The organism is Solimonas aquatica (assembly GCF_900111015.1).
Lineage (GTDB): Bacteria > Pseudomonadota > Gammaproteobacteria > Nevskiales > Nevskiaceae > Solimonas > Solimonas aquatica.
This window is the reverse complement of the sequence record NZ_FOFS01000003.1, coordinates 111919-168807: the sequence shown is the minus strand read 5'-3', so window position 1 is coordinate 168807 and position 56889 is coordinate 111919. Positions and strand designations below refer to the sequence as shown.

Genomic DNA, 56889 nt, shown 5'->3' with positions numbered 1-56889 from the left:
CCACCGGCGCGGGCGGTGGTGGCGGTGGCGGTGCCGCAGCGGCGGGCGCCGGCGTGGGGGCCGGGGTCGCGGCACGCGCACCGCGACCGGGAGCCTCCACCGGCAGCACCGGCAAACCCATCTGCCTGGCCTCAGCCGCCAGCGGACCCTCCACCACACCCAGCAACTGCATGCCGACATCGCGCAACAGCGGCAGCACCGGTCCCAGCGCCACCGGCATATCCGCCTCCAGCAGCACCGGCATGCCCAGTACCGCCTGCGGCATCTGCCGGGCGAAGTCGCGCAGCTGCGCGGCGATGGCCGCCGTCTCGCCCCGCAGGATACGCACCCGCGTCAGCGACAGCATGCGGCCTTTGAATTCCAGCGCGTTGTTCTGCGTCATGTGCTTGTCAAAAATTTCGGCAGATTCTACACAGTTCAGGCAGGATGGCTGACAGAGAGCGTTTGGCCTGCTCTTTGCTTGATCGGCTTACAAACACTCACACCAAAGAAGACCACCGCCCATCATGGCCATCGACTGGCTTCAGTACCGCTGCAAGGGCTTTTACGACGAACTGTTCGCTGCTCCCGGCGAGCCGCGAGCCGCCGCCAAGCATCTGGTGGATTATCTCGGCAGCCTGAACAAGACCGAACTCGCCGACCGCCGCCTCGCTGCCGAACTGGCGATCAAGGTCATGGGCATCACCTTCACGGTGTATTCGGAAGGCCGCAACGTCGACCGCTCCTGGCCCTTCGACATCATCCCGCGCACCCTGCCCAAGACCGAATGGATGCGCACGGAAGCCGGCCTGCAGCAGCGCGTGCGCGCGCTCAACCATTTCATCCAGGACATCTACGGCGCGCAGAAGATCGTCAAGGACAAGGTGTTCCCCGGCGAGCTGCTGCAGGAATCCGCCAACTTCCGCCCGCAATGCGTGGGCATGAAGCCCAAGCACGGCGTCTGGGCACATATCTGCGGCAGCGATCTGGTGCGCGACGGCGACGGCACGCTCTACGTGCTGGAAGACAATCTGCGCGTGCCCAGCGGTGTCTCCTACATGGTGGAGAACCGTCAGGTCACCAAGCGCGTGTTCCCGGAACTGTTCCAGACCGGCACCATCCTGCCGGTGGACGATTATCCCGCGCAGCTCTACGACACCCTGGCGGCGATGTCACCGCGCCGCGACGATGCGCCCTGCATCGTGCTGCTCACCCCCGGCATCTACAACTCCGCTTACTTCGAGCATTCCTGGCTGGCGCAGCAGATGGGCATCGAGCTGGTCGAGGGCCCGGATCTGTTCGTCGGCGACGACGACTGCGTGTACATGCGCACCGTCTACGGCAAGCGCCGCGTGGACGTGATCTATCGCCGCATCGACGATCTGTTCATCGACCCCGAAGCCTTCCGTCCCGATTCGGTGCTCGGCGTGCCGGGCCTGATGCGCGCCTGGCTGCGTGGTAAGGTGGGCCTGGTCAATGCACCGGGCGCGGGCGTCGCCGACGACAAGGTGGTCTACGCCTTCGTGCCGAAGATGATCCGCTACTACCTGAGCGAGGAGCCGATCCTGCCCAATGTGCCGAGCTATCTGTGCATGATGGAAGACGACCGCCGCTACGTGCTGGATCATCTCGAAGATCTGGTGGTGAAGCCGGCCAATGAGTCCGGCGGTTACGGCATGCTGATCGGGCCGCGCTCCACCAAGAAGGAGCGCGAGAAATTCCATCAGCTGATCAGCGCCAATCCGCGCAACTACATGGCGCAGCCCACGCTGTCGCTGTCCACCGCCCCGACGCTGACGCTGTCGGACGGCAGTATCGAACCCCGTCATCTGGACCTGCGTCCCTTCATTCTCTCGCGCGGCGAATCCACCTATGTGACCACCGGCGGGCTGACCCGCGTGGCCATGGTCAAGGGCTCGCTGGTGGTGAACAGCTCGCAGGGTGGTGGTGCCAAAGACACCTGGATCGTCGATCTGGAGGCTGCCTGATGCTCTCGCGCGTCGCTGACAATCTCTACTGGCTGGGCCGCTATCTGGCCCGCGCCGAAAACACCGCGCGTCTGGTCGGCGTGCATTCGCATCTGCTGCTGGACCTGCCGCGCGGCGTGAGCCTGGGCTGGTCACCGCTGATCGCCATGCTCGGCGCCGACGGCGGCTATCTGAGCCGCTATCAGGACTACAGCGAAGCCAACGTCGTCCACTTCCTGATCACGGATCGCGACAACCCCTCCTCCATCGCCTCGTCCATCGCCTATGCGCGCGAAATCCTGCGTACCATCCGCGACGGCATGCCACGCGATGCCTGGGAGCAGCTCAATGCCCTGCATCTGTTCATGCAGGAGGAAGGCGAGGCGCATCTGCCGCGCGCCCAGCGCCAGGCCGGTCTGACCAAGGTGGTGGACGGCATCCTGCTGCTGCACGGGCTGCTGGGCGCCAATATGAGTCACGATGTCGGCTACCACTTCCTGCAGCTGGGCCTGCATCTGGAACAGGCCGACATGACCACGCGCATCCTGGACGTGCGCACCGTGGACCTGATTCAGTGGAAGACCGGTGACGAGCTGCGTCCCTTCCAGCACATCCAGTGGATGAGCGTGCTGCGTTCGCTGATGGCCTACCAGTCCTACCGGCGTTACGAGAAGAGTCGCGTCAGCGGTCCGGCCGCCCTGCGCTTCCTGCTCCAAAACAGGGAATTCCCCCGCTCCGCCATGTATTGCCTGAACAAAATCAGTGCATGCATCGCCAAATTGCCCGCTAACAGGGCAACCGAGCGCCCTTTGCAGCGGATTCGCGCCCTGATTCAGGACGCCAACTTCGAGCGCCTGCTGGAGAACGGCCTGCACGAATGGCTCGACGAGATCCAGATCGGCATCGGCCAGATTCACGACGCCCTGGCCAAGCGCTACTTCCAGTTCGACGGCGTGGAGAGCAGCGAGGCGCTGCAGAGCCAGACCGTCGCAGCCTGAAAAGCCGTCGCCGTTTCGCACTGCCGCAACGAAAAAGCCCGGGTCCGACCCGGGCTTTTTGCGGTCTTGCGCGCTGGCAGGGCGAGCGTCCGCTCAGCCGTTGGCCGCCTGCTGATTGGGTTCCTTGAGCAGCGAGCCCTGCTCGGCCGGCGCCTCCCAGTCGAACTTGGGCAGGTTGCGGAAGGCCGCCACCAGCTGATGGCCCCAGGACTCGCGCAGGCGCGCGTAGAAGGGCGTGTCCAGATCGAAGCGCTGCTTGTGGGTGATCTTCAGCGAGTCGGTGGGCAGGATGGCCAGATCGATCGGCGGTCCCACCGAGATATTGCTGCGCATGGTGGAGTCCAGCGACACCAGCGCGCAGCGCGCCGCATCTTCCAGCTGCACTTCCGGACGGATCACACGGTCCAGGATCGGCTTGCCGTACTTGCTCTCGCCGATCTGCAGGAACGGCGTCTCCGGCGAGGAGGAAATGCAATTGCCTTCCGGGTAGACCAGATAGATCGCCGGCTCCTCGCCGCGGATCTGTCCGCCGAGAATGAAGGTGGTGCGCAGATCGGCATTGGAGAACTGCGCCTGGCTGGCGATCTGATGCTGGGCACGCACGGAGATCGAACCCACGTACTCGGCGGCATCGAACATGTAGCGCGCCAGACGCAGGCTCATGGTCGCCACCGGCGCATCGAGATCGCGGCGGATATTGGCCACCACGGCCTGCGTGGTGGCGAGATTGCCGGCCGAGAGCAGCACGAAGACGCGGTCTTCCAGCTCGATCACGTGCAGCTTGTTGTAGGTGCGCACGTCATCCACACCGGCGCTGGTACGGGTATCGCCGGCGAACACCAGACCGTCATCAACTTTGATGGCAACGCAGTACGTCATGCTTGGAAGATCGTCGACTGAACAAAAGCAGTGGAAAGGGCGGACAGTGTAGGCAGTGCGGAGCGTGACGTCACCCCGACACCGGCCAGCAGGGATGCATAACTTGTGCCTGCCGACAGGCACATGACAGACTCGCCGACAAACCTTTGGAAAGCGCTCTCATGTCCGCACCGCAGATCGATTTTTTTTACGATGCCGTCAGCCCTTATGCCTATCTGGCCGCCACGCAGATCGAAGCGCTGGCGCAGCGTCACGGCGCGCAGCTGCACTGGCGTCCGTTCTTCCTGGGCAAGGTGCTGGAGGCCAGCGCCAATCGCCCGCCGCTGACGGTGCCGGCCAAGTTCCGGTACATGCTCGACGACCTGCAGCTCTGGGCGCGGCTCTATGGCGTGCCGCTGCGCAAGCCGGACAACTTCCCGGCTTCCACCGTCAGCGCGCAACGCATCGCCTGCGCACTGGAAGGCGCTCGCCTCGCCGCCTGGGCGCCGGCCAGCTGCCGCGCCTACTGGGGCGAAGGCCGTGACATCTCGCAGCCGGAGGTGCTGGGCGCGATTGCCGGCGAGCTGGGCTGGAATCCGGATGAAATCCTGGCCCTGGCGCAGAGCGCACCAGCCAAGGAACAGCTGCGACTCAATACCGAGGAAGCGCTCAGCCGTGGCGCCTTCGGCGCACCGGCCATCTTCCTGGGCGAGCGCATGTTCTGGGGCAATGACCGCCTGGTGCTGCTGGAGGCCTGCCTGGCCGGGAAGCTGTAGAACGTCCCAAGCGCGCAGCAATCCCGCAGAGGCGCACGCGCCTTTGCGGGATTCTTCAGCTGTTCCAGCAATATCCGGAGCGCCGCTTCAGCAAACCGGCCGGCGCAGATCCAGGGTGCAGGGATAATCCGGATTGGGCGCTTCCACCCGCACCGTGTACTGGCCCGCGCGATGCCCCATGGTCTCGAAGCGCGCGATACGCCGCGCTTCGGCCTCGAAGGAATTCACCGGATAGGTTTCGTAGTTGCGGCCGGCCGGATGCGCGACGTGATAGGTGCAGCCGGTCAGCGCGCGCCCGGTCCATTGATCATAGAGGTCGAAAATCAGCGGCGTCTGCACGCCGATGGTGGGATGCAGACAGGCATACGGCTGCCAGGCGCGGTAACGCAGGCCCGCCACCTGCTCGCCCCGCACCCCGGTGTCGCGCAGCGGCAGCGCGCGGCCGTTGACCGTGATCAGATGCCGGCCCGGCACCAGGTTCTTGGCCTTGATCTGCAAGCGCTCCAGCGAGGAATCCACGAAACGCGTGGTGCCGCCGCCGCCCGGTTCCTCGCCCAGCACCGGCCAGGGTTCCAGGGCATGACGCAGTTCCACTTCGATATCCTCGAAGCTGAAGCTGCCGTGGCGCGGGAAACGGAATTCGTAGTGCGGTGCAAACCAGTCCAGCTCGAAGGCGAAGCCGGCATTGCGCAGATCGGCCACCACCTCGGCCAGATCACGCCAGTTGTCATGCGGCAGCATCCAGCGGTCATGCAGGGCCGTGCCCCAGCGGATCAGCGGCCGCGTGTAAGGCTCGCGCCAGAACCAGCTGATCAGCGCCCGTACCAGCAGCTGCTGCACCAGGCTCATGCGCGCATGCGGCGGCATTTCAAAGCCGCGCAGTTCCACCAGGCCCAGGCGTCCGGCCGGACCATCGGGCGAGTAGAGCTTGTCGATGCAGATTTCGCTGCGATGGGTGTTGCCGGTGAGATCCACCAGCAGATTGCGCAGGGTGCGATCGACGATCCACAGCGGCACCTGCCAGCCCTTGGCCGGCAGCTGCGAAAGCGCAATCTCGATCTCGTAGAGCTGCGAGTCGCGTGCTTCGTCGAAGCGCGGCGCCTGCGAGGTGGGGCCGATGAACAGGCCCGAGAACAGGTACGAGAGCGAGGGATGGTTCTGCCAGTAGCGCAGCATGCTGCCCAGTACGTCCGGCCGGCGCAGGAAGGGTGAATCCTCGGTGCGCGCGCCGCCCACCACCACATGATTGCCGCCGCCGGTGCCCACGGCGCGGCCATCGATCAGGAACTTCTCGGTGGACAGGCGCGACTGGAACGCGGCTTCGTAGAGCGTGATGGTGTTGTCGCGCAGCTCCTGCCAGGAGCGCGCCGGCTGCACATTGACCTCGATGACGCCGGGGTCGGGCGTGATCTTGAGAATCTCCAGACGCGGATCATTCGGCGGCGAATAGCCTTCGATGCGCACCGGCAGCCGCGTCTCGGCCGCCACGTCTTCGATGGCGGCGACCAGATCGAGGAAGTCCTCGGTGCGGCCCACCGGCGGCAGGAAGACATTGATCCAGCCTTCGCGCTGCTCCACGCTCAGCGCGGTGCGGACATTGGTGCCGTTGAGGAAGGCACCGGTGGAACGCTGCGGCGGCTGCTCGGGCTGCCAGCGCTGCCCGGATACGGCGGCGGCGGCCAGGTTCTCGCGACCCGCCAGCTGCAGGAAAGGCTGACGGCGCGGATCGGCCTCGGGCAGATTGGCCGCAATCACGCTGGGATCGATGGGATAGTTCACCGGCACCGGCACGCCCGGCGCATAGGGCAGCGCATCCAGGGGCAGACGCAGGCCCACCGGCGAATCACCCGGAATCAGGAACAGCTTGCCGGTGCGCAGCAGCCAGCGCTCGCTCATCCAGCGCGCCGCGGCCTGCCAGCGCTGCACCGGCAGCACATAGCCGCGCGGCGTGCCCAGGCCGCGCTCGAAGGCGGCGGACAGGCGCGCGCGCTCCTCGGGATTGCGCAGGCGGTTGTCGGCGGGATCGACATTGATCGGCAGACGCCGCTCGCGCGAGAGGTAATGCAGCGGGTCCTCGTAGGCCTCCAGCACATTGCGCGGGTCCAGCTCCAGACGCTCGGCCAGGCCCAGCATGAAGCGATTGGTCTGCAGCAGGGTCACGGGCTGCTTCGGATCCGGCTTGACGATGGGCGCGCGCCACAGCGGCTGCTGATCGCGACGCCAGTACAAGGTGTACACCCAGCGCGGCAGCGACTCGCCCGGATACCACTTGCCTTGCCCATACGTGAGCAGACCCTGCGGCGCGTAGTGATCGCGCAGGCGCAGCGCCAGATCCAGGGCGCGATTGGACTTGGTGGGCCCCACGGCCGAGGTGTTCCATTCCTCGCCCTGCGGATCATCGGCGGCGACGAAGGTGGGTTCGCCGCCCATGGTCAGGCGCACATCGTCGCCGCGCAGGCGCTGATCGACGTGCTCGCCGAGCATGTCGATGGCCTGCCATTGTTCATCGCTGTAGGGCTTGGTGACGCGCGGGGTTTCGAACACGCGCGTCACGTACATCTCGTGACCGAACTCGACCTCGCACTCGTCGATCAGGCCGCTGATCGGCGCCGCGCTGGAAGGCTCGGGCGTGGCGCTCAAGGGAATGTGGCCCTCACCGGCGAACAGGCCGGAAGTCGGGTCCAGGCCCAGCCAGCCGGCGCCGGGGATGTAGACCTCGCACCAGGCGTGCAGATCGGTGAAGTCCTGCTCGGCGCCGGCCGGGCCTTCCAGCGGCTTGACGTCCGGCTTGAGCTGGATGAGATAGCCCGACACGAAGCGCGCTGCCAGACCGAGATTGCGCAGCAGCTGCACCAGCAGCCAGGCTGAGTCACGACAGGAGCCGGACGCCTTGTGCAGGGTTTCCTCCGGCGTCTGCACGCCGGGCTCCATGCGGATCAGATACCGGATGTGCTCCTGCAGCTTGCGGTTGAGCTCGACGATCAGCGTCACCGTGCGCTGCTTGTCCTTGGGCAGCGCATCCAGATAGGCCTGCACCAGGGGCCCCGGCTTTTCGCAGCGCAGGTACGGCTTGAGGTCTTCCAGCAGACCCGGCTCGTAGGTGAAGGGGAATTCCTCGGCGTAGGCCTCGACGAAGAAGTCGAAGGGATTGATCACCGTCAGTCGTGCGACCAGATCGACGGTGACGGTGAAGTGCTCCACTTTCTCCGGAAACACCACGCGCGCTTGCCAGTTCCCGAAAGGGTCCTGCTGCCAGTTGGTGAAGTGCTGCTCTGGCTCCACCTTCAGCGCGTAGCTCATCACCTCCGTGCGCGAATGGGGCGCCGGCCGCAGGCGGATCAGATGCGGCGACAGCGACACGCGACGATCGTAGCGATAGATCGTTTTGTGATGCAGAGCGACGTGGATGGACATTAGTTGGCAGAGCTTCGAGTTTTTTACGGCGAATATGCTGGCAAAAGCGATGCCAGCGGCTGGCACGACATGGGGCGCTTATACTCGCAAGCCATCATGAACCTTCGCAATCAGACGTTTACCCCAGAGGCCTCGGGACGTTCGGTGTTTGTCCGCCTGCGCGGCCTGCGCTTTCATCTGCGTCGCTGGGGTGAGCCGCAACAGCCCTTGCTGCTGCTGGGCCACGGCCTGCTCGACAACAGCGCCACCTTCGCCCCGCTGATCGCCCCCTTGCTGGAACACTGCCAGGTGCTGGGCATCGACTGGCGCGGCATGGGCCACAGCCAGTGGCCGGAAGACGGTTACTGGTTTGCCGATTACGTGGCCGATCTGGATGCCCTGATCGAGCATCTCGCACCCTCGGCGCCACTGTGGCTGCTCGGGCACAGCATGGGCGGCCAGATCATGAGCCTGTATGCCGGCGTGCGCCCCGAGCGCGTCGCCAAGCTCATTCTGCTCGACAGCCTGCTGCTGCCGGACATGCCGGACAGCGTGGCGCCGCAACGCCTGCAGCACTGGCTGCAGCAGCTGCGCCAGCCGCGCGAGGCCAAGCGCTATGCCTCCTACGGCGAGCTGGCGATCCGCATCCGTCGTCAGCATCCGCGCCTGTCGGAGGCGCAGGCGCTGTGGATCGCGCGCTGCTGGGCGCAGGAGGACGGCCGCGGCGGCGTGCGCCTGCTGGCCGATCCGCGCCACAGCCTCAACATGCCCGGCGTGTATCACGCCGCCGAATCGATGGCGATCTGGCAGCGCGTCTCGGCGCGCACCCTGTTCATCGACGCCGGCGAATCGCGGATGTCCGGACTGCTCAGCCATGAGGAGCGCGCGCGTCGCCGCGCCTGCTTCGCGCAGCGCGAGTCGCATGTCCTGGACGGCGTCGGCCACATGATTCATTTCGAAGCGCCCGAGACCGCCGCCGCGCTGATTCTGCCCTTTCTACGCCAATGACTGACGCCAGCAGCCCAGACGATTATCTCTTGCATACGCAGCCCTGGCAGTCGCAGACCGGCGACGGCCCGCTGCTGCGTGGTCGCCGCCGTGACGGCGCCGGCCCCTTGCTGCACTTCCTGCATGGCAACGGCCTCTGCGGCGGCGTGTACTGGCCGATGCTGCGCCGGCTCGGCGAACACGGCCTGTTCTGCCACGACTACGAGGGCCACGGCGCCAGCGAGCGTCCGGCGCAGTTCTCCGGCACCCGCGCCCTGATCCGGCGCATCCCGCAGATCATCGACGAGCAAATCGGCGCGCAGCCGCTCATCGGCATCGGCCACAGCTTTGGCGGCGCACTCAGCTTGCGCGTGGCGGCCGCGCATCCGCAACGCTTCCGCGCCCTGGTGCTGCTCGATCCCATCCTGCTGCCACCATCGGCTTACTTCGGCCTGCGCCTGGCCGCCACGCTGCGCCTCAACCCGATGTCGCGTGCAGCGCGCCGCCGCCGCGCGCACTGGCCCACGCGCGAGGCTGCGTATCGCCACCTGCATCAGCGCGGCATCTACCGTGGCTGGAGCGACGAGGCCTTTGCCGCCTTCATCGAGTACGCCATGCGCGAGGCCGCCGATGGCGGATGTGAGCTGAGCTGCCCGGGCGCCCTGGAAGGCGCGATCTTCGATCACCCGGTCTATCCCTGGCGGGCGCTGCCCAAGCTGCGCTGCCCGACCCTGATCCTCTACGGACAGGACAGCTACGGCTTCATGGCTGGCGCCATGCGTCGCGCCGCGCACAGCAATCCCCTGCTGCAGGTCGAGGCCCTGCCCGGCGGGCACTGCTTCATGCTCGAAGACCCCGAAACCAGCGCCGCACGCATTCGCGCGTTCCTGGCGCAGCACACGCCGTAGCGACGCAAGCCCCAATCGCTGCGGCCATTTTGCTGGTGCCAGTGGCCGTGATAGTTTCGATACGATGCTCGTCGCGTCCGGAGGCGCGATCATGCGGGTGCCGCGACGAGACCTCATGCCAATAAATAAGGAGAGCTCTCATGAAGCTTCGCCCCCTCTACCTGCCGCTGATGGCGGCAATCGGCTGCGCCAGCGGGCCGTCCTACGCCATCGACCTGAAACTGTTTGACGGCGACGTCACCGGCACGCTCAACACCACCTTCACCTTCGGCGCCGCGATGCGCATGGAAGGCCGGGCCAAGGATCTGGTCGGCAAGGTGGACCTCGACCCCAACCTGTGCAGCCGTCAGTACCAGACCTGCCAGGGCCTGTTCCGCGATCAGACCTATCCCGCACAGCATCTGGCCGCTGCACCGGGCCAGGCCTCGATGCGCGCCGATGACGGCAATCTCAACTACGGCAAGTACGATCTCACGCAGACCGTGGCCAAGGTCACGCAGGACATCACACTCAACTGGGAAGACTTCGGCTTCTTCGCCAAGTGGCTCTACTTCTACGATTTCACCAACAACAACTTCACCGAATACCACCCCAACATGATCACCCCGCAGAATGTCGACCAGGTCGGCATCACGGGTGATCCCATCGCCAACCGCTACTTCACGCATGTCTACGGTCCCGGCGCGGTGGTGCGCAACAAGCGCAATGACGGCGCCACGCTGCGCCAGATCGGCACCGCGATGCAGCTGCTGGATGCGAACGTGTTCGGCAAGCTGCCGCTATGGGGTGAAAAGGAACTGAGCTTCAAGATCGGCCGCCAGACGGTCAATTGGGGCGAGTCCACGCTGCTGGCGATCAACAGCATCAACCAGGCCAATCCGGTCAACGCCAACAACTTGTTCCGCCTCGGCACCCAGGTGGAGGAAGTGTTCACGCCGGTGGGCATGGTGTTCGCCAGCATCGAGCCCTTCAGCAACGCCACCATCGAAGCCTTCTACCAGTTCGAATGGCAGCCGCTGGACGCGCCGCCGCCGGGCAGTTACTTCGCCACCAATGACCTGGGCACGCGCAACGCCGGCAAGAGCGTGAACTTCAGCTTCGGCGCCACGCCGGACGATCCGGACCGCGCCTGGGACGGCGATACCGCCAACACCCGCAAGGGCTACTTCGACAACCCGCTGGCCCTGATCACGCCCACCACCGGCACCCTCACGCGCGAGCGCGACATGGATGCCAGCAACCAGGGCCAGTTCGGCCTCGCCTTCAAGTACTACGCCGAGGACCTGGGCAGCGGCACCGAGTTCGGCGTGTACTTCATGAACTACCACTCGAAGCTGCCTTATGTGAGCTTCTTCGCGGCGCCCACTTCGTGCAGCCACAACGCGAACGTGGTCAACACGGTGACCTTCTTCCAGGCCTGCAACAACATTCCGGCGGTGGCCGATGCCAATGCCCGTGCGCAGCTGCAGCAGGATGGTCTGGGCCTGATCGCACAGCAGCTGATCGCCAATCCGCTGGGCATCGCCGCGGATACCGGCGCGCTGAACCTGACCGATCTGCCGGCAACCCTGGCCACGCTGCAGGGCCTGCTCGCCGGTGGCGATCCCAACGCGCCGCTGTCGGACTCGGCCGAACTCGATCAGCCGCGCATCGTGTTCGAGTATCCGGAAAACATCCAGCTCTACGGCCTCAGCTTCAACACCACCTACGGCGACTACTCCTTCCAGGGCGAGGTGGCCTACCGCCCCAACCTGCCGATGCAGGTCGCGATCACGGATCTGGGCTTCGCCGCGCTGGGTCCCACGCTGCAGAGCTGCGGCAACAGCCCCGAGGGCGGCTGCGCCGGCACGCGCTCCGGCGCCGGCTGGGACGAGGCCGGCAACCGCACCACCTACGGCAGCAGCGACTTTCTCGATGCCGAAGGCAACAACCCGTATCGCGACACGGTGAATCTGCTGGTCGGCCATCTGCCGGGCTCGGCGCGCTCCTATCCCAGCTTCGTGGTGCCGTATCGCGGCGGCGTGGTGGGCGAGAATCCGGGCACCGATACCAGCAAGCCGTACAACCGCAAGAACCCGGGCTATATCCGCGGCTACGAGCGCTTCGACATCTTCCAGTTCAACCTCGGCTTCACCCGCGTGCTGGGTGCCACCGAAAACTGGATCAAGGCCGACCAGATCCAGCTGGTGGGTGAATGGGGCGCGGCCTGGGTGCCGGGCCTGCCTTCGCTCGATCATCTGCAGATCGATGCGCCGGGCGTCTTCTATCACGCCTCGGCCGGTGCCGACGGCAGCGGCGCCGATGGTTCGCGTCAGGCCTGCTCCACCAACACCGCCTGCCATGTCGGTGGCGACGGCCTGCGCTTCAATCCGCATCAGGCCAATCTGCGCGCCTTCGTCGACAAGTTCTCCACGGGCTATCGCCTGATCAGCATCGTGAAGTACGAAAGCGTGCTGCCGGGCATCAGCCTGCAGCCCTTCATGATCTGGGCGCATGACGTCAAGGGCACCTCGCCGGGCCCTGCCGAGAATTTCGTGGAAGGCCGGCGCCAGCTCATCGCCAATCTCGAAACCCGCTACAAGTCCTTCATGTCCTTCACGCTGGGCTACACCTGGTACATCGGCGGCGGCGCCAACAATCTGCTGCGCGACCGCGACTTCGCCCAGGCCTTCCTGAAACTGCAGTTCTGAAGCCGGTCTGCAGCACCCAAAACCACCGGGCCTGAGCCCGGTGGTTTTTTTTTGCCCACACATACTGCAATGCAGCAAGAAAATCGGCTACTATCACGTAGGAAATCGGCGCACACAATGAACCGGCCGGTCGAAGTACCCAGTGAGTAACCGTCATCGGCGCTCACGACCGCCCAGGTCCAAATGGCTTTCCGTAAGGCAACGGCGCCGGCGTCGGCAACGTATCTCTACCGAGCAACCTGTTCGCACTGCGAGCGGCAGAGAATGTTGTTGGCTGTTTTTTGTTTCGCATTTTGCGAATTGGTTGACCGGGCTCATTCCCCGTGGGTTCGGTCAAGTCGGCTCACTTAAAAACGCGTTTGGCTTTGAACAAGGGAGTTCTCATGAAAACTGCACGTGGTCTGATCAGTCTCGCGGCTTTGTTGGCGGCATCCTCCGCTTACGCGCAAGCCCCGGAAAGCACCGCCGCCGAAACCCTGCCTTCGGATACGGCAGCAGCACCCGCCGAGGCGGCGACGCCGCCCGCAGACACCGCCGCTGCACCGGCCGAGACCGGCGCCGGCGAACCCACGCCGCTGCCGGAGAGCGCGCCGGCCCCGGAAGCCACCGTGAGCAGCGACAGCAGCACCAGCAGCACGCCGATCACCACCGAAACCACGGAGCTCGCAGCGCCCAGCTATCTGGGTCTGATGGGCCTGTACACCCTGCCGGACAGCGGCCGCGAACTCGGCACCGCCGACATCAAGCGTGGCGTGGGCATGGGCCTGCTCTACGGCTGGCAGGGCGAAAAGCGCTGGGGCTATGAACTGCACGGCGAACTCACCACCATCGAGACCGGCAGCCAGCTGCGCACCGACTACTACCACTACAAGCTGGGCGGCGATCTGTTCTACGCCTTTGGCGACCGCGCCCACTTCACCCCGTTCGTGATCGGCGGCATCGGCCTGAGCCGCAACGACGTGTACCCCAATGGCGCGGTGGACGATGGCTATGACTTCTTCGCCAACGTCGGCGTGGGCTTCGTCACCGGCCCGGTGATCCAGACCGGCCAGATCCGCATCCGCGGTGAAGCGCGCTACGTGTACGACAACTACGGCGACCACTACAACGACGTGCGCTTCGGCCTGGGCATCGAAATCCCGCTGTTCAAGGAAAAGGTGCGCGAAGTGGCCTCGGTCACCGAAACCACCAAGATGGTGGAAGTGCCGACCGGCCTCACCGACAGCGACGGCGACGGCGTGGTGGATTCCGCCGACAAGTGCCCGGATACCCCGAAGGGCTCGCGCGTGGACGGCGACGGCTGCCCGTTCGACAAGGTCATCGAGCTCAAGGGCGTGACCTTCGAGTTCAACAAGACGCGCCTGCGTCCGGACGCGCAGACCATCCTGGATTGGGCGGTGGGCGTGCTCAAGAAGTATCCCGACATGAACGTCGAGATCGCCGGCCACACCGACAACATCGGCAGCGACAGCTACAACCAGAAGCTGTCTGAAGGCCGCGCCCAGGCGGTGAAGCAGTACTTCATCGAGCACGGCGTGCCTGAAACCCAGCTCAGCGCCAAGGGCTACGGCAAGAGCCAGCCCAAGGCCGACAACGCCACCGCCGAAGGCCGCGAGCTGAACCGCCGCGTCGAACTGCGCATTCTCAACTGATCCTTTGGATGAAAACCATGATGAATTCTGAACTCATGAAAAAAACCCTGATTGCGGCGATGGCCGCCGCCGCCCTGGGCCTGGCAGGCTGCCAGGCCGACGGCAGCGGCACGGAAAGCGGCAGCATCATCAGCGACGGCGGCGGCAGCGCGCCGCCGCTGAACAACGATGGCTCCACGCCGACCGACATCGACACCAACGGCGACGGCACGGTGGACGGCAACGACACCGCCGGCAACTTCGTCTGCACGCAGGGCGCGCGCGCCTTCGGCGACGTGACCACGGCCGACGCTTCGGGCGGTCTGCTGGGCGGCCCGCTGACCACGCTGATCAACGGCCTGGGCGGCGATCCCGTCACCGCGCTGACCAATGGCGTGTCGGAGCCGGACAATGTCGTCGACGGCCATCTGAGCACCTACGCCACCTTCACGCTGCCGGCCTCGCTGCTCGGCGCGCTGGTCGCGGCCGTGGGTGAGGTGGTCAACTTCCCGGGTGCGGTGCCCGCCGGCAACTACGCCGTGTTCGGCGTCACCTTCCCGGCCGGCGTGCTCAACCTGGGCCTGACCAAGACGGTCACCGTCAGCACCTTCCTCGGCACCACGCTGCAGGAAAGCATCACGGTCAACCAGGCCAACCTGGACCTGCTGGGCATCAGCCTGGCCGGCGACCAGTCCGGCTACATCGGCCTGAAGGCGACCAAGAAGTACGACAGCGCGGTGATCAGCCTGTACTCCTCGCTGGTCTCGGCGCAGGTGGGCGACGCGATGCACGTCCACGAGCTGTGCACGGGCGGCAAGTTCGTCAGCCCCTGAGAAGCACCCTGCGGCAAATCAAGGCGCGGTGGCAACACCGCGCCTTTTCTTTTGCCCGACCTGTCGCCCCGCTTTCATCAAACCGTCACCCTCCGGTCACCTGCCGATCAAATGCGGGGCGGATCATGGCGCGCATCGAAAAAGAGATGACGCCCATGAAAAAAGCCAAGGCCCGACACAAGGCGGCCGGCGAAGCCGAACGCAGCCGCTACCGCACGATCTGGATTTCCGATGTGCACCTGGGCACCGCCGGCTGCAAGGCCGAGCATCTGGTCAACTTCCTCAAGCACAACAGCTGCGAGCGCCTGTATCTGGTGGGCGACATCATCGACGGCTGGAAGCTGCGCTCCAGCTGGTACTGGCCGCAGGAGCACACCAACGTCATCCGCAAGATCCTGACCAAGGCCAAGCGCGGCACCGAGGTCTATTACGTCACCGGCAACCACGACGAATTCCTGCGCAAATTCGTCGGCTACCAGCTGGAGATCGGCAACATCCATCTGGTCAACGAACATGTGCATGAAACCGCCGACGGCCGCCGGCTGCTGGTGGTGCACGGCGATTTCTTCGACGTGATCACCCGCTATCACCGCTGGATCGCGCTGGCCGGCGATGCCATCTACGAAAGCACCATGCACTTCAACTACTGGTTCAACCGTGCCCGTTCGGTGCTGGGCATGCGTTACTGGTCGCTGTCGGCCTTCGCCAAGCAGCACGTCAAGACCGCCGTGAACGTGATCTCCAGCTTCGAGGATTCGCTGGCACGCGAGTGCCGGCGCCGCGAGCTGGACGGCGTGGTCTGCGGCCATATCCATCATGCCGAGGCGCGCAGCATCGAGGGCGTGGACTACTACAACTGCGGCGACTGGGTGGAAAGCTGCACCGCTTTGGCCGAGGACCACAACGGCCGGCTGCAGGTTCTGCGCTGGGTGGAGCTCGATCACCTGCATCAGCACAGTGAAAAGGTCTCGCCCATTCATCAGCGCAGATCAGCGGCGTAAATCAGCTTCCCAGCGGTCGTCGGCTTGTCGGGGAAATCCCTTAGCGTGGCAGGGAACTTGCTCCCCTGATTACAGCTCTGTTCTAACACTGGAACAGAGCCTGCACGAGGTTTGCCATGCGCTACCGTACTCTCTGGATTTCCGATGTGCATCTGGGTCGCTCGGGCTGCCAGGCCGAGATGCTCAGCGACTTCTTGCAGCGGCACAGCTGCGAGCGCCTGTATCTGGTCGGCGACATCATCGACGGCTGGAAGCTGCGCCAGCACTGGTTCTGGCCGCAGGCCCACGCCAACGTGGTGCGCGCCATCCTGAGCAAGGCCGAACAGGGCACGGCGATCTACTACATCACCGGCAACCATGACGAGTTCATGCGCCGCTACGTGGAGCACGCCCTGCAGTTCGGCAATATCTCGATTGCCAACGAGGCCGTGCATCACACCGCCGACGGCCGCCGCCTGCTGGTCGTGCACGGCGATGCCTTCGACATGATCACCCGCTACTTCCGCCGCGTGGCGGTGGCCGGGGACGCCGCCTACCAGCTGCTGATGCGCGCCAATGCCCCGCTCAACGCCTGGCGCCGGCGCCAGGGCCTGGAAGACTGGTCGATCTCCGCCTACGCCAAGCACCAGGTCAAGCGCGCGGTGAACTTCGTCTCCGCCTTCGAGGACGCGGTGGCACGCGACTGCCGCCGCCGCAAGCTCGACGGCGTGATCTGCGGCCATATCCACCATGCCGAGATCCGCGAGATCCACGGCGTCCAGTACCACAACTGCGGCGACTGGGTGGAAAGCTGCACGGCCCTGGCCGAAGACGCCAATGGCACGATCCGCGTGCTGCGCGTGGAGGACTGGTACGAGAACAGCGTGCAATCCGACAAGGTCACGCCGCTGCGCGAGGCGCCGCGCAAGAAGGCAGCCGGCGTCAGCGCCGGGCTCAGGCGCTGACCGGCGTCGCCTCCACGGCGCGCCACAGATACCAGCTGGCCACCGAGCGATACGGCGCCCAGGGCCGGATGATGGCCTGCACGCGGCGCGGCGGCAGCGCGCCCCTGGCGTCGCGCGGGCGGCCGTAGAGCAGGCGCAGGCCGCGCTGCAGGCCGACATCGTCCAGGGCAAACAGGTCCAGGCGCCCGAGCGCGAACATCAGGAACATCTCGGCGGTCCAGCGGCCGATGCCCGGCAGGGCGTCCAGAAGCGCGATGGCCGACTCGTCGTCGAGCCTGCGCAGCGCGATGAAATCCAGATGCCCCTCGTGCGCGGCCGTGGCCAGCGCGCGCAGCCACTTGGCCTTGGCATTGGACAGGCCGTAGCCGCAAAGCTGCTCATGGCTGGCGGCCAGCAGCTGTGGCGGCTGGATATGGCGCGCGGCGCCCAGGCCGGCCATCACCCGCGACTGGATGGTGTCGGCAGCGCGCGTGGACAGCTGCTGGCTGATGATGGCGCCGCACAGGGTATGGAAGGGATCGCTGCGCCGCGCCAGCAGACCGCAGGGCCCGTGCCGCTCGATCAGCTGCGCCATCACCGGGTCCACCGCCGCCAGATGCTGTTCGGCCGCCCGCAGTTTCTGCTGCATTCCCGCCATGGTCTCCCCCCACCGTGCTGCGGCTACAATGCCATAAACCCCGGGGAGTTCGAGTCCGTGCTGTTCAGCTTCTTCTTCACCCTGCGCGCCGCCGGCGTCAAATGCTCGCTCAGCGAGCTGCTGACCCTGCTCGAAGCCCTGTCCAAGCATGTGGCGATCTTCTCGCTGGACGACTTTTACCACCTCTCGCGCGCGGCCCTGGTCAAGGACGAGTCGCAGTACGACCGCTTCGACCGCGCCTTCGCCGCCTACTTCAAGGGCATCGAAGCGATCACGGGCGAGCTGTTCGGCTCCATTCCCGAGGACTGGCTGCGCAAGCAGGCCGAGCTGCACCTGAGCCCCGAGGAGCTGGCCAAGATCCAGTCCCTGGGCGGCCTGGACAAGCTCATGGAGACGCTCAAGCAGCGCCTCGAAGAGCAGAAGGAACGCCATCAGGGCGGCAACAAGTGGATCGGCACCGGCGGCACCAGCCCCTTCGGTCATGGCGGCTACAACCCCGAGGGCGTGCGCATCGGCGGCCCGGGCGGGCAGAAGAAGGCGGTGAAGGTCTGGGAGAAGCGCGATTTCCGCAATCTCGATGACAGCATCGAGCTGGGCACGCGCAACATCAAGATCGCGCTGCGCCGTCTGCGCCGCTTCGCGCGCGAGGGCGCGGCCGACATCCTCGACATCGACGACACCATCCATTCCACCGCGCGCAATGCCGGCTATCTGGACATCAAGATGGTGCCGGAGCGCCGCAATGCGGTGAAGGTGCTGCTGTTCCTGGACGTGGGCGGCTCCATGGACCCTTACATCCGGCTCTGCGAGGAGCTGTTCTCGGCGGCCAAGACCGAGTTCAAGCATCTGGAGTATTTCTACTTCCACAACTTCATCTACGAATCGGTGTGGAAGGACAATGCGCGCCGCCACAACGAGCGCATGCCGCTGTACGACGTGATGCACAAGTACACGCCGGACTACAAGCTGATCTTCGTCGGCGACGCCAGCATGAGCCCCTACGAAATCCTGCATCCGGGCGGCAGCATCGAGCACTGGAACGAAGAAGCCGGCGCCACCTGGTTCAAGCGTCTGCACGAGCAGTTCCCGCACATGATCTGGCTCAATCCGGAAACCGAGGATCGCTGGGAGTACACGCCCTCGATCCAGGTCACCAGCGAGCTGATCGGCAAGGACCGCATGTTCCCGATGACGCTCTCGGGCCTGGAACAGGCGATGCGGCGGCTGACGCACTAGCAAGGGTTTTTCGCGGCACCCGGCAGCCTGCACAAGGCGCCGGCATCAACATAAAAAAATGGGGAGAGTGGAATGAACGCAGTCACGATGGGGCGTGGCGCGGCCTTGGCCGCGATTTTCCTGTGGGGCGCGGCGCAGGCGGCCGGCAATGTCGCGCAGTGCGCGGCGATCAGCGCCGACACCTATGTCACGCGCAACGAGCTGGCCAGCGGCCAGCGTCGTGCCGATGCACAGCTGCTGCTGCGCTTCGTGCAGCTCACCGATGATCACATCACCGACGATGACGGCGAGGCCATCAACGGCGCTTCGGCCATCGATCCGGTGGTGCCGACCTTCGAAGCCGCGATGCGCCTGCAGCAGGAATACTCCGACGAGGTGCTCAACGACATGGTCGGCCGGCTCAATCAATGCCAGGCCAGCTACCCTTTCGAATTCGCCATCGTCACCGGCGACAGCGCCGACATGACCACGGTGGCCGAGACGCGGCGCTTCATCGACAACCTCGACGGCCGCTACGATCAGCCCAGCGCCTTCGAGACCAAATGCCGCGCCAGACTGCCGGCCATGGCCAGCGCCGCCACCATCGATGCGCTGTGCACGCGCTTCACCGGACGCGGCGTGGCCGACACCCAGGCCGTGGACCCCAATCCGGACCGCCTGGTGCAGAAATCACTGTGGACGCGCACGGTCGCGCAGCTGCTGGCCACCGAGGCCGCCGCCACCAGCGGCCGCGCCGCCGATGGCAGCCTGAGCCTCAAGCGCCAGACCGCGACGCGCTCGCCGGGCATGCCCCAGGTGCTGCGCTGCAATGCCGGCACGCCGGGCTGCGCCAATCAGCAGCTCAACATGCCCTGGTACATCGCCTTCGGCAATCACGATGGCTATCTGCGCGGCACCATCGCGCTGACCCTGGGTCTGAATCAGGTCTCGCTGGTCACCGGCCGGCATTACATGTTCGACCAGCATGAGTTCATCGACGAGTTCTTCTACTCCCAGCCCACGCCCGGACCGCTGGGCCACGGCTTCAACTACGCCGATTCGGTCCGGCGCATCGACGGCGACAGCCGCAACGACGGCTACTACGCCACCGACGCCGGCAGCGGCCGCGTGCGCCTGATCGTGCTCAACACCATCGTCGATGGCGTCGATCCGCGCATTCCGCTGGATCTGCTGCGCAATCCCTTCGCCCTGTCCGACGGCAGCCTGGACCGCGTGCAGTTCGAATGGCTGAAGAACGAGCTGGCCAGTTCCGCCGCGCGCGGGCAGCTGGCCATCGTGTTCTCGCACCATCCCGATCTCACCTTCGCCGAGTACGGCATGTTCGCCAAGCTGGTGCCGATCGAAGTCACCGCAGCGGAGCTGGACGCCGAGCTGGCCAGCTGGCCGCATCTGATCGCCTGGGTTGCCGGCCACACCCATCAGCACCGCATCCGCGCCTTCAAGGTGGCGGGCGGCCGCGGCAGCAACGGCACGGTGGACACGCCGGTGAGCTGCAAGCAGCCGGGCCGCTGCCAGGGCTTCTGGCAGATCGAAACCGCCTCGCTGATCGACCATCCGCAGGAACAGCGTCTGCTGGAAGTGCTGGACAACGGCGACGGCAGCGGCACCCTGCGCGGCTCGGTGCTGCAGCATGGCTATGCCAAGGCCAAGGCGCTGGCGGCGGCCGATGATCGCTGCGCGCTGTACCTGAGCGATCCCAAGGCCGTGCTTTCGGGCATCAGCGAAGCAGGGCTCAACCTGCTCTGCGCGCAGGGCGGCGTGCGTCAGGGCACGGCGGCGGATCGCAACGTCGATCTGATGTTCCGCATGCCGTGACCGGGTCTACAATCGCAAACTTTTTTTCATCAGCAAAACGGGGGAAGTAAACATGACGGCAACAACGGCTTTGATCGGCTTTACCGCCTGGACGCTGGCGCTGGTGGCGCTGGCGGTGACCTGGCGCGTGATCGAGGTATTGCGCGGCAAGCCCGCCAACAGCTGGACGCGGGGCGCGGCCATCGAGAGCCCGGGTCTGGTCAAGCGCGCCGAACACGCGCATCTGAACTGCCTGGAGAACCTGCCGATCTTCGCGGCCATCGTGCTGGGCGCACAGCTCTTGGGTAAAATGGCGCTGGTCGACGCCGTCGCCTGCTGGATTCTCTACGCCCGCATCGCGCAGAGCGTCGTGCATCTGATCAGCACGCATCCCTTGCTGGTGCTGGTGCGCGCCACCTTCTTCGGCGTACAGATCGCCCTGTTCGCTTACCTGCTCTGGAACCTAGCCGCTTGAAACCCTGGACCCGCCGCCTGCTGCGCCGTTGGCTCAGCACCGCGCTGTTCTTCTTCGGCCTCGTCGTGCTGGGCGCCAACCGCTGGGTGGTGAACAGCACCGACGCCTACATCTTCAAGGATGTGGCGCTGATGCCGGAGAACGATGTCGGCGTGGTGCTGGGCACCAGCAAGTATCTGGACAATGGCAAGCCCAGCCCGGAATTTCGCGGGCGCATCCAGGCGGCGGTGGAGCTGTACCAGAACGGCAAGGTCAAGCATCTCATCGTCAGCGGCGCCAATCCGGACGAGACCTACAATGAGCCGCGCGCGATGCGCCGCGAGCTGATCAAGGCCGGCGTGCCGGAAAATGTGATCACCATGGACTTCGCGGGTTTTCGCACCCTGGATTCCATCGTCCGTGCCGATGCGGTGTTCGGGCTCAAGCAATACACCATCATCACCCAGCGCTACCATGCATTTCGCGCGGTGTTCATCGGCCGCAAGATGGGCATGAAGGTGGTGGCCTACGCGGCGCACGCCAAGGACGACGGCAGCTACGGCCGCCTGCATCCGACGCGCGAGATCTTCGCCCGCGTCAAGGCGGTGATGGACGTGTTCCTGCTGCGGACCGAACCCAAGTTCCTGGGCGAACCGGAGCATATCCAGCTGGCTCCGGAGTCTTCGGAAAGCTGAACCTGAAAAAGGCCGCTGTCGCGGCCTTTTTCGTTTCTGCCCGGCGCCTTCAGAACACGTACTTGAGCGCGGCCTCCAGATAGTCGCGGTCGGATAGCAGATTGGCCTGCCCGCCGCCGAAGTAATTGCTGTAACCCAGCTGCAGCGACCAGGCCTGCTGGTAATAGCCGGTGACGCTGACATTGGCCATCTTGCGGCCTTCCACGAAATTGCCCATCGGCGTCGGCGTCACCCCGTGCACATCATGATCGAAGCGCAGCGCCGGCTCGATGCGGACCGGCCCGATCAGATTGTTGTAGGTGAGTCGCGCAATCAGCTTGTAGCCCCAGGAAAACGCCGTGGCATAACCGCGCTGCTGCTGCGGCACGCTGCGGCCGAAGATCGGCAGCGTGGCGCTGGAGACCAGGGCCGCGACGCTGGCGCTTCCCGGAGTGTAGGTGCCCGGCGCGTCGTAGCGCAGCTCGCTGGTCGGCGGCAGATCGTGCACATAGTCGGCGGCGGCCTCGGCGACGAACAGCAGCTGGTCGCTGCCCAGATAGCGCATCGGTCCGAACAGGCGCGTGAAGCTGGTATCGACCTGACTGACTTCGTGGCGGCGATAGCCGCGGATGTATTTGTTGCCCAGCGCCGAACCCAGCGGCGCGGCCGGCGGTGGCGTGACCTGGCTGGGCAGGCCCACGCCCGCCAGCAGCAGTTCCACATCATCCACCTGCAGCGGCTGATTGGGCTTGTAGCTGTACTCGCCCTGCGCCGACCAGTCGCCGAGGGTGGTGTTGAAGGACACGCCGTAGAGCTGGATGTCCTTCGGATACTCCAGGAAATACAGGCCGGTTTCCGAAGTCGAGGCGTAGCTGGACTTGGACACGCCGCTGACCAGCGGCAGGCGGCTGTGATACTGCATCGCGTAGAACGACAGGTCCATGTCGTTGAGCGCGGGAATCTGGATCGAAATCTTGCCGCCGAACTGCCCGCTGTTGCCGGGCTTGTGATCCGCGCCGCGCGGAATCGTGGTGTTGGGGGTGTTCTCCGGCGGCAGGCCGAAGGTGATGAAGGCGCGCGTGCCGCCGACGCCGGCAAAGTCATTGGTGGACCAGAAGGTGCCCGGCGCATCCGGCTGCGTGCGCTGCCAGTCGAATTCGTAGAAGCCTTCCACCGCCACGCGCGAACTCAGGCTGGTGGACAGCCAGATCATGTTCTGCGGCGTGATCACCTCGCTGATCTCGTAACCCGGCACCCGCAGCTGATTGGCGTCGAAGGCCAGCAGGCTGTTGATGCCGTTCTGCACCAGGGTCGATTCACCCCAGTTCAGCACCTGGCGACCCAGCTTGAAGGTGAGCGACTGCCTGCCGATGTCGACGCTGCCGTAGAGATAGGCGTCGAGCAGATCGGCATCGTTGCCCACGAAGTTGCCCACCGCGCGATTCTTCGCGTGATACTCGCTCACCGGCGCCACGGAAGCGCGGCCGGTGGGCGTCAGGCCCACACCCAGCGTGCTGCTGGAAGCCGTGGCGTAATAGTTGTTGATGTTGAAGAAGTCGTAATCGCGCAGCTTCTGGTTGTACAGATAGCTGCCGCGCACGAACAGACCGAAGGCGCCGCGGCTGATGGTCAGATCGGAGGTGAGCTTGGCCGCCGCCGACACCATATCGCCCCGGTCAAAGGCCAGATCGCCATCATCGTTGTTGGTGGAATACGCCGAACCGCCGTTGCCGATGCCCACCAGACGCATATCGCGCGACTGCATGCGCCAGGCACCGCCGGCGCTGAAATGATTGTCCAGATCCAGGGTCAGGCCATAGACCGTGGCGCTGCTCGCCCAGGCCGGCGCCGTGCCGAGCATCGCCACCGCAGCCGCAATCAGAGTCTTCTTGTTCATGTGTTTTCTCCTCTTACTGCGCGCTGGACGGGCAGGCATTGCCGATCTGCAGCAGCAGACCGTTGCTCGCCAGGAAGGACGCCACCTCGCCCTGCATCTCGCAGGTCACCGCCAGGGTTGTGGCGGTGCTGCCGGGATCGAGAATCGAGCCATGCGTCCCTTGCGCAAAGCGCACCACCTGATTGCGTGCGGCACTGCCGGTGAGGGTCTGCGCCGAGGCCGGCACGCTCAGCGTGTCGCTGGCCGCCGGTCCTGGCAGATAGCCCAGGCCCAGGATGCGCGCCAATGGATCGCTGCCCGACAGATAGCCCGGATCGGTGACCGTATCCAGGGCCGCGCAGCTCGCGGCATCGATGGTGCAGTTGGGCACCACGGTGTCGCCCTGCACTTCCAGCATCAGCAGCGGATGGGTGGTGGCGGCGCTGGCCGCGAAGTTGATGGGGTCTCCGGAATCCACTGCGGTCTGCGCAAAGCGCAGGAAGGTCTCGAAATTGTCATTGCCCTCGGCGATGGCGTTGTTGCTGGCCGCCGCCAGACCGGCGGCGATGCGCGGACCGAAGCTCGCCGAACCGTCGAGCAGCTTGGCGATACCGCCACCCGGCATGGCCAGCACCGCAGCCTCGCTGCCGCCATCGACGCCGAGCATGGTGCCGGCGACGATGCCGCCCAGCGAATGGCCGATCACGTGCACGCCGCTGCCGGAGAAGGTGATGCCCGAAGGCGTATGCCCGCTGGTGAGCAGCAGCGTGCCGCCCACCGAAGCCTTGAGCTGCAGCAGGTCCACGGCGGCCTGACGCAGATTGTCGCGGCTGGTGAGCAGCGAGGAGAGATTGATGAAGCTGGCGCCCGAGCTGTCGGCGGTGCCATCGGCCCCGGCGGCGCCGGTGGTGTTGTTGAGCACATCCAGATCGAAGGTGCGTTCCGGCACGCCGCTGATGCGCAGCGGGCTGGTGGGCGGCAGGCCATGCAGGGGCAGATCGATGGCGATGGTGGCAAAGCCGGCCAGCGCCAGCGCCGGCGCGATCGCCAGCATCTGCGAGCGGTTGCCCGTGATGCCGTGCTGGAAAATCACCACCGGCCAGCCGCCGACCGGCATGGTCCTGCCGCTGCCGGCATTGGGCACGGTGACCAGCACCGGCACGGTCTGCACGCTCTGCTGCAGCGGCAGCGGATAGCAGGCGGTGGTGCTGACACTCGCCGCCCACTGTGTGCAGGACACGTTCTGGATGCTGGCGGCGCTGTCGCGCTGGCTGGTGTCGGCCTGCCAGTAGGCGCTCAGCGGCGCGGCGGGATTGGCCTCGCTGGGGCTGCCCAGGTAGTAAGGCAGCGTGGTGGTGCCGGCGTAGACGTCGGCGATGGCCGGCAAGGCCGCGGAAAGATCATGCGTGGTCAGGCCGGTGGCCACCACGGTGATGGCGCGGGCGCTGATGTTCTGCGCCATGCGGGTCAGGGTCTTGGTGGCCGACTGCGTGGTGAAGGGCCAGGCGATGACGATGTTCTCGCGGGCGATGCCAGCGGCGCCCAGGGCCGCGAACATCGGGGCGAACTGCTGGCGGATCGCTTCGAGCTTGGCCTGATTGGCGGCGCTGATGGTGGTCAGCACCGGCTCGCTCTGCTGCGCCACCGCCGTGGTGGAGCGCACCACGCGGAACAGATCGGCGGGCTGCGCGGCGACACCGTCGGTGGACTTCACCTGCGTGGTCACCACCACCAGATACGTGGTCTGGGGTTTGAGCGGCTTGAGCGGTTCGATGAGCAGACGCGTGCGCAGCTGGTTGAGCGGCAGGCCGGTGGCGGTATCCAGCGCCTTGGAGCTGGCCAGACGGTAGTCGACGCCCGGCGTCAGCGGCGTGAGCGTGGAGCTGTCGATCACAATCACGCCCGGCAGATGCGTGGTGGCGTTGATGTCCAGGGCGTGCGCGACATCGACATAGCCGATGAAGTCGGTGAACAGCGAGGCCGTGGTCGAGAAGCCATCCAGGGCATTGGCGGCCGTCACGAAAGGCGCGCTGCTGCTGTTGGGGATGTTGAGCGTGCCGTCGGTGCTGCCCTGAAACAGCCCGTCGAAGGGAAAGGGAATGACGGCGCTGCTCGCCACCGGATCGAACAGCGAGTAGGCGTTGGCGGCGGTGCCTTCCAGGCCACTGCCCTTGTCACCGGTACCACCGCAGGCGGCCAGCAGCAGCAGAGCCGCCGGCATCAATGGTTTTAAGCGCATTGCTCTCTCCGCGTTTTTCTCAATGTTGGATGCGAAGAGCCGTCCCATCACGGTGCAAGCTCTCGCACCATCTTGTGACAGAGATTGGCATGCCGGCGTCCAGACGTGGCACCGTGCGCCTGCGTATCGCTACCGCTTGTCGGCTATTTACTGCCGGCCTGCCGCTTGCGGCTTTTTCCTTAGGGAGAAATCCTCAGGCCCTGAGCCGGCAGCCGGCGCTCGCCAGCAGCTCCGGCAGCCGCTGCCGCCAGTGCGGATCGCGGCTGAGCAGACTCAGCGGCATGCGCCGGCGGACCAGATCGTCCAGCGAGTGCGCCATCTCCTCGCGCAGCGCATGCACCGCCTCGGCGTAGATGAAAGGCACTTGCGGATCGATGCGGGCCGCCAGCTCCGGCTGTTCCTGAATCAGGCGCGCGATGGCGCTGACCACGGTGCCATGCCGCAGCGACAGCCAGCGCGAGGCTTCCAGATCCACGCCGCAGGCCGCCAGCTCGCCGATGGCCTGCGCCTGCCAGCTTTCGAACTCGCCCTGCGGCGCACCGGGCAGCGGACGCTGATGCGTGACACTTGCGGGCGGACGCTGACCCAGCACGCGATACACGGTATCGACGATGCCGATGCTGTCATGCCGCGAGGTGGTGTATTTGCCGCCGACGTGCATGACCAGACGCGGCAGCGGCTGCAGCACCTCGAACTCGCGCGTGAGTTTGGACAGCGAGCCGGCGTCCTCGGCCTGCAGCATGCGCACACCGGCGAAGCTGGCGATGACATCGGCCTCGCTCCAGGCGATGCCCGGCAGGCCCTTGCGCACCCCGGCCAGCAGATAGCGCGTTTCCTCCTCGTTGGGAATCGCCTGCGCCGGATGGGTGACGCTGGACTCCGTGGTGCCCACCAGGGTGCGGCCGTACCAGGGAATCACGAAGAACACGCGGCCATCCCTGGCGGTGAGCAGGAAGGCCTCCTTGCAGCCCTCGATGGCCGGCAGAATCAGATGCGTGCCCTTGACCAGCTTCACCTTCGGCGCCGCTGCGCCGAGCAATTCGCCGGCCCAGGGTCCGGCGGCGTTCACCACCACCTTGGCGCGCACGGCGAAACAGCCGCCGTCCAGTTCATCACGAAGCTCGGCGCCGACCACCGCGCCGTTTTCCATCAGCAGCCGTTCGGCCTTGACGCGATTGGCGCAGACCGCGCCGCAGGACTGCGCCGCCGCCACCACCGACAGCGTCATGCGTGCATCGTCTTCCTGGCAGTCGCCGTAGCGAAAGCCGCCGAGCAGACGCTCCGGATCGACGAAGGGATATTCCGCCAGCAGCTCGCGCGGACGGTAGCCGCGATGCCGCTGCACCGGCCGGCTGCCCAGCGCCAGCGCGTCGTACAGCCACAGCCCGGCGGAAATCATCAGCGGATTGGCGCGCGGCCCTTTCCACATCGGCAGCACGAAATTCAGCGGCCGCACCAGATGCGGGGCGATGCCATAGAGCGTGCGGCGCTCCTTGAGCGCATGCCGCACCAGACCGAACTCGTAGTTCTCCAGGTAGCGCAGACCGCCGTGAATCAGCTTGCTCGAAGCCGAGGACGTCCCCGAGCCCCAGTCGTACTTCTCCACCAGCGCCACCGACAAGCCGCGACTGGCCGCGTCGTAAGCCGTCCAGGCGCCATAGATGCCGCCGCCGATCACCAGCAGATCGAAGCGCTGCTCCGCCAGCAAACTCAGGTCACGACGCAAAGGAAAAGCCGCATTCATAACCATCATCACCTCATCAGCGCCGGGCCAGCGGCAGGCGCCTGCCTGCCTATTTGTGGATCTTCTCGATGTCGAAATGCCCCTTGGGCTGGCGATGCAGCCAGAGGTAGGCCTGGGCGATGCGCGCCGGATCGAACTTGGTGCCGGTCTGCACGAAGCCATGCACGGTCACGGTGGCGACGTGAATGCCGTGCCCGCCCAGTTCCTGCGCCAGCGTGTAGGTCAGCGAACGCAGCGCCGCCTTGCCCAGCGACAGCGAGGCGTACTTCATCGCCGGCTCGTAGGCGAAGCCGCCACCGGTGAGGAGGATGGTGCCTTTCTTGGCCTTGATCATCGCCGGCGAAACCTCGCGCACCGCCACCAGCGCACCGGCAACGTTGACCTTGAACTCGTCCACCAGCCGCGCCACCGGCACCTGCGTGGGCGGCGCCATCTGCGCATTGGCGGCGTTGTAGATCAGGATCTGCGGATCGCCGAATTCGGCGCGCGCCGCATCCAGGCCCTGCTTGAGTGCCAGCTCATCGCCGGCATCGGCGGCATAGGCGCGCACCTTGCGCCCGGTATTGGCGCGCAGATCGGCGCAGGCCGGCAGCAGCTTGGAGGGGCCGCGCGACAGCAGCGCGATGTCATAGCCCTCGCCGGCAAAGGTTTCCGCCAGTGCCAGACCAATGCCCGGTCCGGCACCGACGATGAAGCAGGCGGGCGTATGTTCCGCAGGCTTGGTTTTCTTGCGTGCGGTGCTGGCGCGGACACTCATGCCGATGATCCTTCTTTTTCCCGGGATTGTTGCCGCCATCATAAGAGAGGCAAGCTCCGACTGGCAGCGGTCGCAGCGGACCAGTAGCATCGGCACTTTACCGTCGCAGCAGCAGGACATGAACGATCGTGCGCGTCTGTTGGGGCAGTTGAAAATCGATCGCGGCGCGGATGAAGCGCCGGCACCCGATCGGCGCTGGTGGTGGCTCGCCGCGGCTGTGCTGCTCGCGGCGCTCGCCGCGCTGGCGTTCTTCCTGGCGCGCGACAGCCGCGTGCCGGTACAGGAGGCCGTCGCCAGAGCGCAGGCCGGCGCGGCCGGCGGCGCCTCCATGCTCGATGCCTCCGGCTATGTTGTGGCACGCCGCCAGGCCACGGTCTCAGCCAAGATCACCGGCAAGCTGCGCGACCTCTACATCGAGGAAGGCCAGCGCGTGGCCGCCGGGGAGGTGATGGCGCGGCTGGACGACAGCAATGCCCGCGCCTCGCTGGCGCAGGCGCAGGCCAATCTCGCGCAGGCGCAAAGCGCCCTGGACAATGCACGGCCTCTCTACGAACGCGCGCAGGCGCTGGCCAAGGCGGGCGCGAGCAGCGAGGAGGCGCTGCAGACCGCGCGCGCCAGCTTCGATGCGCAGCGCAACGCCGTCGCCGTGGCGCGCGCCAATCTGCAGATCGCACAACGCAATCTCGACGACACCGTGGTACGCGCGCCCTTCACCGGCGTGGTCACCACCAAGGCCGCGCAGCCCGGCGAAATCGTCTCGCCGATGTCGGCCGGCGGCGGCTTCACGCGCACCGGAATCGGCACCCTGGTGGACATGGATTCGCTGGAAGTGGAAGTCGACGTGAACGAGAGCTTCATCAATCGCGTGCAGGGCGGCGCACCGGCGTCGGTGCGGCTCAATGCCTATCCGGACTGGGAGATTCCCGCCGAGGTGATCGCGGTGATTCCCACCGCCGACCGCGCCAAGGCCACGGTGAAGGTGCGCGTCGGCTTCAAGACCCGCGATCCGCGCATCCTGCCGGAGATGGGCGCGCGCGTGGCCTTCCTGAGCGAAGCGCCCAAGCCGGGCGCCGCGCCGAAACAGGGGGTGCTGCTGCCCGCTGCCGCCGTGCAGCGCGAAGCCGGCAAAACCGATACCGGCGTGGTGTACCTGATTGTCGAGGATCATGTCGAACGCCGGGCGGTGCGCCTGGGCAGCAGTGCCGATCCCACGCAGCAGCTGGTGCTCGCCGGCCTGACAGCCAATCAGCGCGTGGCGATCGGCGATTTCAGCCGGCTTCACGACGGCGTCAGGATCAAGCTGCAGGATGCGCCCTGAAACCCGGGCGTTCTCATTCAAGGGAGAGCAAGCCAGATGAGCTCCATCGTGTCTCTCAAGCGCGTTGCCAAGCGCTACCAGCGCGGCAAGCAGACTGTGGAAGTGCTGCACAGCCTGGATCTGGAGATCGAAGCCGGCGACTTCGTGGCGCTGATGGGGCCTTCGGGTTCCGGCAAGACCACGCTGCTGAATCTGATCGGCGGCCTGGACCGCCCCAGCGAAGGCGAGGTCAGCGTCGGCGGGCAGCGCATCGACCGCCTGTCCGGCTCGGCGCTGGCGCGCTTTCGTGCGCGGCACATCGGCTTCGTGTTCCAGTTCTACAACCTGATGCCGATGCTCTCGGCGCAGGCCAATGTCGAGCTGCCGCTGCTGCTCACCAGTCTCTCGGCCGGCAAGCGTCATCAGCACGCGCTGACCGCGCTGCAGATCGTGGGCCTGGCCGAACGCGCCAAGCACAAGCCCGCCGAACTCTCCGGTGGTCAGGCGCAGCGCGTGGCCATCGCCCGCGCCCTGGTCGCCGATCCCACCCTGCTGGTCTGCGACGAGCCCACCGGCGATCTCGACCGCAAGACCGCCGATGAGATCCTGGGCCTGCTGCAGCTGCTCAACCGCGAGCACGGCAAGACCATCATCATGGTCACGCACGATCCCAAGGCGGCCGAGTATGCCAAGCACATCCTGCACATGGACAAAGGCACGCTGGCCCCGCAAGCGGTCGCGTAGCGCAAGGCCAGGCCAGTCATGAAATATCTTCCGCTGCTCTGGGCCTCGCTGTGGCGCAAGAAGCTGCGCACGCTGTTCACGGCGTTGTCGATCATCATCGCCTTTCTGCTGTTCGGCATGCTGCAGGGCGTGAACAATGCCTTCAACCGCACCATCGAGCTGTCCAACGTCAATCGCCTGATCGTGATCAGCAAGATCGCGCTCACCGAATCCCTGCCCTTCTCCTACACGCAGCAGATCGAAAGCCTGCCGGGCGTTGCGCGCGTCTGTTACCAGAGCTGGTTCGGCTCCTACTACCAGGACCCGAAGAATTTCGTGTTCGCCTTTCCGGTGGATCCCGAGCGCATGTTCGAGGTGTACTCGGAATTCAAGCTGCCGCCGGAACAGCTGGAAGCCTTCAAGCACACGCGCAGCGGCGCGGTGGTCGGCGCCGATCTGGCGCGCGAGTACGGCTGGAAGATCGGTGATCGCGTGCCTCTGCATTCGACGATCTGGACACGCAAGGCCGACGGCCAGTCCGACTGGAGCTTCGACATCGTCGGCATCTACACCGTGCCTTCGGATCGCAGCCAGGAAAACCAGTTCTTCTTCCAGCACGAATACTTCGACGAAGCCCGCGCCTTTGCGCGCGGCACGGTGGGCTGGTTCGCGGTGCTGATCAAGGATCCGAACCAGGCCGCGGCCATCGGCGCGGCCATCGACAAGCTGTTCGCCAATTCGCAGAACGAAACCAAGGCGCAGACCGAGAAAGAATTCCAGATGGGCTTTCTCAAGCAGATCGGTGACATCCAGTTCATCGTCACGCGCATCCTGATTGCGGTGTTCGTGGCCCTGCTGTTCGCCACCGGCAGCACCATGACGCAGTCGGTGCGCGAGCGCATTCCGGAGCTGGCGGTGCTCAAGACCCTGGGCTTCTCCGATACGCGTGTGCTGCTGCTGGTGCTGGCCGAAGCGGTGCTGCTCTGTCTGCTGTCTGCGGCGGCGGGACTGGCGCTGGCCACCGCGCTGTTCCCCAAGCTCAAGAACATGCTGCAGGTGGTGGAACTGCCTGCCGAGGTGGTTTTCGCGGGTCTGGGCATGGCCCTGCTGCTGGCACTGGCCATCGGCCTGCCGCCCGCCTGGCGGGCGATGCGGCTGAACATCGTGGACGCCTTGGCCGGGCGCTGAGGCGCCGGGCCCAAGCGTGTGACGATGAGCATGAACGTCCTGTTCAAGACCGGAGCTGTGAACATCCTGTTCAGGACCGGGCCATCCATGGCCCGGACTTTCAAATTTGTTTTGGGATATTCGGGAGCGGCGGGATGCTGAAACAGATCATCGCGGTGACGGGGATGAACCTGCGCAATCTGTCGCAGCGCCTGGGCGTGTCGCTGGTGATCGTGATCGGCATCGCGGTGACGGTGGCGGTGCTGGTATCGGTGCTGGCGATGTCGGCGGGTTTCAACAAGACCCTGGCCAATACCGGGCGACCGGATCGCGCCATCGTGCTGCGCGGCGGTTCGGAGGCGGAGCTGTCCAGCACCATCTCGCGCGAGAACACGCAGACCATCATCGATGCGCCCGGCGTGCGCCGCGACGCCGATGGCAAGCCGATCGCTTCGGCGGAGATGGTGGCCATCATCAATCTGCCGCTCAAGACCAGCGGCGCCGATGCCAATGTCACCTTCCGTGGCGTGGGCGGCAAGCTGCAGGTTCTGCGGCCGGAGCTGCACATCATCGAAGGCCGCATGTTCCGTCCGGCGCTGCGCGAAGTGATCGTCGGCCGCGCCGCACAGGCCCAGTTCAAGGGCCTGGGCCTGGGCAGCCGCATCGATATGCGCGGCAGTCAGTGGACGGTGGTGGGCGTGTTCGAAAGCGGCGGCGACGCGCACGAATCCGAGCTGATGGCCGACATCGAAACCGCGCTCTCGGCCTACCGTCGCAATCTGTTCCAGTCGGTGACGGTGATGCTGGAATCCGCCGACACCTTCAAGGCCTACAAGGATGCGCTGACCACCGATCCCACCCTGAGCGTGGACGTCAAGCGTGAGCCGCAGTACTACGCCGCGCAATCCAAGCGGCTCACCGAGCTGCTGAACTTCCTCGCCACCTGGGTGGGCGGCATCATGGCCCTGGGCGCGGTGTTCGGCACGCTCAACACCATGTATTCGGCGGTGTCTTCCCGGCAGATGGAGATCGCCACGCTGCGCGCCATCGGCTTCGGCGCGACACCGGTGATCGTCTCAGTGTTCGTCGAAGCCCTGCTGCTGTCCCTGATCGGCAGCCTGCTGGGCGGCCTGCTGGCCTGGCTGTTCTTCAACGGCAATGTCGTCAACACCCTGGGCTCCAACTTCAGCCAGGTGGTGTTCCGTCTGACGGTGACCCCGGCCCTGCTCGGCAGCGGCGTGAGTCTGGCTCTGGTGGTCGGTCTGTTCGGCGGCCTGTTTCCGGCGATCCGCGCCGCGCGTCTGCCCATCGTCGAAGCCCTGCGCGCGCAGTAAGCGGCAAACGCCTCGGCCATAAAAAAACGCCGGCGCGAGGCCGGCGTTCTTCACACTGCGATGGCGCGGGACTTCAGCGGGCCTTGATCAGCCACAGACGGGCCACGGCCGTGCCGCCGTCGCTGCTCTGCACTGCACGCAAGGCCTTGGCGGCTTCTTCCTTCTTGCCGGCTTCAAGATAGGCATAGCCCAGATGCAGCTGCGCGGCATCGGCGGCCTTGAGGCTGCCCTTGGCGATGCCCTGGGTCATCAGCGGCAGGCCCTTGTCGTACTGCTGATACCCGACGTAGTTGAGGCCGGTGTTGACCAGCGCATCGCCCGCAGCCTGCTTGGCGGCGGCCTTCTCGCCTTCGGCGAGCGTGGCCTTGTCCTCGGCGATCTTCTTGTCGATCAGGTCCTTCAGACGCTTGTGACGCGCGGCATCGCTGCCCTGGCCGAGCGCGTTCTTGGCGTAACCCGCCTTCACGTACTGATCGGCCTCACCCGGAAAGCCGGCCTGCAGCGCCAGCTGCGCGGCTTCCATGTAATCGCCGGCCGACTCCAGCGTGCCCGTGGCATAGCGCAGGCGGTAAAGATCCAGGCTCCAGCGATCCGAGAAGCCCTTGCTGCCGGCGGTGCGGGCAATCAGGTCCAGCCAGTAGCTGGGCTTGGGATAGTAGCTGACCAGCTTTTCCAGGGCCGACGCATAGCCCGCCATATCGTTCTGCTTGAGCGCGCAGGAAGCCAGCAGCTGGAACTGCGTTTCGCTCGGCGTCTGCCCGGCCTTTTCCTTCTGCGCCAGCAGCACGCTCAGTTCCTTGCCGGCTTCGCCGTACTTGCCCGTCAGGTAGTAGGCCTGCGGCAGCAGCTCCAGCGTCTGCGGGCTGTTGCCGCCGGCCTCGCGATACTTCTCGATGGCATCCACGGCCTTCGCGTAGTTCTTGCCGGCATAGGCCAGCTTGGCCATCACGTCCAGGGTCTGCACCTTCTCGGCGGCCGGCATCTGCGGCGAGGCCAGCGATTCTTCGTAGGCTTTCAGCGCGGTGTTGATGTCATTGGCGCCGGTGGCGGCGGCGGCACGCATGCGGTCGACGATGTAGCTCTCGTAGGGCGTCAGGCTCCCCACCTTCTCGGCTTCGTCGATCTTGCCCAGCGCGTCCTTGTAGCTCTTCTGCTGGATCAGCGTCTGCGCTTCCTGCAGCGGCTTGCCGACTTCCGGACGCACGGTCTGCTTGTCGGCGGCGTGGGCCAGCGTAGCGCCAGCCATCAGCACGGCGGCGATCAGGGTACGGGTAAAGTGGGAACGCATCTTCGATACCGGTGAGAGGTGATGGCCTAAAGACTAGGGACGATGGCTGTCCCGGGTATGAATCACATGAACTGTTCGTTGCCGACCAGACCGATGTTGGTCACGCCCAGACGTTGGGCACTGGCCAGCACGGCGGCGACGTACTTGTACTCGACCAGCTTGTTGGGCCGGATGTGGAATTCGGGTTGCGGGTCCTGATGCGCGGCCTGCAGCAGCTGGCCTTCCAGGGTCGCGCGATCCGGCACCACATTGCCGTTCCACAGAATCGTGCCGTCGAAGTCGATTTCCAGTTCGACCACTGGCGGCGGCGCGGCGTCCGAAGGCGGCGGGTTGGCCGTCGGCATGTCCAGCTTCACCGCGTGTGTCTGCACCGGAATCGTGATGATCAGCATGATCAGGAGCACCAGCATCACGTCGATCAGCGGCGTGGTGTTGATGTCCACCATTTCCTGCGGATCGCCGGAGCTGCCGCTGCTGCCTACATTCATTCCCATTGCTGCGTTCCTTCTGTGGTTTTGCGCTGCCGTCCCTGGCGAGACTTCATCTCTTGATTGAACCCCGGCCCGGCCATCCATGACCGGGCGTTCGTGTGCTCATCAATCTGCTTTGGCTCCGCCATCCTTGGCGCGACTGCAACGCTTGATTGAACCCCGGCCCGGCCATCCATGGCCGGGCGTTCGCCTGCGCGCGAAGCTGCGCTTCGCAAGCGCGCAGGCTCACCCCCTCGGCGGCGGTTCGGTGATGAAGGCCACCTTGACGATGCCGGCGCGCTGACAGGTCACCACCACCTGACCCACCGACTGGTAGCGCGCGTTCATGTCGCCACGGATGTGCACTTCAGGCTGCGGCACCTTCACCGCCTCGACCTTCATCTTGTCGAGCAGCGTCGGCAGATCCGGCACCAGCTTGGTGTTCCAGTAGATCAGACCGTCCTTGTCCACCGCGATCACGATGTTTTCCGGCTTGGTCTGCGTCGGCTGATTGCGCTCGTTGGGCAGCTTCAAGGGCACCGTCTGCGTCACCACCGGAATGGTGATCAGGAAGATGATCAGCAGCACCAGCATCACGTCCACCAGCGGCGTGGTGTTGATGCTGCTGTTCAGCTCGTCGTCGTCTTCGCCGCCGACTTGCATGGCCATGCGTAATTCTCCGTCTGCTCGGTCTGCGGCCTGCGCACCGGGGCGAGCTTCGCCCCGGGCTCAAGACCGCTGCGGGGCTTACTTCTTGGCTTCGCCGATGCGACCGCCCGAGAGCAGCACGCTGTGCAGATCGGCACCGAAGGCGCGCACCTGCTCCATCGCAGTCTTGTTGCGGCGGACCAGCCAGTTGTAGCCCATCACCGCCGGCACGGCGACGGCCAGACCGATGGCGGTCATGATCAGCGCTTCACCCACGGGACCGGCAACCTTGTCGATCGAAGCCTGGCCCGAGATGCCGATGGCGGTCAGCGCGTGATAGATGCCCCACACCGTGCCGAACAGCCCCACGAACGGCGCCGTCGAACCCACGGTGGCCAGCACCGCCAGACCACTCTGCAGACGGCTCTGGATTTCCTCCACCGCGCGGCTCACCGACATGGTCACCCAGCTCGACAGATCGATCTGCTCGACCAGCGTGCCCTCGTGATGCTGACTGGCGTTATGACCACGGTCGGCGATGTACCAGAACGGCGTGCCGGCCTTCAGCGCGCCCAGGCCCGCCGACACCGAAGAAGCCGTCCAGAACGAGGCATTGGCTTCCTTCGACTGCTTGAACAGCTTCTGCTGCTCGATCAGCTTCATCACCATGATGTACCAGGTGGCCGCCGACATGATCAGCATCAGCACCAGCACGCCACGCGCCACGAAGTCACCCGCCTTCCACAGCGCTTCCAGACCGTAGGGATTGGCAACCTGCACCTGCGACTTCTCCGACATATCGGTTGCCGGGCCGCCCTCGGCCGGCGCGGCAGCCGGGGCCTCGGCGGCAGCGGGAGCCGGTGCATCTTCGGCATAGGCGACGGGCGCGTTAAGGCTGCCGACCAGGCCGGCGATCAGCATCAATCCCGCGGCCAGCGCCGCTTTGCCACGAACAGTGAACAGCATCGTCAAATCCTCCAGGGTGTACAGCCAATACGTACCGTGAACGGGTGATCGGAAAAAAACCGGAATGCCTACTGCTGGCGGAAGGTGTATTTCAGCTGCGCCCACATCGGCGTCGGCTGACCGCCTTCCGTACCAGGCGTGAATTTGCACAGGCTCAGCGCGCGCTTGGCCGCCTCGTCCAGGCGCGGATAGCCGCTGGACGTTTCAACCTTCGCCTCGGTGACCTTGCCGTCTACACCCACCAGCAGCTGCAACACCACCGAACCGGTTTCGTTGAGGCGCTGCGAGATCGCCGGATATTCCGGCTCGCGGCAATTCTTGGCCTTGACCACCGGAGAGGTCTTCGCAGCCGGCGGCGGCGCCGCAGCAGGCTGCGGCGTGGTGGTGGCGTGAATCGCCGTGGTGGGCGCAGGCGGCTGCGCAATGCTGATCTCCGGCGGCGGAATCACCGGCGGCGGCGGGGTTTCGAAGGTGGGCGGCGGCGGCGGCGGCGGCGGCACGTCCTCTTTCACTTCCTTGAGAATCTTGGTCTCGATCGGCGCCGGCAGAATCTCGATCGCCTTGCGCGCCAGACCATTCACCAGCCCATAAACCAGCAGGGCATGAAACACCACCACACCTGCTATACCTGCGAGACGCCGCTTGGGATCCTCGCGTCGGCCGAATTCCATCGCGAAATTACTCCAGACCTAGATGATCGTCAGATTCATGAATTCATCAAACGTTTCACGCCGCGAAGGCGGAAATCGCTGAGGTGTGCTGTAAGGCGTTCTGGCTGATGCCGTACCTGTGGGCACCCGATGTCGCTCTACTGCAAGCCGCAATAGCCTTGCCGAACCCCATTGCCGCAATCCTCCTGCAACGTTAAAAAGCGCGCCGCATGATGCGGCACAGTCCGAAACTCGTGCAGTGTGATTTAGTAGTAATAATTGACTGCGTGGGCAGCAGTGAATTCATTGTACGCACCTGAGGCCCGAGCACAAGCACTGTAACCCGGTATTGCCGGGTGCGAACAGACGAGTTTCCGTACTTGACAAGATCGGCCTGGAAAGACCGTTCACCCATCGATCCGAAGCACGCGGACCGTGCCGCCTGGCAGCGGAGGTGGTGCCGACAGAGGGACTCGAACCCCCGACCCACTGATTACAAATCAGTAGCTCTACCAACTGAGCTATGTCGGCATTGCAGGCCCGCGATTGTACCGGCAGCACCGAGCGGACCGCGAGCCGCGCTTGCACCGGGCCCTGCGGACAGTCGGATAATGCCGGCCCTGAAACCCCTCTGCCCGCCTCATGAGCGAAATTGAACTGCACCGCAAGCTGCTGGGAGACAGTGGCCGCAACCAGGCTTTTGCCGAGGCGCTCAAGCGCGTGATCAAGCCCGGCCAGACGCAGCTGCTCGATATCGGCGCCGGCACCGGCTTCCTGTCTTTCCTGGCCCGTCGCCTGGGCGCGGCCCATGCCACGCTCATCGAATACAGCGATGCCCTGGAATTGGCCGAGGCGCTGGCCCGTCGCAACCGCATCGAGCAGCTGTCCTTCATCAAGACGCATTCCAGCGAGCTGCGGCGCAAGCTCGCCGTCGATGTGGTGGTGACCGAAACCCTGGGCAATTTTGCGCTGGAGGAAGGTTTCCTGGAAACGGCGCTGGACGCACGGCGCTTTCTCAAGCCCGGTGGCCTGATCATTCCGGGACGGCTGCGCCAGTACGTCGCGCCGGTGCTGCAGTCACGCGTGCAGGACGAGATCGACATCTGGCCCGGCGTGGGCTTTGATCTTGATCTGCAGCCGGCCCGGGAGATTTCGCTGAGCAATATGTACGTGCGCACGCTGCGTGCCGAGGACCTGGGTGGCGATGCCAGCCTGGCCCGTCTCTGGGATGATCTGGATCTGCGGCCGCAAAGCCGCGCACCGTCCAGCGACCGGCGCAGCCGCTCGCAGTGGCAGGCCCCCGAGCTGCGGCAACGGACCGTGCATGGTTTTGCCCTGTGGTGGGAGACCGAGCTGCTGGAAGGCCTGAGCCTGAGCACCTCGCCGCTGGCCGCGCCCACGCACTGGGAGCAGATCTATCTGCCCCTGCTGCAGGCCATCACCCTGGCCCCGGACGAACAGCTGGAACTGGAGCTGCGCTGCGACACCCGGCCGCAGACTGGCGTGCGCCTGCAGTGGACGGCGCGCGTGCAGCAGCACAGCAAGACCCGCAGCCAGCAGGCGCTGGACAGCTGGCGCGGACGGCTGTGAGCGCTCAGCGCGGCGCTGGCCGCGTGGCCTGCTCCAGATCGTGCAGATAGACCAACGCCTCTTCGCGACTCTGCCCGCACATCGCCGGCGTGGCCTGCAGACTGCCGCAGACCGCGGGCCGGCGCGGATCGCCGAACAGCGCGCAGCGCAGCTGTGTATCCAGATGCAGACAACGCACGCCGGCCGGCTTGCCCTGCGGCATGCCGGGCAGCGGCGAAGAGATCGAGGGGGCGATGCAGCAGGCGCCGCAACCCGGACGACAGTTCATCGCGGCCTGGCGGCCGGGCGCCCCGGCCAAACCACGCAACCTGGCGATGCAGTACCCTTGCGGCGATTTTGGACAAGCGCGTTTTGAGACATGAACCGGATTCTGAAGGACCTGATCAAGCTGCTCAATCTGGAAACGCTGGACGACAATCTGTTCCGCGGCGAATCACGTGACCTGGGCGGCAAGAGCATGTTCGGTGGCCAGGTCATCGGCCAGGCACTGGTGGCCGCCTCGCGCACACAGTCCGGCGCCGCCCTGATGCCGCATTCCCTGCACGCCTACTTCCTGCGTCCCGGCGACATGAGCAAGCCGGTGATCTACGAAGTGGACCGCGTGCGCGACGGCAAGAGCTTCATGACCCGTCGCGTGCAGGCGATCCAGAGCGGCCAGGTGATTCTCACCATGCTCACCTCGTTCCATCGCCAGGAAGCGGGCGACGAGCACCAGAGCAGCATGCCGCGCGTGGCGGACCCCGAGCAGCTGCGCCCCGAATCCAGTTACTTCGAGCAGTGGCTGGACGAGGCGCCGCAAGTTTCCGACCGCGTGCATCACGCGCTCACCCGCGAAATCGCCATCGAATTCCGCCCGGTGCAGCCCAGCAATCCCCTGCGCCCCAGCAAGCTGCCGGCCGAACAGGCGATCTGGTTCCGCTGCGGCAGCACGCTGCCCGACGACGCCATGCTGCACCGCTGCGTGCTGGCCTATGCCTCGGACTTCAATCTGCTGTCCACGGCCCTGCGTCCGCATGCGCGCTCCTGGTTCGCCGACAACATGGTCATCGCCAGCATCGACCACAGCCTCTGGTTTCACCGCGAGGCGCGCGTCGATCAGTGGCTGCTGTACGTGATGGACTCGCCCACCGCGCAGAACGCGCGCGGCTTCTCGCGCGGCCTGATCTACGACCGTGAAGGGCGGCTGATTGCCAGCGTGGCCCAGGAAAGCCTGATGCGCACGCTTGGCGCGGCGCCGGGCTGACACCCGCCGGCTGCGCTGCCCATGCACGGCGCACCGACACTGGCCCTGCACTATCTGGGCGCGCTGTTCGACTACCTGCGCGCCCGTGGACTGGCGCCGCAGCACATGCTCGAAGCGCCGCTGCCGCTGGCGGGTGATCGCGAGGCGCGCATCGCCGAAGCGCAGGCGGCACGCTGGTTTGAACAGGCTGCGCAGGCCCTGCATGACGATGCCCTGGGCCTGCACGTGGGCGAGCAGATCCGCCCCGACCATTACGGCGTGCTCGGTTACACCGCGATGGCCTGCGCCACGCTGGGCGAAGCACTGGCCTGCCAGCAGCGTTATCAGGCCCTGGTGCTCAACATCGTCAGCGAGCCGGCCCAGATCGAAGACGGGCGCCTGATTCTGCGCTGGCTCAGCGAGGGCGGCGTCCGCTACCGCCAGCTGGCCGAATTCAATCTGGGCGCCATGCTCAGCTTCATCCGCTGGTTGTCGGGGCAGAAGCTGCAGCCGCTGCGCCTGGATTTCCAGTACCCGCAGCCGCCCGACATCCGCGAGCATCAGCGCGTGTTCGGCTGCGAGCTGCGTTTTGCTCAGCCGCGTTATGCGCTGCTGCTGCCCTTGTCAGCGCTGAGCCTGCCGCTGATCCAGCCCGATCCGGCGATGCGCGCGCTGATGGATCATCGCGCCGCGCAGCAACTGGCGGCGCTGCGCGAATCCGACGACGACGCGCTGAGTGCGGCGCGGCGGCTGATTGCGCAAAGCCTCGGCGGCCACCGCCAGCCACTGGAACTGTCCGGACTCGCCGCGCAGCTGAAGCTGTCCAGCCGCAGCCTGCAGCGCAAGCTCGCGCAAGCCGGCCTGAGTTACTCGCAGTTGCTCGATGGCGTGCGCGCGGAACTCGCGCAGCGTTACCTGCAGGACGAAAGCCTGAGCCTGACCGACATCGCCTTTCTGCTCGGCTACTCGGAACAGAGTGCGTTCACGCGCGCGCATCGGCGCTGGACCGGACGCGCGCCGCAGGCGGCGCGGCAGACACGCGCAATTCACGGATAGGTTCTAGGGCTTGTTAACAGGCCCTAAGCCGCCGCCAGCTGCACGGGCTGCGCGAAGAACGCCGCCACCGCCTCGCGCTGCGCCGCCGCACTGTCCAGACGGTTCACCTCGCGCCAGAAGCGCGCCGCCTCGGGATGTTCGTGGCAGTACCACTGGATGTGCTTGCGCGCCACGCGCAGACCGCGACCCTCGCCGTAGAAGGCGTAGAGCGCATCCAGATGTTCCAGCAGCCAGCCGCCGATCTCGGCGCGCGGCGGCGCCGGCAGGCGGCTGCCGTGGCGCAGGTAGTGGCGCAGCTCGCGGAAGATCCACGGCCGCCCCTGTGCGGCGCGGCCGATCATCAAGCCATCGACGCCGGTGGCACGCAGCACCTCGCGGGCTTTCTCCGGCGAGTCGATATCGCCGTTGGCCAGCACCGGAATGCGCAGCGCCTGCTTGATCGCGGCGATGGTCTCGTACTCGGCCTGCCCCAGGAAATGATCCTCGCGGGTGCGGCCGTGCACGCTCAGCGCCCGAATGCCGGCATCCTCGGCGATGCGCGCGATGCGCAGACCGTTGCGCAGCTGGCGCGAGTAGCCGGTGCGGATTTTCAGGGTCACCGGCACATCCACCGCCGCCACCACGGCGGCGCAGATGCGCGCCACCAGCGCCTCGTCGCGCAGCAGCGCCGAACCGGCCTCGGCGCGACAGACTTTCTTCGCCGGGCAACCCATGTTGATGTCGATGATCTGCGCGCCCTGCGCCACGTTGTAGCGCGCCGCCTGCGCCAGCGCCTGCGGCTCGCCGCCGGCGATCTGCACCATGATCGGCGCCGGCTCGCCGGCGTGGTCAATGCGCAGCCGCGATTTCTCGGTGTGCCAGAGGCTGGCATCGCTGCTGGTCATCTCGCCCACGGCCAGATCGGCGCCGAAGCGCCGGCACAGCTGCCGGAACGGGCGGTCGGTGACGCCGGCCATCGGCGCCAGCACCAGCGCGGCTTCGCCAGGCGCACTGATCGGGTAGTGGGCGATATGCATACCCGGATTATCCACGATGGCTTGCGCGGGCATTCAAGAAAATTTGCGGCGCCAACGGATTTTTTATTCTTGCAATGCGTCGGCAAGGTCCTACACTGGTCGGGCGCCGCCTGACCCCCCGAGGGATTGGCGCACCCCCAACGGCGGATCACACGATCCGCCGCTTTTTTTCAGGGCGCCGCCAGCTGGGGCAGGGTCTGCATCACGCGATGATCGTGCGCCGGCACGATCAGCAGTTGCGGATTGGCCGCCGCCAGACGATGCAGCTGCGCCAGATCCGCGCGCACCGTCGCCGGGTTCACATCGACGATGCTGCGCGCCAGCCAGGGCCGCTCGGCCGGCAGATCGACGCCCTCGTGCTGCCAGGCCAGATCCCCGATGAACGCGTAGACGCGCGCGCCGCTGTGCACGAACACGATCACCGAGCCGGGCGTGTGGCCGCCGGCCGGCACCACGATCACGCTGCCGTCGCCGAACACATCATGGCTGGCGGCAAAGCCGGCGTAAGGGCCGTGCTCGAAGTCGTAGAGCTGGTAGTTGAGCTTGCCCAGACTGCGCGCCAGCGCCGACATCTCGCCGCCGTGTTCGATGAAATGTTTCTCTTCGGCATTGACCAGCACCGGTACGCCCGGCAGATCGGCCAGGCCGCTGACATGATCCCAGTGCGCGTGCGTGAGCAGCACCCCGGCGAGCTGCGGCGGCTGGATGCCGACCTTGGCCAGCTGGAGAGCGGCAGACTCGCCGCCTTGCGTGCGCGACAGCGTGCGCAGCAGCGCCGGCGTGGCGGCCAGATGCTGCGGCCAGGCGCTGGCGAAGCCGGCGTCGATCAGCAGCAGGCCGCGCGGATGCTTGAGCAGCACCACGTCCATGCCGAACTCGCGATCCTCCAGCCCGCCGCCGCGATAGGCGAAGAAAGCCTTGGCCTGCATGCTGCCGGTGTGCATCACCGCCAGCTGCACCGGCACCCCGGCGGGGCCCGGCGGCAGCGTGATCACGCCGGGCTGGGGCACGTCCAGACGCTGTGGCAGAAAACTCCACAGCAGCGCGCCCAGCAGCAACAGCAGCACCAGCAGCGTCTTCTTCATGACGGCTTCCCCTTTTTGATCCGGCTGCGCAACGCCCCGCCGGCCCAGCATAAACCCTGCTCCCTTGATCGGCTAAGAACCTGTCCGTAAATTGCGCGCGCAATTCACGGATAGGCTCTAAGCTGCGCCGCCTTCCGCCGCCACCGCAGGTCTCATGCCGCTTCAAGACTTAAACCCGCCCGGCAAACTTCTGCTGCTGATGGAAAGCCGCATCCTCGCCGAACGCGCGCGCTTTGCCTGGCAGTCCCGTCGTCTGCTGCGGGAGCTGCCCGCAGGACAGCAGCAGCCGCTGCTGATCATTCCCGGCTTCGGCTGCGACGATGCGCTGCTCGCCGCGCCGCGCCGTCTGCTCTGCGATCTGGGCTATGCCGCGCACGGCTGGGGCCAGGGCCGCAACCTGGGCATGCGCGCCGGCCTCAAGCAGGCGCTGGCCGCGCGCCTCGACGAACTGGCGCAGCGTCACGGCCAGAGCGTGCTGCTGCTGGGCTGGAGCCTGGGCGGGGTGTTCGCGCGCGAGATGGCGCGCCATCAGAGCACGCGGGTGCGCCGCGTGATCACGCTCGGCAGCCCCATCAACGGTCATCCGAATGCCAACAACATGGTGCTGCTGTTCAAGCTCGCCAACGGCGGCGGCGGCGTGGGCCCAGCCGAGCTCGAAGGCTTCGCCCGGCGCATCGTCGCGCCGCCGGTACCCTGCACCGCCGTCTACAGCAAAAGCGACGGCATCGTCGCCTGGCGCGCTTCACTGGAAGACCCCGCGCCGCAGTGCGAAAACCTGGAGGTGCGCGGCAGCCACTTCGGTCTGCCCTTCAACCCGCAGGTGCTGCGCATCGTCTGCGAGCGCCTGCAGGCCTGAACCCCGCCCCGCGAGCCGTGCGCAGCGCGCTGGCGGGCATCGTATTTGACATGTGTTGAATTACTGACACCACGTCAGTAAAGTGGCGGCTCATTCCAATCCCTGCCGCCATGAACCGCAGCCGCCAGCGCCGCGACGACGAGAAGGAACAGCGCCGCGAAGCGATCATCGACGCCGCGGTCGCGGTGTTCCATGCGCAGGGTTTCGAAGCCGCGAAGATGGAAGACGTGGCCCGCGCCGCGCGCATCTCGCGCGCGCTGGTGTATCTGTACTTCAAGAACAAGGCCGAGCTGCAGTTCGCCATCTGCCTGCGGGCGCTGCGCACCCTGCATGCGCGCATGCAGGCGGCGGTGACGCAGCAGAGCCATGGTGCGGCGCAGGTCCTGGCCATCGGCCGCGCCTACATCGCCTACGCGCGCGAAGAGCCGGCCTATTTCGCGGCCCTGTCCCGCTTCGAGGCGCATCAGGCCGGCTGCGGCGCCGAGGGCTCGGTGGAACACGCGGTGCTGCAGGCCGGCATCGCCGTGCATCAGCTGACCGTCGCCACGCTGCACACCGGCATGCGCGACGGTTCCATCCGCGACGATATCGAGCAGCCCATGCTGGTGGCGATGACGCTGTGGGCCTTCACCCACGGCCTGATCCAGATCGCGCAGACCAAGGGCGAGTTCCTGGCCGACGCCGGCGTGGCCGTGGACGCGATTCTCGAACAGGGCCTGGAGCTGGCGCTGCGCGGCCTGCAGCCGGCAGCCCTGCCGGGCCGGAAAAAAGCACGATGAGCCGGCGCCTGCTGCTGCTGTTGATGCTGCTGCCGGGTCTGGCGCGCGCCGAGGACGCACTGCTGCGCGATTACATCGACGAGGCCCTGCACGCCAATCCGGCCCTGGACGCGCAGCAGCAGGGCGTGCACATCGCGCAGTCCAATCTCGAACAGACGCAGGCCAAGCAATGGCCGGAGCTGAGCCTGAATGCGCGTTACACGCGCGCCGAGGGCGGCCGCACCATCGATATTCCCATCGGCAGCCTGCTCAATCCGGTTTACGACACGCTCAACCGCCAGCTGGTGGCCAGCGGCCAGCCGCCGCAGTTCCCCACCGTGCAGGACCAGAGCATCGCCCTGCTGCGCAGCCGCGAGCAGGAAACCAAGCTCAGCCTCTCGGCGCCGCTGTTCGCCCCGCAGCTCTGGGCGCAGGTCGATGCGCAGCGCGCGCTGCTCGATGCCAGCCGCGAGTCGCGCGAGGCTTATGCCCGCGTGCTGGTGCGCGAAACCAAGCGCGCCTACTACGGCGCGGTGCAGGCGCAGGCGGCGGTGGGCATCGTCGAGGCCAGTCTCGATCTGCTCAGCGAAAACGTGCGCGTGTCGCAATCCCTGCTGGACAACGGCAAGGCCACGCGCGACCGCGTGCTGCGCGCCGAAGCCGAGCGCCTGTCCGCCGTGCAGCAGCTCGACGCCGCGCGCGCGCAGGCCGCGCAGGCACGGCGCCTGATCAATGTGCTGCGCGCCAAGCCCGATGACGCGCCGCTGTCGCTGCCCGCGCCGGAATCCCTGGGCCTGCCGCCGCCGGCCGTGGGCACGCCACAGCTGCGTCCGGAAATCCGCCAGCTCGACGCCAGTCTCAAGGCCGCCAGCGCCGGCGAGCGCGTGGCGCGCAACGGCTATCTGCCGACCCTGGGCCTGGCCGCCGACTACGGCATCCAGGGCGAGCGCTACGACTTCGGCCCGGATGCGGATTTCGGCACGGTGTCGCTGGTGCTGCGCTGGTCCTTGTTCGAAGCCGGTGCGCGCAGCGCGCAGCGGCGTGGTGCGCTCGCGCAGAGCCGGCAGCTGCAGGATCAGCGCGAGGACCTGGAGCGGCGTCTGCGTCTGGCGCGGCGCAGCGCCGCCGATGATCTGGGCACCGCGCTGCGCGCCATCACCACCAGCCAGGCCCGCCTGGACGCCGCCGAGGAAGCCTTCCGCATCGCCGAGAAGAAACGCGCCGAGGCTTATCTGTCGCAGATCGAATTCCTCGATGCCGAACGCGCCCTGCGCGAAGCCCGCCTGGGCCTGGCAGTGGCGCGCTGCACGGCGCTGGATCGCGCCGCCGAGCTGGAACTCGCCGAAGCCCGTTATCCATTGCCCGAAGCTCTGTTGGGACCGCCGCCATGAGGCTCAAGCCTTTGCCCGTTTTCCTCTGCCTCGCGGCAAGTCTGGCGCTGAGCGCCTGCCGGCATCCCGACGCGGAGGAAGCCAAGCCCTTGCCGCGCGCGGTGCAGGTCGCGCCCGTCGAGACCGGTCCGGCGCTGGCGCCGGTGGTGGCCAGCGGCGTGCTCGCGGCGCGCGACGAAGCCAGGCTCGCATTCAAGATCGGCGGCGTGATTGCGAAGATCCACGTGCGCGCCGGCGAGCGCGTGAAAAAGGATCAGCTGCTGGCCGAGATCGAGGCCACTGAGGCCGACGCCGGCCTGGCGCAGGCGCAGGCCGCGCGCGACAAGGCGCAGCGTGACCTCAAGCGCGGCCAGCGTCTGTACCGCGACAACGTCGTCACCCGCGAGCAGGTCGAAGACCTGGGCACCGCCGCCAAGATCGCGCAGGCACAGTTCGATGCCGCGCGCTACAACCATGGCTATGCGCAGATCCTGGCGCCCGCCGACGGCGTGGTGCTGCGGCGCCTGGCCGAGGAGCGGGAGCTGGTCGCCGCCGGGCAGCCGGTGCTGGTCAGCAGCCGCACGCAGTCGGGCTATGTGCTGCGCCTGGGCCTGCCGGACCGCGACATCGTCAAGCTCAAGCTGGGCGATCCGGCGCAGGTGCAGTTCGACGCCTTTCCGCAGCAGCGTTTCACGGCGACGATCGCCGAGCTGGGCGGCAGCGCCGATCCGCGCAGCGGCACCTTCCCGGTGGAACTCGCCATCGAGGCCGGCGAACAGACCCTGCCCAGCGGCCTGATCGGCCGCGCCAGCATCGAAAGCCGCAGCGAGGCGCGGCGCAGCTACGTGCCGCTCACCGCGCTGGTGTCCGGCGACGGCAGACAGGCGCAGCTGTTCGTGCTGGACGGCACGCGCGCCAGGCAGCAGACCGTGAACGTGGCCTTCCTCAACGGCGAGCGCGTGGCCCTGCAGGACGCGCTGCCCGCCGGCACCCGCGTGATCACCGACGGCGCGGCCTTCCTTGCCGACGGCGAAACCGTGCGCGTGGTCCAGTAAACGCGCCATGCGCATCTCCGAATTCGCGGTCCGCAACGTCCCCTTCATGCTGGTGGTGTTCGTGCTGATGACCGCCATGGGCTTTTCCGCCTGGCAGAAGATCGCACGCACCGAGGACCCTTACTTTCCGATTCCGGCCTTCTCGGTGGTGGCGATCTATCCCGGCGCCGACCCGCGCGAGGCCGAACAGCAGCTGGTCAAACCCATCGAGGACGCCATCCACAGCCTGGACGACGTCAAGCACATCGACTCCACCAGCGACGACAGCCTGGGCATCGTGCGCGTGGAGTTCGAAGCCTCCGTCGATACCGACAAGAAGTTCGACGAGCTGCAGCGCGAGATCGACGGCCTGGGCCGCAAGCTGCCGGCCGGCGTGTCCAGCCTGGAGATCCACAAGGTCAATCCGGGCCTGGTCAACATCGTGCAGTACGCGCTGGTCTCCGAGACCCTGCCGTATCGCACCCTGGAGGATCTGGCCGAGGATCTGAAGGATCGCTTCGAGCGCGTCTCCGGTGTGCGCGAAGCCGAGACCTGGGCCTATCCGCAGCGCGAGCTGCGCGTGGAGCTGGATCTCAAGCGTCTGGCCGATCTCAATCTGCGGCCGCTGCAGGTGCTCAATGCGGTGCAGGGCGAGAACAGCAATGTGCCGGGTGGCGCGGTGGAAACCGGCGGGCGGCGCTTCAACATCAAGACCGTGGGCAGCTACCGCGATCCGCAGGAAGTGCTGGACACCGTGATCGTCGGCACCGGCGCCGCCGCGATCCGCGTGCGCGACGTGGCGCAGGTGCGCTGGGATTCCGGTTCGCTGGATTACATCGCGCGCTTCGACGGTCGCCGCGCCGTGTATGTCACCGCCAACCAGAAGAAGGATCGCAACATCTTCGACACCCGCGAGCAGCTGCTCGCCGCCGCCGAGGAATTCCGCAAGACCCTGCCGGCCGGCGTGACGCTGGAGCTGGGCTTCGATCAGTCGCGCAATGTCGATACGCGTCTCAAGCGCCTGGGCAAGGACTTCAGCATCGCCCTGCTGCTGGTGATCGTCACCCTGCTGCCGCTGGGTCTGCGCGCCGCCGGCATCGTCATGGTCTCGCTGCCGCTGTCGCTGGCCAGCGGTCTGGCGGCGCTGTACTTCGCCGGTTTCTCCCTGAACCAGCTGTCGATCGCCGGCTTCGTGATCGCGCTGGGCCTGCTGGTGGACGATTCCATCGTGGTCACCGAAAACATCGCCCGGCATCTGCGTGAAGGCCTGCCGCCGGACGAAGCGGCGATCCGCGCCACCAAGCAGATTTCACTCGCCATCCTGGGCTGCACGGCGACCCTGATGTTCGCCTTCCTGCCGCTGCTGGCCCTGCCCGGCAACTCCGGCAAGTTCATCCGTTCCATGCCGCTGGCGGTGCTGTTCACGGTGGGCGCTTCGCTGCTGGTGGCGCTGACCATGATTCCGTTCCTGGCCTCACGCCTGCTGCCGCGAGATGAGGACCATGAAGGCAATGCCGTGCTGCGCTGGCTGATGCGCGGCATCCACGGCATCTACGCGCCGATCCTGCAGCGCGCCCTGGCCCACCCGATCCGCACCGTGCTGCTGTCCAGCCTGGGCTGCCTGGCGGTGGCGGGGCTGATTCCGCTGATGGGCCAGAGCCTGTTCCCCAAGGCCGACACGCCGCAGTTCATGGTGCAGCTCAACCTGCCCAATGGCAGCAGCCTGAGCAGCACCGATGCCCTGCTGCGGCGCGTGGAGAAGCTGATGCTGGCGCAGCCGGAAGTCGCGCATGTGCTGAGCAATGTCGGCCACGGCAATCCGCAGATCTACTACAACATCTTCCCGCGCGAGCTGTCGGCCAATTACGGCGATCTGTTCGTGCAGCTCAAGCATTACGACGCCAACAAGACCCGCGCCTTCTACGAGCGCATGCGCCGTCAGCTCGACGATTTCAGCGGCGCCGACATCGTGCTCAAGGAGTTCGAGAACGGTCCGCCCATCGAAGCGCCCATCGCGCTGCGCATCATCGGCCCGGACCTCGAAACCCTGCGCCAGCTCGCCGCACGCCTGGAAGCGGTGATGCGCGACACGCCCGGCGTGCGCGACATCGTCAATCCGCTGCGCCGCAGCCGCCTGGATCTGCATCTGGACGTGGACACCGGCAAGGCCGGCCTGCTGGGCGTCTCGCCGCTGGAACTGAGCCAGGATGTGCGTCTGGCGGTGGCGGGGCTGTCGGCCGGCGAGTTCCGCGTCGGCAATGGCGACAGCTACCCCATCGTGCTGCGCGCGCCGATGTCGCCGCGCCCGGACCTGAGCACGCTGCAGGATCTGCACATCGGCAGCAGCAGCGGCGCGCAGATTCCGCTGGCGCAGCTGGCCGAGCTCAAGCTCAGCGACTCACCGCCGCGCATCTACCGTCGCAATCGCGAGCGCGCGGTTTCGCTCACCGCCTACACCGCCGCCGGCTACAACACCGAGCAACTGACCCTGGGCCTGCTCAAGAAGCTCGATGCCATGCAGCTGCCGGAAGGCTATCGCTACGAGGCCGGCGGCGAGCTGCAGGGCCGCCAGGACAGCTTCGCCGGCTTCGGCACCGCGATCATGGTTGCCGTCGGCGGCATCCTGGCGATCCTGGTGCTGGAGTTCGGCAGCTTCCGCAGCACCCTGATCGTGGCCACGGTGATTCCGCTGGGCGTGATGGGCGGCATCCTGATGCTGTTCCTCTGCGGTTACGACATCAGCTTCACCGCCGTGATCGGCTTCATCGCCCTGATCGGCATCGAGATCAAGAATTCGATCCTGCTGGTGGACTTCACCAATCAGCTGCGCGCCGAGGGCAAGGGTCTGGACGAGGCCATCGCCGAGGCCGGACAGATCCGCTTCCTGCCGATCCTGCTGACCTCGGTCACCGCCATCGGCGGCATGCTGCCGCTGGCCCTGCAGGATTCGCCGCTGTACTCACCGATGGCGCTGGTGATCATCGGCGGCCTGATCAGCTCCACCCTGGCCGGGCGTCTGGTGACGCCGGTGATGTACAAGCTGCTGCCGCCGAGCCTGCCGCGACCGCAGCTGCCGCGCGTGACGGTTTGAGCCGCAGCCCGCCCGCTCAGGCCACCGCCGAATCGGCGCTGGCCGTGGGGGCGACGGCGCCGCCGTAGCCCGGCAGCTTGTAGATATCCATGGTGGGCGTCACGCCCAGCTTGTCGTAGGCCGGCACGCCGATGCGCTCGACCTCGTTCCAGGGATAACCGTTGCCGGCGCGGCTCTGCAGCAGCGCCACCTGGATCAGATCGACATAGTCGGCCGGCCCCTCGTGGCGACGCGAGAACTGCGGCCAGAGCTCCGGCAGCTGCGCCAGTTCGGCGGGGAAATGCCAGGCGCGCAGCACCATGGTGCCGATGCGCGGCCCCAGGTTGTCCACGACATCGTCGATGTCGGCTTCGAAGCGGATCGATTCCGGGCGGTTTTCCGCCAGACGCAGAATCGGCAGTGCGCCGATGTGATGAATCAGTCCGGCCAGCATGGCCATTTCCGGATTCAGCGAGCCCTGATACGCGGCCAGTGCCTGCGCCCCGGCGGCCACTTCCAGGCTCTGCTCCCAGATGTAGCGCAAACGATATTCCATGCCGGAGGAGCCGCGCTTGAACATCTGTTCCACGGCCAGGCCGCAGACCAGCAGACGGGTCATTTCCAGGCCCAGGCGGGTGATGGCCTGCCGCACGTTCTCGACGTGGCGGCCGCCGCGCGCCGCCGCGCTGTTGGCCACCTGGATCAGGCGCGCCGCGGTGGCGGGATCCTTGTGCACCGCCGCCGCCAGCAGGGGCACGGTGACGTTGTCGCGCAGCGTCAGCTCGCGGACATGCAGCGCCACCTCGGGCAGGCTCGGTAATACCAGACGGTCCGCCGCGAGCGCTTCTGCGACCAGACGATGAAAGCGAGTGAAATCGGGCATGGCTGGTCACCGGTCATCGTGGAACCTGCTCAGTAAGCGACAGGCGGTATCAGAACTTAAATCCACGGTTTCCGCAGAAATCGATTCCAGGCGGTGAACGGTACTTATTCGCCGACGACGCGCTGCTGCGCCCGCACCACGGTCACGCTGCAGTCCGACTGCGCCACCACCTGCGAGGACACGCTGCCCAGGTAACGGCGCAGGGCGCGGCTGCCGCGCGCGCCCATGACGATGTGGTCCACCTCATTGCGCCGCGCGAATTCGATGATCGCGGTGGCGGCGTCCGGCGCCTCCAGCACATGGAAGGTCAGCCGCCCCTCCTCCAGCTTCAGGGCCTTGTGCAGGGGCCGCGCCCAGTGCTTGAGCGCCACCAGCTGCTTGAGATGCCGGCTCTGGCCCTGGGCATCGGTGCGCTCGTCCATGCCGATGCGGGCGGTGCGCATCACGCTCACGCAGGCCAGGCGCGCGCCGGGCTCGGTGAGCACCAGGCGCTGCACGGTGTCGCGCAGCTGCACCAGCAGCGCCGATGCCGCGTTCTCCACGTCCACCGCCGCCATCACGATGGGATTCTTCTGCGCCAGCGCCGCCACGCTCTGCGCCGCCGCCGGCGCCTCCGGGGCATGCGCGAACAGCCAGCGCCAGCCGCGCCGGAGCCAGCCGCTGCGCCGCAGCAGCGCGGCGCGGGCGCTGAGCGCGATCTGCTGCGGGTCCTGCAGGTCCAGCAGCAGCTGGGCGGCGCTCTGGTAACGCTGCGCCGGATCGATCTCCAGGCACTTCAGAATCAGCTCCTGCAGCCAGGGCGGACAGTCGGCGCGCCGCGCCCGCGGCGGCACCGGATCGACGTAGAGCCGCTTGCGCAGGCCGCGGATGCTGTCGGGCGAGCCGAAGGGCCGGCGCCCGGTGCTCAGGTGGTAGAGCATCACCCCCAGGGCGAACAGATCGCTGCGCGGATCGCCGCGCACATAGTGCAGCTGTTCCGGCGAGATATAGGGGCCGGTGCCCATGGGAATGGTGAATTCCTCTTCCAGCAGATCGGGCAGCTGCTCATGGCGCGACAGGCCGAAGTCGATCAGCACCGCCTTGCCATCGGCACGGAACAGCACATTGCTGGGCTTGATATCCAGATGCACCACGCGCTGGCGGTGCAGATCCTGCAGCGCCGCCGCCACCGCCCTGGCGATGTCCAGCACCTCGGCCACCGGCAGCGGCGCCCGGTCCAGGCGCGGACGCAGCGTCTCGCCCGGGATGTGCTCCATGACGATGTAGGGCTGGCGCGTGAAATCACCCTTGGCCACGAAGCGCGGCACATGCGGCCCGGTCAGGCGCGGCATGATCATCTGCTCCACTTCGAAGCCGACGATGGTGGCCGGGTCCTCGCCGCCCTTGATGCGCGGCACCTTCATGATCAGCGGCGGATCGGGCTTGGCGCCGGGCGGGCTGTTGACGCGCGTGACCCGCCAGAGGCTGGCCATGCCACCCTGATGCAAACGCTCTTCAAGACGGAAATCATCGATGAGCTGGCCGGCGGCCAGCGGCGCCGCGCTGCCTTCAGCGGCCATCGCTCAGGCGGTCCGCGAACCACGCCGGCAGACCGGCCTCACGGATCTTGTCGGCGGCGCGCTCGTGGTCATAGGGCACGCGGTGAAACACCAGTTCCTGCGCGGCGAGATCGAGAATCGCATAGGCGGCGGCGGGATTGCCGTCGCGCGGCTGCCCCACCGAACCCGGCACTGCCAGCCACTGGCGATGCGCCGGCACCGGAATCGGCACGCCGTCGCTGGGCACGAAGTCGCCGCACTTGGCGGTGCCCGAGAGGTAATACAGACGCGGGTCATGCATATGCCCGCAGAACAGGTACTGACAGCCGCCGGCCTGCAGACTGGCTACCGCATCACTGCGGCTGCGCACATAGCCCCACTCGCCCGGGGCCACGGCATTGGCATGCACGAACAGGATCGCGCCCTCGCGCTGGGTCAGCGGCAGGCTGCGCAGGAAATCGAACTGCGCGGGCGACAGCTGTCGCTGCGTCCAGGCAATCGCCTCGCGGGCATCGGCGCGCATGTTCTGCGGCGCGCCCTTGAGCGCCGCCTCATCGTGATTGCCCAGCAGCGCGATGGCGCCCTGCGCCACCAGCTCCCTTGCCGTGTCGAGCACCCATCCAGGCTCGGCGCCGTAACCGACGAAGTCACCGAGCAGGGCATAGCGCTGCACTTCCTGCGCGCGCGCGTGTTCGAGCACGGCCTCCAGGGCTTCGCGGTTGGCATGCAGATCGGTGAGCACGGCGAGCTTCATCGGGTCCTGAACCTCCGCTTGTATCCTAGCGCCCGCTCGCGACGCCGGCTTGCCGCCGGTCAAGGTCGCACGATGCCGGCGGGCTTGTCAGCCGCGCGCCTTTTCGATCAGGCCGGTGGTCGAGTAGCCGTCGTGGAAGTCCAGCACCCGCACCTCGCCGCCGTTGGCGGTGACGGCTTCATAGCCGGCGATCTGCTCGGGCCGGTAGTCGCCGCCCTTGACCAGCAGATCGGGCAGCACGCGGCCGATCAGGCGCGCCGGCGTGTCTTCGCCGAAAGCGGTCACATAGTCCACGCAGCGCAGCCCGGCGAGCATTTCCATGCGTTCAGGCACTGCGTTGAGCGGACGGCTCGGCCCCTTGAGGCGCCGCACGGAATCATCGTCATTGACCGCGACGATCAGCAGATCGCCCAGCTCGCGCGCCGCCTGCAGATAGCGCAGATGGCCCACGTGCAAAACGTCGAACACGCCATTGGTCATGACGATGCGCTGGCCGGCGGCGCGGGCGCGCTGCACCGCCAGCAGCAAGGCGTCCTCGTCCAGCACGCCGCTGCCGGCGCCCGGATTCAGTGACTGCTCCAGCTCCTCGCGGCTGACGGTGGCGGTGCCCAGCTTGCCGACCACGATGCCGGCTGCTTGGTTGCCCAGACGGCAGGCGTCTTCCAGCGTGCTGCCGGCGGCCAGGGCTGCGGCCAGCGTCGCAATCACGGTGTCGCCGGCGCCGGTCACGTCGTAGACCTCGCGGGCGTGGGACGGCAGATGCAGCGGCGGCTGCCCCGCCGCAATCAGGCTCACGCCGCGTTCGCTGCGGGTGACCAGCAGGGCTTGCAGCTGCAGATCTTCGCGCAGGCGCTCGGCGCGCTGGACCAGATCGGCCTCGTCGCGGCAACTGCCCACCACGGCTTCCAGCTCGCTGAGATTGGGGGTGAGCAGGGTGGCGCCGCGATACGGCCGCCAGTCCGTGCCCTTGGGATCGATCAGCACCGGCCGGCCACGGTCGCGGGCGAAGCCGATCAGATCGGCCACGTCGAACAGCGTGCCCTTGCCGTAGTCGGAGAGCACCACCACGCCGCACGCCTCGAGCAGCGGCATGTAACGCTCCAGCAGATCCAGGCGGTCGAAGCTCACCCGTTCGCCCTGAATCTCTTCGAAGTCCAGGCGGATCAGCTGCTGGTTGCGCGACAGCACGCGCAGCTTGGTGATGGTCGGCGACTGCTCGCTGAGCACGAAGTGCGGCTGCACGCCCAGCGCCTCGCAGCGCGAAGCCAGCTGCTGCGCGGAATCGTCGCGCCCCACCACGCCGAGCAGATGCGTGCGCGCGCCCAGGCTGCTGACATTGAGCGCGACATTGGCGCCGCCACCGGGGCGCGCCTCCTCGCGGTTGATGCGCACCACCGGCACCGGCGCTTCCGGGGAAATGCGCGAGGTAAGGCCGAACCAGTAGCGGTCCAGCATGACATCGCCGGCCACCAGCACCGTGGCCCGGGTGAAATCCGGCAGCCTGATACTCATCGGGTTCTGCGCCGACTCAGATGTAGGCCAGCCAGTCGGGGTAATTGCCGTCCTGGCCCTGCACCAGCGACAGATACGCCGCCTGCAGCTTGGCGGTGATCGGACCGCGACGGCCTTCACCCACCGGACGGTTGTCCACCTCGCGGATCGGCGTGACCTCGGCGGCGGTGCCGGTGAAGAAGGCTTCGTCGCAGGTATAGAGCTCGTCGCGGGTGATGCGACGCTCGACGACCTTGTAGCCATGGTCCTCGGCCAGCTGCATCACGGTGCGGCGGGTGATGCCGTCCAGGGCGCTGGTGACATCGGGGGTGCTGAGCACGCCGTTGGTGATGACGAAGATGTTTTCCGCGCTGCCTTCGGCGACGAAGCCTTCCGGATCCAGCATCAGCGCCTCGTCGTAACCGTCGCGCAGCACCTCGTTGAGGGCCATCGAGGAATTCAGGTAATTGGCATTGGCCTTGGCGCGGCACAGCGAGGAGTTCACGTAGTGGCGCTGGAAGGAGCTGGTCTTGATGCGGATGCCGCGCTCCATGTTGTCGGCGCCCAGGTAAGCGCCCCAGGTCCAGGCCGCGACGATCACATGCGTCTGCAGACCGGTGGCGCGCAGACCCATGCCCTCGCTGCCGTAGAACACCATCGGCCGGATGTAGGCCGATTCCAGCTTGTTGGCGCGCAGCACTTCCTTCTGCGCGGCATTGAGCTGCTCGGCCGTGTACGGCATCTTCATCGCCAGAATCTTCGCCGAGTTGAACAGACGCTTGGTGTGGTCTTCCAGGCGGAAGATCGCGGTGCCCTTGGGCGTCTTGTAGGCACGCACGCCTTCGAAGCAGCCGACGCCGTAGTGCAGGGTGTAGGTCAGCACGTGCGTGGTGCACTCGCGCCAGGGCTTGAGTTCGCCGTCGTACCAGATATAGCCGTCGCGGTCGGCAAATGTGCTCATGCGCTGATTCCTGTGCCTGTAGGGTGGGCAGCCGCTGGGCCAGCGGCCGTGGACTTTGTAAGGGCGGCAATTATAGGGGCGCCGCCGCGGTGGCGGGAGCGCCGCGCTTGCATGCCCGCGCCGCCGCGGCGAGCATGCGCGCCATGTCACAAGCCACCACCGCGCTGACCCTGCCACCGCCCGCCGACCCGCAAGCCCCGCGCATTCTGGTGGTGCGCGTCTCCGCGCTGGGCGACATCGTGTTCGCCTCCAGCCTGCTCGATGGCCTGCGCCGGCGCTGGCCGCGCGCGCGCATCCACTGGCTGGCGCAGGCCGGACTCGCCGGCATCCTCCGGGAAGATCCGCGCGTGGACGAGGTGATCACGCTGACGCCGCAGACCCTCAAATCCCCCGCTGCGCTGTGGCGCCTGCGCCGGCAGCTGCGCGCGCGCCGCTACGACTACGTGCTGGAAGCCCAGGGTCTGTTCAAGTCGCGGCTGCTGGCGGCGCTGGCCGGCGGCACGCGCATCGGCTTCGCCTCCAAGGAACCCGGCAGTTTCCTGATTCATCATCTGCTGCCCAAAGGCGGCGAGATCCGCGACATCAGTTCCGAGTACCGCTATCTGGCGCAGCGCCTGACCGGCGAGTACGCCGGCCCGCCGCGACTGCAGCCGAGCGCGGCGCAGCGCGACAGCGTGCAGGCGCGCGCCCGCGCGCTGGGCCTGGCCGGGGGGTTCATCGCCTTCTGTCCGTTCACCACGCGGCCGCAGAAGCACTGGTTCGAATCGCGCTGGGCAGAGCTGGCCGGCGCACTGGCGCAGCAGGGCGAGACGCGGCCCATTGCGCTGTTCGGCGGACCGGGCGATGCCGAGGCGGCCGCCCGCATCCTCGCCGCCGCGGCGGTGCCGATCGTCAATCTGGTCGGCCAGACCAAGGTCGCCGAGCTGCCGGCCTGGCTGGCGCAGGCGCAGCTGGTGATTGGCGTGGACACCGGCCTCACCCACATCGGCATCGCGGTGCAGACGCCCACCGTGGCGCTGTTCGGCTCCACCTGCCCTTACCTGCAGCTGGGCAGTGCGGGCGAGGAGGCGCGCCTGCGCGTGCTCTACGAAGCCCTGCCCTGCTCACCCTGCCGCCGCTCGCCGACTTGCGAAGGCCGCTACGACTGCATGCGCCAGCTCACCGTGGACCGCGTGACTTCGGCCGCCGCCGGCTTGCTCCGTGCCGCGCCCGGCCGCTAGCATGCGCGCGCACCGCGCCGCCCCATTCGAATCACCCAGCTCCCGTCCGCGCATCACGGCTTGAAA

Annotated in this window: 49 protein-coding genes and 1 tRNA gene (2 of these 50 cut by a window edge); 28 read left to right on the top strand and 22 right to left on the bottom strand. The window is 66.6% G+C overall.

Annotated features, from left to right (window positions below; genetic code table 11):
* On the bottom strand, positions 1 to 382 hold the 5' portion of the coding sequence (gene minC / locus BMY12_RS04915) for a septum site-determining protein MinC (RefSeq protein WP_093282840.1). 344 nt of this gene lie to the left of the window's left edge; only the first 382 of its 726 coding nucleotides appear in the window; it begins with the start codon at positions 380 to 382; its stop codon lies beyond the left edge, outside the window.
* 124 nt (positions 383 to 506) lie between these two features.
* Between minC and BMY12_RS04910 the strand changes: the two genes are divergently transcribed.
* Together BMY12_RS04910 and BMY12_RS04905 are read left to right on the top strand one after the other, a co-directional pair.
* Positions 507 to 1967: a circularly permuted type 2 ATP-grasp protein gene (locus BMY12_RS04910; RefSeq protein WP_218140088.1), complete on the top strand. Its 1461-nt coding sequence runs from the start codon at positions 507 to 509 to the stop codon at positions 1965 to 1967.
* The gene (locus BMY12_RS04905; protein ID WP_093282837.1) at positions 1967 to 2944 is read left to right on the top strand and encodes an alpha-E domain-containing protein; all 978 of its coding nucleotides are present in this window, start codon (positions 1967 to 1969) and stop codon (positions 2942 to 2944) included. The genes BMY12_RS04910 and BMY12_RS04905 overlap by 1 nt, the downstream gene beginning before the upstream one ends.
* A gap of 93 nt (positions 2945 to 3037) precedes the next feature.
* Here BMY12_RS04905 and BMY12_RS04900 read toward each other — a convergent pair whose 3' ends face one another.
* Positions 3038 to 3823, bottom strand: a complete 786-nt coding sequence (locus BMY12_RS04900) for a proteasome-type protease (protein WP_093282834.1) — start codon at positions 3821 to 3823, stop codon at positions 3038 to 3040.
* A 161-nt stretch (positions 3824 to 3984) separates the two neighbouring features.
* Between BMY12_RS04900 and BMY12_RS04895 the strand changes: the two genes are divergently transcribed.
* Positions 3985 to 4578 carry a 2-hydroxychromene-2-carboxylate isomerase gene (locus BMY12_RS04895; RefSeq protein ID WP_093282832.1) on the top strand — a complete coding sequence of 198 codons (594 nt, stop codon included), beginning with the start codon at positions 3985 to 3987 and terminating at the stop codon, positions 4576 to 4578.
* Between the two features lie 87 nt (positions 4579 to 4665).
* Here the strand turns inward: BMY12_RS04895 and BMY12_RS04890 are convergent, their stop codons facing one another.
* Positions 4666 to 7992, bottom strand: coding sequence for a transglutaminase family protein (locus BMY12_RS04890; RefSeq protein ID WP_093282829.1), 3327 nt, complete (start codon positions 7990 to 7992; stop codon positions 4666 to 4668).
* Between the two features lie 96 nt (positions 7993 to 8088).
* On the opposite strand from BMY12_RS04890, the gene BMY12_RS04885 reads away from it, so the two are divergent.
* The 7 genes from BMY12_RS04885 (at position 8089) to BMY12_RS04855 (ending at position 16965) form a co-directional block, all read left to right on the top strand.
* Positions 8089 to 8979, top strand: a complete 891-nt coding sequence (locus BMY12_RS04885) for an alpha/beta fold hydrolase (RefSeq protein WP_093282827.1) — start codon at positions 8089 to 8091, stop codon at positions 8977 to 8979.
* Between the two features lie 29 nt (positions 8980 to 9008).
* Positions 9009 to 9866, top strand: coding sequence for an alpha/beta fold hydrolase (locus BMY12_RS04880; protein ID WP_177188846.1), 858 nt, complete (start codon positions 9009 to 9011; stop codon positions 9864 to 9866).
* A gap of 140 nt (positions 9867 to 10006) precedes the next feature.
* Positions 10007 to 12556, top strand: coding sequence for a DUF1302 domain-containing protein (locus BMY12_RS04875; RefSeq protein WP_093282822.1), 2550 nt, complete (start codon positions 10007 to 10009; stop codon positions 12554 to 12556).
* Between the two features lie 383 nt (positions 12557 to 12939).
* Positions 12940 to 14208: an OmpA family protein gene (locus tag BMY12_RS04870; RefSeq protein ID WP_093282819.1), complete on the top strand. Its 1269-nt coding sequence runs from the start codon at positions 12940 to 12942 to the stop codon at positions 14206 to 14208.
* A gap of 35 nt (positions 14209 to 14243) precedes the next feature.
* A complete protein-coding gene (locus BMY12_RS04865; protein ID WP_143068845.1) occupies positions 14244 to 15020 on the top strand; it encodes a hypothetical protein in 777 nt (258 codons plus the stop codon).
* 155 nt (positions 15021 to 15175) lie between these two features.
* Positions 15176 to 16021 carry a UDP-2,3-diacylglucosamine diphosphatase gene (locus tag BMY12_RS04860; protein WP_093283220.1) on the top strand — a complete coding sequence of 282 codons (846 nt, stop codon included), beginning with the start codon at positions 15176 to 15178 and terminating at the stop codon, positions 16019 to 16021.
* 116 nt (positions 16022 to 16137) lie between these two features.
* On the top strand, positions 16138 to 16965 hold the full coding sequence (locus tag BMY12_RS04855) for a UDP-2,3-diacylglucosamine diphosphatase (RefSeq protein WP_093282814.1): 828 nt from the start codon (positions 16138 to 16140) through the stop codon (positions 16963 to 16965).
* Here the strand turns inward: BMY12_RS04855 and BMY12_RS04850 are convergent.
* Complete coding sequence (locus tag BMY12_RS04850; RefSeq protein WP_245732347.1) at positions 16955 to 17593, bottom strand: DNA-3-methyladenine glycosylase family protein; 639 nt, start codon at positions 17591 to 17593, stop codon at positions 16955 to 16957. The two genes, BMY12_RS04855 and BMY12_RS04850, sit on opposite strands and share 11 nt — an antisense overlap.
* A gap of 66 nt (positions 17594 to 17659) precedes the next feature.
* Between BMY12_RS04850 and BMY12_RS04845 the strand changes: the two genes are divergently transcribed.
* From BMY12_RS04845 to BMY12_RS04830, 4 genes are all read left to right on the top strand, one after another.
* Positions 17660 to 18838, top strand: a complete 1179-nt coding sequence (locus BMY12_RS04845) for a vWA domain-containing protein (protein WP_093283218.1) — start codon at positions 17660 to 17662, stop codon at positions 18836 to 18838.
* A 72-nt stretch (positions 18839 to 18910) separates the two neighbouring features.
* Positions 18911 to 20653: a metallophosphoesterase family protein gene (locus tag BMY12_RS04840; RefSeq protein WP_093282807.1), complete on the top strand. Its 1743-nt coding sequence runs from the start codon at positions 18911 to 18913 to the stop codon at positions 20651 to 20653.
* Positions 20654 to 20705: 52 nt separating this feature from the next.
* Positions 20706 to 21107 carry an MAPEG family protein gene (locus BMY12_RS04835; RefSeq protein ID WP_093282805.1) on the top strand — a complete coding sequence of 134 codons (402 nt, stop codon included), beginning with the start codon at positions 20706 to 20708 and terminating at the stop codon, positions 21105 to 21107.
* A complete protein-coding gene (locus BMY12_RS04830; protein ID WP_093282802.1) occupies positions 21104 to 21781 on the top strand; it encodes a SanA/YdcF family protein in 678 nt (225 codons plus the stop codon). Before BMY12_RS04835 ends, BMY12_RS04830 begins: the two co-directional genes overlap by 4 nt.
* Positions 21782 to 21830: 49 nt before the next feature.
* On the opposite strand, the gene BMY12_RS04825 is transcribed toward BMY12_RS04830, so the two are convergent.
* The 4 genes from BMY12_RS04825 to BMY12_RS04810 all read right to left on the bottom strand — a co-directional run bounded on the left by BMY12_RS04825 (position 21831) and on the right by BMY12_RS04810 (position 28376).
* Positions 21831 to 23657: a DUF1302 domain-containing protein gene (locus tag BMY12_RS04825; RefSeq protein ID WP_093282800.1), complete on the bottom strand. Its 1827-nt coding sequence runs from the start codon at positions 23655 to 23657 to the stop codon at positions 21831 to 21833.
* Between the two features lie 13 nt (positions 23658 to 23670).
* The gene (locus BMY12_RS04820; RefSeq protein ID WP_093282797.1) at positions 23671 to 25875 is read right to left on the bottom strand and encodes an alpha/beta fold hydrolase; all 2205 of its coding nucleotides are present in this window, start codon (positions 25873 to 25875) and stop codon (positions 23671 to 23673) included.
* Between the two features lie 193 nt (positions 25876 to 26068).
* Complete coding sequence (locus BMY12_RS04815) at positions 26069 to 27619, bottom strand: glycerol-3-phosphate dehydrogenase/oxidase (protein ID WP_093282795.1); 1551 nt, start codon at positions 27617 to 27619, stop codon at positions 26069 to 26071.
* 49 nt (positions 27620 to 27668) lie between these two features.
* Entirely contained in the window at positions 27669 to 28376 is a 708-nt protein-coding gene (locus BMY12_RS04810) for an SDR family NAD(P)-dependent oxidoreductase (RefSeq protein WP_177188844.1), read from the bottom strand.
* Positions 28377 to 28494: 118 nt separating this feature from the next.
* Between BMY12_RS04810 and BMY12_RS04805 the strand changes: the two genes are divergently transcribed.
* The 4 genes from BMY12_RS04805 (at position 28495) to BMY12_RS04790 (ending at position 32897) form a co-directional block, all read left to right on the top strand.
* The gene (locus BMY12_RS04805) at positions 28495 to 29694 is read left to right on the top strand and encodes an efflux RND transporter periplasmic adaptor subunit (RefSeq protein WP_093282789.1); all 1200 of its coding nucleotides are present in this window, start codon (positions 28495 to 28497) and stop codon (positions 29692 to 29694) included.
* Between the two features lie 36 nt (positions 29695 to 29730).
* On the top strand, positions 29731 to 30417 hold the full coding sequence (locus BMY12_RS04800) for an ABC transporter ATP-binding protein (protein ID WP_093282786.1): 687 nt from the start codon (positions 29731 to 29733) through the stop codon (positions 30415 to 30417).
* Between the two features lie 18 nt (positions 30418 to 30435).
* Positions 30436 to 31584, top strand: a complete 1149-nt coding sequence (locus tag BMY12_RS04795; protein ID WP_093282783.1) for an ABC transporter permease — start codon at positions 30436 to 30438, stop codon at positions 31582 to 31584.
* Positions 31585 to 31718: 134 nt separating this feature from the next.
* Complete coding sequence (locus tag BMY12_RS04790; protein ID WP_093282781.1) at positions 31719 to 32897, top strand: ABC transporter permease; 1179 nt, start codon at positions 31719 to 31721, stop codon at positions 32895 to 32897.
* 73 nt (positions 32898 to 32970) lie between these two features.
* On the opposite strand, the gene BMY12_RS04785 is transcribed toward BMY12_RS04790, so the two are convergent.
* The 6 genes from BMY12_RS04785 to BMY12_RS04760 all read right to left on the bottom strand — a co-directional run bounded on the left by BMY12_RS04785 (position 32971) and on the right by BMY12_RS04760 (position 37450).
* Positions 32971 to 34185, bottom strand: coding sequence for a tetratricopeptide repeat protein (locus BMY12_RS04785; RefSeq protein ID WP_177188843.1), 1215 nt, complete (start codon positions 34183 to 34185; stop codon positions 32971 to 32973).
* A gap of 62 nt (positions 34186 to 34247) precedes the next feature.
* The gene (locus BMY12_RS04780; RefSeq protein WP_093282778.1) at positions 34248 to 34679 is read right to left on the bottom strand and encodes an ExbD/TolR family protein; all 432 of its coding nucleotides are present in this window, start codon (positions 34677 to 34679) and stop codon (positions 34248 to 34250) included.
* A gap of 222 nt (positions 34680 to 34901) precedes the next feature.
* Positions 34902 to 35324 (bottom strand): ExbD/TolR family protein, encoded by a 423-nt coding sequence (locus tag BMY12_RS04775; protein ID WP_093282776.1) that lies wholly within the window; start codon positions 35322 to 35324, stop codon positions 34902 to 34904.
* 78 nt (positions 35325 to 35402) lie between these two features.
* The gene (locus BMY12_RS04770; RefSeq protein WP_093282772.1) at positions 35403 to 36269 is read right to left on the bottom strand and encodes a MotA/TolQ/ExbB proton channel family protein; all 867 of its coding nucleotides are present in this window, start codon (positions 36267 to 36269) and stop codon (positions 35403 to 35405) included.
* Positions 36270 to 36337: 68 nt separating this feature from the next.
* Positions 36338 to 36940: an energy transducer TonB gene (locus BMY12_RS20785; RefSeq protein ID WP_093282770.1), complete on the bottom strand. Its 603-nt coding sequence runs from the start codon at positions 36938 to 36940 to the stop codon at positions 36338 to 36340.
* Positions 36941 to 37374: 434 nt separating this feature from the next.
* Positions 37375 to 37450, bottom strand: a tRNA-Thr gene (locus BMY12_RS04760).
* A 111-nt stretch (positions 37451 to 37561) separates the two neighbouring features.
* Between BMY12_RS04760 and BMY12_RS04755 the strand changes: the two genes are divergently transcribed.
* Positions 37562 to 38509 carry a methyltransferase domain-containing protein gene (locus BMY12_RS04755; protein ID WP_093282767.1) on the top strand — a complete coding sequence of 316 codons (948 nt, stop codon included), beginning with the start codon at positions 37562 to 37564 and terminating at the stop codon, positions 38507 to 38509.
* 4 nt (positions 38510 to 38513) lie between these two features.
* Here the strand turns inward: BMY12_RS04755 and BMY12_RS04750 are convergent, their stop codons facing one another.
* Positions 38514 to 38777, bottom strand: coding sequence for a YkgJ family cysteine cluster protein (locus BMY12_RS04750; protein WP_093283211.1), 264 nt, complete (start codon positions 38775 to 38777; stop codon positions 38514 to 38516).
* 90 nt (positions 38778 to 38867) lie between these two features.
* Here BMY12_RS04750 and tesB point away from each other — a divergent pair, with 90 nt between their 5' ends.
* Positions 38868 to 39752, top strand: coding sequence for an acyl-CoA thioesterase II (gene tesB / locus BMY12_RS04745; RefSeq protein WP_093282765.1), 885 nt, complete (start codon positions 38868 to 38870; stop codon positions 39750 to 39752).
* Between the two features lie 21 nt (positions 39753 to 39773).
* On the top strand, positions 39774 to 40787 hold the full coding sequence (locus tag BMY12_RS04740; RefSeq protein ID WP_093282762.1) for an AraC family transcriptional regulator: 1014 nt from the start codon (positions 39774 to 39776) through the stop codon (positions 40785 to 40787).
* A gap of 23 nt (positions 40788 to 40810) precedes the next feature.
* On the opposite strand, the gene dusB is transcribed toward BMY12_RS04740, so the two are convergent.
* Together dusB and BMY12_RS04730 are read right to left on the bottom strand one after the other, a co-directional pair.
* Complete coding sequence (gene dusB / locus BMY12_RS04735; protein ID WP_093282759.1) at positions 40811 to 41803, bottom strand: tRNA dihydrouridine synthase DusB; 993 nt, start codon at positions 41801 to 41803, stop codon at positions 40811 to 40813.
* A 170-nt stretch (positions 41804 to 41973) separates the two neighbouring features.
* A complete protein-coding gene (locus BMY12_RS04730; protein ID WP_177188842.1) occupies positions 41974 to 42888 on the bottom strand; it encodes an MBL fold metallo-hydrolase in 915 nt (304 codons plus the stop codon).
* A 154-nt stretch (positions 42889 to 43042) separates the two neighbouring features.
* Between BMY12_RS04730 and BMY12_RS04725 the strand changes: the two genes are divergently transcribed.
* From BMY12_RS04725 to BMY12_RS04705, 5 genes are all read left to right on the top strand, one after another.
* Positions 43043 to 43744 carry an esterase/lipase family protein gene (locus tag BMY12_RS04725; RefSeq protein WP_093282753.1) on the top strand — a complete coding sequence of 234 codons (702 nt, stop codon included), beginning with the start codon at positions 43043 to 43045 and terminating at the stop codon, positions 43742 to 43744.
* Between the two features lie 110 nt (positions 43745 to 43854).
* Entirely contained in the window at positions 43855 to 44523 is a 669-nt protein-coding gene (locus BMY12_RS04720; RefSeq protein ID WP_093282750.1) for a TetR/AcrR family transcriptional regulator, read from the top strand.
* Positions 44520 to 45893 carry a TolC family protein gene (locus BMY12_RS04715; protein ID WP_093282748.1) on the top strand — a complete coding sequence of 458 codons (1374 nt, stop codon included), beginning with the start codon at positions 44520 to 44522 and terminating at the stop codon, positions 45891 to 45893. The genes BMY12_RS04720 and BMY12_RS04715 overlap by 4 nt, the downstream gene beginning before the upstream one ends.
* Entirely contained in the window at positions 45890 to 46927 is a 1038-nt protein-coding gene (locus BMY12_RS04710; RefSeq protein ID WP_093282745.1) for an efflux RND transporter periplasmic adaptor subunit, read from the top strand. The genes BMY12_RS04715 and BMY12_RS04710 overlap by 4 nt, the downstream gene beginning before the upstream one ends.
* A 7-nt stretch (positions 46928 to 46934) precedes the next feature.
* Positions 46935 to 49997 (top strand): efflux RND transporter permease subunit, encoded by a 3063-nt coding sequence (locus BMY12_RS04705; RefSeq protein ID WP_093282743.1) that lies wholly within the window; start codon positions 46935 to 46937, stop codon positions 49995 to 49997.
* Between the two features lie 16 nt (positions 49998 to 50013).
* On the opposite strand, the gene BMY12_RS04700 is transcribed toward BMY12_RS04705, so the two are convergent.
* From BMY12_RS04700 to BMY12_RS04680, 5 genes are all read right to left on the bottom strand, one after another.
* Positions 50014 to 50859 carry an HDOD domain-containing protein gene (locus BMY12_RS04700; protein ID WP_093282740.1) on the bottom strand — a complete coding sequence of 282 codons (846 nt, stop codon included), beginning with the start codon at positions 50857 to 50859 and terminating at the stop codon, positions 50014 to 50016.
* A gap of 104 nt (positions 50860 to 50963) precedes the next feature.
* Complete coding sequence (locus BMY12_RS04695; protein WP_093282738.1) at positions 50964 to 52418, bottom strand: bifunctional serine/threonine-protein kinase/universal stress protein; 1455 nt, start codon at positions 52416 to 52418, stop codon at positions 50964 to 50966.
* Positions 52408 to 53151, bottom strand: a complete 744-nt coding sequence (locus BMY12_RS04690) for a metallophosphoesterase family protein (protein ID WP_093282735.1) — start codon at positions 53149 to 53151, stop codon at positions 52408 to 52410. Before BMY12_RS04690 ends, BMY12_RS04695 begins: the two co-directional genes overlap by 11 nt.
* A gap of 87 nt (positions 53152 to 53238) precedes the next feature.
* Entirely contained in the window at positions 53239 to 54663 is a 1425-nt protein-coding gene (hldE, locus tag BMY12_RS04685) for a bifunctional D-glycero-beta-D-manno-heptose-7-phosphate kinase/D-glycero-beta-D-manno-heptose 1-phosphate adenylyltransferase HldE (protein WP_093282733.1), read from the bottom strand.
* 16 nt (positions 54664 to 54679) lie between these two features.
* Positions 54680 to 55603 carry a branched-chain amino acid transaminase gene (locus BMY12_RS04680; protein ID WP_093282730.1) on the bottom strand — a complete coding sequence of 308 codons (924 nt, stop codon included), beginning with the start codon at positions 55601 to 55603 and terminating at the stop codon, positions 54680 to 54682.
* A 143-nt stretch (positions 55604 to 55746) separates the two neighbouring features.
* Between BMY12_RS04680 and BMY12_RS04675 the strand changes: the two genes are divergently transcribed.
* Positions 55747 to 56823, top strand: a complete 1077-nt coding sequence (locus BMY12_RS04675) for a glycosyltransferase family 9 protein (RefSeq protein ID WP_093283208.1) — start codon at positions 55747 to 55749, stop codon at positions 56821 to 56823.
* A 60-nt stretch (positions 56824 to 56883) separates the two neighbouring features.
* On the top strand, positions 56884 to 56889 hold the 5' portion of the coding sequence (locus BMY12_RS04670) for a glycosyltransferase family 25 protein (protein ID WP_177188841.1). Its footprint extends 729 nt past the window's final position; only the first 6 of its 735 coding nucleotides appear in the window; the start codon lies at positions 56884 to 56886; the stop codon falls past the right edge of the window.

Coding starts and splice junctions, on each gene's coding strand:
- BMY12_RS04910 (WP_218140088.1), top strand. CDS start 507: ATGGCCATCGACTGGCTTCAGTACCGCTGCAAGGGCTTTTACGACGAA.
- BMY12_RS04905 (WP_093282837.1), top strand. CDS start 1,967: ATGCTCTCGCGCGTCGCTGACAATCTCTACTGGCTGGGCCGCTATCTG.
- BMY12_RS04900 (WP_093282834.1), bottom strand. CDS start 3,823: ATGACGTACTGCGTTGCCATCAAAGTTGATGACGGTCTGGTGTTCGCC.
- BMY12_RS04895 (WP_093282832.1), top strand. CDS start 3,985: ATGTCCGCACCGCAGATCGATTTTTTTTACGATGCCGTCAGCCCTTAT.
- BMY12_RS04890 (WP_093282829.1), bottom strand. CDS start 7,992: ATGTCCATCCACGTCGCTCTGCATCACAAAACGATCTATCGCTACGAT.
- BMY12_RS04885 (WP_093282827.1), top strand. CDS start 8,089: ATGAACCTTCGCAATCAGACGTTTACCCCAGAGGCCTCGGGACGTTCG.
- BMY12_RS04875 (WP_093282822.1), top strand. CDS start 10,007: ATGAAGCTTCGCCCCCTCTACCTGCCGCTGATGGCGGCAATCGGCTGC.
- BMY12_RS04870 (WP_093282819.1), top strand. CDS start 12,940: ATGAAAACTGCACGTGGTCTGATCAGTCTCGCGGCTTTGTTGGCGGCA.
- BMY12_RS04865 (WP_143068845.1), top strand. CDS start 14,244: ATGAAAAAAACCCTGATTGCGGCGATGGCCGCCGCCGCCCTGGGCCTG.
- BMY12_RS04860 (WP_093283220.1), top strand. CDS start 15,176: ATGAAAAAAGCCAAGGCCCGACACAAGGCGGCCGGCGAAGCCGAACGC.
- BMY12_RS04855 (WP_093282814.1), top strand. CDS start 16,138: ATGCGCTACCGTACTCTCTGGATTTCCGATGTGCATCTGGGTCGCTCG.
- BMY12_RS04850 (WP_245732347.1), bottom strand. CDS start 17,593: ATGCAGCAGAAACTGCGGGCGGCCGAACAGCATCTGGCGGCGGTGGAC.
- BMY12_RS04840 (WP_093282807.1), top strand. CDS start 18,911: ATGAACGCAGTCACGATGGGGCGTGGCGCGGCCTTGGCCGCGATTTTC.
- BMY12_RS04835 (WP_093282805.1), top strand. CDS start 20,706: ATGACGGCAACAACGGCTTTGATCGGCTTTACCGCCTGGACGCTGGCG.
- BMY12_RS04825 (WP_093282800.1), bottom strand. CDS start 23,657: ATGAACAAGAAGACTCTGATTGCGGCTGCGGTGGCGATGCTCGGCACG.
- BMY12_RS04820 (WP_093282797.1), bottom strand. CDS start 25,875: ATGCGCTTAAAACCATTGATGCCGGCGGCTCTGCTGCTGCTGGCCGCC.
- BMY12_RS04815 (WP_093282795.1), bottom strand. CDS start 27,619: ATGAATGCGGCTTTTCCTTTGCGTCGTGACCTGAGTTTGCTGGCGGAG.
- BMY12_RS04810 (WP_177188844.1), bottom strand. CDS start 28,376: ATGAGTGTCCGCGCCAGCACCGCACGCAAGAAAACCAAGCCTGCGGAA.
- BMY12_RS04805 (WP_093282789.1), top strand. CDS start 28,495: ATGAACGATCGTGCGCGTCTGTTGGGGCAGTTGAAAATCGATCGCGGC.
- BMY12_RS04800 (WP_093282786.1), top strand. CDS start 29,731: ATGAGCTCCATCGTGTCTCTCAAGCGCGTTGCCAAGCGCTACCAGCGC.
- BMY12_RS04795 (WP_093282783.1), top strand. CDS start 30,436: ATGAAATATCTTCCGCTGCTCTGGGCCTCGCTGTGGCGCAAGAAGCTG.
- BMY12_RS04790 (WP_093282781.1), top strand. CDS start 31,719: ATGCTGAAACAGATCATCGCGGTGACGGGGATGAACCTGCGCAATCTG.
- BMY12_RS04785 (WP_177188843.1), bottom strand. CDS start 34,185: ATGCGTTCCCACTTTACCCGTACCCTGATCGCCGCCGTGCTGATGGCT.
- BMY12_RS04780 (WP_093282778.1), bottom strand. CDS start 34,679: ATGGGAATGAATGTAGGCAGCAGCGGCAGCTCCGGCGATCCGCAGGAA.
- BMY12_RS04775 (WP_093282776.1), bottom strand. CDS start 35,324: ATGGCCATGCAAGTCGGCGGCGAAGACGACGACGAGCTGAACAGCAGC.
- BMY12_RS04770 (WP_093282772.1), bottom strand. CDS start 36,269: ATGCTGTTCACTGTTCGTGGCAAAGCGGCGCTGGCCGCGGGATTGATG.
- BMY12_RS20785 (WP_093282770.1), bottom strand. CDS start 36,940: ATGGAATTCGGCCGACGCGAGGATCCCAAGCGGCGTCTCGCAGGTATA.
- BMY12_RS04755 (WP_093282767.1), top strand. CDS start 37,562: ATGAGCGAAATTGAACTGCACCGCAAGCTGCTGGGAGACAGTGGCCGC.
- BMY12_RS04750 (WP_093283211.1), bottom strand. CDS start 38,777: ATGAACTGTCGTCCGGGTTGCGGCGCCTGCTGCATCGCCCCCTCGATC.
- tesB (WP_093282765.1), top strand. CDS start 38,868: ATGAACCGGATTCTGAAGGACCTGATCAAGCTGCTCAATCTGGAAACG.
- BMY12_RS04740 (WP_093282762.1), top strand. CDS start 39,774: ATGCACGGCGCACCGACACTGGCCCTGCACTATCTGGGCGCGCTGTTC.
- dusB (WP_093282759.1), bottom strand. CDS start 41,803: ATGCATATCGCCCACTACCCGATCAGTGCGCCTGGCGAAGCCGCGCTG.
- BMY12_RS04730 (WP_177188842.1), bottom strand. CDS start 42,888: ATGAAGAAGACGCTGCTGGTGCTGCTGTTGCTGCTGGGCGCGCTGCTG.
- BMY12_RS04725 (WP_093282753.1), top strand. CDS start 43,043: ATGCCGCTTCAAGACTTAAACCCGCCCGGCAAACTTCTGCTGCTGATG.
- BMY12_RS04720 (WP_093282750.1), top strand. CDS start 43,855: ATGAACCGCAGCCGCCAGCGCCGCGACGACGAGAAGGAACAGCGCCGC.
- BMY12_RS04715 (WP_093282748.1), top strand. CDS start 44,520: ATGAGCCGGCGCCTGCTGCTGCTGTTGATGCTGCTGCCGGGTCTGGCG.
- BMY12_RS04710 (WP_093282745.1), top strand. CDS start 45,890: ATGAGGCTCAAGCCTTTGCCCGTTTTCCTCTGCCTCGCGGCAAGTCTG.
- BMY12_RS04705 (WP_093282743.1), top strand. CDS start 46,935: ATGCGCATCTCCGAATTCGCGGTCCGCAACGTCCCCTTCATGCTGGTG.
- BMY12_RS04700 (WP_093282740.1), bottom strand. CDS start 50,859: ATGCCCGATTTCACTCGCTTTCATCGTCTGGTCGCAGAAGCGCTCGCG.
- BMY12_RS04695 (WP_093282738.1), bottom strand. CDS start 52,418: ATGGCCGCTGAAGGCAGCGCGGCGCCGCTGGCCGCCGGCCAGCTCATC.
- BMY12_RS04690 (WP_093282735.1), bottom strand. CDS start 53,151: ATGAAGCTCGCCGTGCTCACCGATCTGCATGCCAACCGCGAAGCCCTG.
- hldE (WP_093282733.1), bottom strand. CDS start 54,663: ATGAGTATCAGGCTGCCGGATTTCACCCGGGCCACGGTGCTGGTGGCC.
- BMY12_RS04680 (WP_093282730.1), bottom strand. CDS start 55,603: ATGAGCACATTTGCCGACCGCGACGGCTATATCTGGTACGACGGCGAA.
- BMY12_RS04675 (WP_093283208.1), top strand. CDS start 55,747: ATGTCACAAGCCACCACCGCGCTGACCCTGCCACCGCCCGCCGACCCG.